At 62.6% G+C, this 56,236-nt stretch carries 56 protein-coding genes, 3 tRNA genes and 1 riboswitch (1 of these 60 only partly in view); of the genes, 26 read left to right on the top strand and 33 right to left on the bottom strand.

Annotated elements, in window-relative coordinates:
• Window positions 1-164: 164 nt before the first annotated feature.
• Both KSAC_RS09340 and KSAC_RS09345 read left to right on the top strand, forming a co-directional pair.
• On the top strand, window positions 165-1,379 hold the full coding sequence (locus tag KSAC_RS09340; protein WP_132305183.1) for an acetate/propionate family kinase: 1,215 nt from the start codon (window positions 165-167) through the stop codon (window positions 1,377-1,379).
• A 42-nt stretch (window positions 1,380-1,421) separates the two neighbouring features.
• The gene (locus KSAC_RS09345; RefSeq protein WP_132305185.1) at window positions 1,422-3,791 is read left to right on the top strand and encodes a phosphoketolase family protein; all 2,370 of its coding nucleotides are present in this window, start codon (window positions 1,422-1,424) and stop codon (window positions 3,789-3,791) included.
• 124 nt (window positions 3,792-3,915) lie between these two features.
• Here the strand turns inward: KSAC_RS09345 and KSAC_RS09350 are convergent, their stop codons facing one another.
• A complete protein-coding gene (locus KSAC_RS09350; protein WP_243705177.1) occupies window positions 3,916-5,190 on the bottom strand; it encodes a L,D-transpeptidase in 1,275 nt (424 codons plus the stop codon).
• Window positions 5,191-5,418: 228 nt separating this feature from the next.
• On the opposite strand from KSAC_RS09350, the gene rfbB reads away from it, so the two are divergent.
• Window positions 5,419-6,474, top strand: a complete 1,056-nt coding sequence (gene rfbB, locus KSAC_RS09355) for a dTDP-glucose 4,6-dehydratase (RefSeq protein ID WP_110546848.1) — start codon at window positions 5,419-5,421, stop codon at window positions 6,472-6,474.
• Window positions 6,474-7,379, top strand: coding sequence for a glucose-1-phosphate thymidylyltransferase RfbA (gene rfbA, locus KSAC_RS09360; protein WP_118963582.1), 906 nt, complete (start codon window positions 6,474-6,476; stop codon window positions 7,377-7,379). The genes rfbB and rfbA overlap by 1 nt, the downstream gene beginning before the upstream one ends.
• A 30-nt stretch (window positions 7,380-7,409) precedes the next feature.
• Here the strand turns inward: rfbA and KSAC_RS09365 are convergent, their stop codons facing one another.
• Entirely contained in the window at window positions 7,410-8,642 is a 1,233-nt protein-coding gene (locus tag KSAC_RS09365; RefSeq protein WP_132305187.1) for a multidrug effflux MFS transporter, read from the bottom strand.
• Window positions 8,643-8,787: 145 nt separating this feature from the next.
• Window positions 8,788-9,450, bottom strand: coding sequence for a guanylate kinase (gene gmk / locus KSAC_RS09370; protein ID WP_102325271.1), 663 nt, complete (start codon window positions 9,448-9,450; stop codon window positions 8,788-8,790).
• Between the two features lie 93 nt (window positions 9,451-9,543).
• Here gmk and KSAC_RS09375 point away from each other — a divergent pair, with 93 nt between their 5' ends.
• From KSAC_RS09375 to KSAC_RS09395, 5 genes are all read left to right on the top strand, one after another.
• Window positions 9,544-10,380 (top strand): SDR family NAD(P)-dependent oxidoreductase, encoded by an 837-nt coding sequence (locus tag KSAC_RS09375; protein WP_165927308.1) that lies wholly within the window; start codon window positions 9,544-9,546, stop codon window positions 10,378-10,380.
• A 37-nt stretch (window positions 10,381-10,417) separates the two neighbouring features.
• Complete coding sequence (locus tag KSAC_RS09380) at window positions 10,418-13,711, top strand: efflux RND transporter permease subunit (RefSeq protein ID WP_132305191.1); 3,294 nt, start codon at window positions 10,418-10,420, stop codon at window positions 13,709-13,711.
• 70 nt (window positions 13,712-13,781) lie between these two features.
• Window positions 13,782-13,858 (top strand) — tRNA-Arg (locus KSAC_RS09385).
• A 275-nt stretch (window positions 13,859-14,133) separates the two neighbouring features.
• Entirely contained in the window at window positions 14,134-15,348 is a 1,215-nt protein-coding gene (locus KSAC_RS09390) for a cytochrome b (protein WP_110546844.1), read from the top strand.
• A gap of 62 nt (window positions 15,349-15,410) precedes the next feature.
• Window positions 15,411-15,513, top strand: a riboswitch (TPP riboswitch).
• 106 nt (window positions 15,514-15,619) lie between these two features.
• Complete coding sequence (locus KSAC_RS09395; protein ID WP_408884760.1) at window positions 15,620-16,537, top strand: ABC transporter substrate-binding protein; 918 nt, start codon at window positions 15,620-15,622, stop codon at window positions 16,535-16,537.
• Window positions 16,538-16,556: 19 nt separating this feature from the next.
• Here KSAC_RS09395 and KSAC_RS09400 read toward each other — a convergent pair whose 3' ends face one another.
• Complete coding sequence (locus KSAC_RS09400; RefSeq protein ID WP_165927309.1) at window positions 16,557-17,084, bottom strand: DUF2721 domain-containing protein; 528 nt, start codon at window positions 17,082-17,084, stop codon at window positions 16,557-16,559.
• 102 nt (window positions 17,085-17,186) lie between these two features.
• Here KSAC_RS09400 and KSAC_RS09405 point away from each other — a divergent pair, with 102 nt between their 5' ends.
• From KSAC_RS09405 to KSAC_RS09415, 3 genes are all read left to right on the top strand, one after another.
• The gene (locus KSAC_RS09405; protein WP_132305195.1) at window positions 17,187-17,459 is read left to right on the top strand and encodes a hypothetical protein; all 273 of its coding nucleotides are present in this window, start codon (window positions 17,187-17,189) and stop codon (window positions 17,457-17,459) included.
• Between the two features lie 488 nt (window positions 17,460-17,947).
• Complete coding sequence (locus tag KSAC_RS09410; RefSeq protein ID WP_102324930.1) at window positions 17,948-19,663, top strand: porin family protein; 1,716 nt, start codon at window positions 17,948-17,950, stop codon at window positions 19,661-19,663.
• Window positions 19,664-20,103: 440 nt separating this feature from the next.
• Window positions 20,104-21,192: an oxidoreductase gene (locus KSAC_RS09415; RefSeq protein ID WP_132305197.1), complete on the top strand. Its 1,089-nt coding sequence runs from the start codon at window positions 20,104-20,106 to the stop codon at window positions 21,190-21,192.
• Window positions 21,193-21,198: 6 nt separating this feature from the next.
• On the opposite strand, the gene KSAC_RS09420 is transcribed toward KSAC_RS09415, so the two are convergent.
• The 16 genes from KSAC_RS09420 to KSAC_RS09495 all read right to left on the bottom strand — a co-directional run bounded on the left by KSAC_RS09420 (window position 21,199) and on the right by KSAC_RS09495 (window position 35,203).
• Window positions 21,199-22,863, bottom strand: coding sequence for an ArnT family glycosyltransferase (locus KSAC_RS09420; RefSeq protein WP_118962672.1), 1,665 nt, complete (start codon window positions 22,861-22,863; stop codon window positions 21,199-21,201).
• A gap of 12 nt (window positions 22,864-22,875) precedes the next feature.
• Window positions 22,876-23,631 carry a glycosyltransferase family 2 protein gene (locus tag KSAC_RS09425; protein ID WP_132306212.1) on the bottom strand — a complete coding sequence of 252 codons (756 nt, stop codon included), beginning with the start codon at window positions 23,629-23,631 and terminating at the stop codon, window positions 22,876-22,878.
• 21 nt (window positions 23,632-23,652) lie between these two features.
• Window positions 23,653-24,147, bottom strand: a complete 495-nt coding sequence (locus KSAC_RS09430) for a F0F1 ATP synthase subunit B family protein (protein ID WP_102324935.1) — start codon at window positions 24,145-24,147, stop codon at window positions 23,653-23,655.
• Between the two features lie 32 nt (window positions 24,148-24,179).
• Window positions 24,180-24,794, bottom strand: a complete 615-nt coding sequence (locus KSAC_RS09435) for a F0F1 ATP synthase subunit B family protein (RefSeq protein WP_102324936.1) — start codon at window positions 24,792-24,794, stop codon at window positions 24,180-24,182.
• Window positions 24,795-24,810: 16 nt separating this feature from the next.
• Window positions 24,811-25,035, bottom strand: a complete 225-nt coding sequence (locus KSAC_RS09440) for an ATP synthase subunit C family protein (protein WP_003616715.1) — start codon at window positions 25,033-25,035, stop codon at window positions 24,811-24,813.
• Between the two features lie 61 nt (window positions 25,036-25,096).
• A complete protein-coding gene (locus KSAC_RS09445) occupies window positions 25,097-25,846 on the bottom strand; it encodes a F0F1 ATP synthase subunit A (RefSeq protein WP_102324937.1) in 750 nt (249 codons plus the stop codon).
• A 12-nt stretch (window positions 25,847-25,858) separates the two neighbouring features.
• Entirely contained in the window at window positions 25,859-26,200 is a 342-nt protein-coding gene (locus KSAC_RS09450) for an AtpZ/AtpI family protein (protein ID WP_102324938.1), read from the bottom strand.
• Between the two features lie 124 nt (window positions 26,201-26,324).
• Window positions 26,325-27,101: a hypothetical protein gene (locus KSAC_RS09455; protein ID WP_102324939.1), complete on the bottom strand. Its 777-nt coding sequence runs from the start codon at window positions 27,099-27,101 to the stop codon at window positions 26,325-26,327.
• Window positions 27,102-27,197: 96 nt separating this feature from the next.
• Window positions 27,198-28,778 (bottom strand): bifunctional phosphoribosylaminoimidazolecarboxamide formyltransferase/IMP cyclohydrolase, encoded by a 1,581-nt coding sequence (gene purH / locus KSAC_RS09460; RefSeq protein ID WP_110546836.1) that lies wholly within the window; start codon window positions 28,776-28,778, stop codon window positions 27,198-27,200.
• A gap of 113 nt (window positions 28,779-28,891) precedes the next feature.
• On the bottom strand, window positions 28,892-29,704 hold the full coding sequence (locus KSAC_RS09465; protein ID WP_132305199.1) for an aminotransferase class IV: 813 nt from the start codon (window positions 29,702-29,704) through the stop codon (window positions 28,892-28,894).
• Complete coding sequence (locus tag KSAC_RS09470; protein ID WP_132305201.1) at window positions 29,701-31,092, bottom strand: anthranilate synthase component I family protein; 1,392 nt, start codon at window positions 31,090-31,092, stop codon at window positions 29,701-29,703. Before KSAC_RS09470 ends, KSAC_RS09465 begins: the two co-directional genes overlap by 4 nt.
• Window positions 31,085-32,923 (bottom strand): phosphoenolpyruvate--protein phosphotransferase, encoded by a 1,839-nt coding sequence (gene ptsP, locus KSAC_RS09475; RefSeq protein WP_132305203.1) that lies wholly within the window; start codon window positions 32,921-32,923, stop codon window positions 31,085-31,087. The genes KSAC_RS09470 and ptsP overlap by 8 nt, the downstream gene beginning before the upstream one ends.
• Entirely contained in the window at window positions 32,910-33,209 is a 300-nt protein-coding gene (locus tag KSAC_RS09480; RefSeq protein ID WP_162900412.1) for an HPr family phosphocarrier protein, read from the bottom strand. Before KSAC_RS09480 ends, ptsP begins: the two co-directional genes overlap by 14 nt.
• Window positions 33,199-33,657: a PTS sugar transporter subunit IIA gene (locus KSAC_RS09485; protein WP_132305205.1), complete on the bottom strand. Its 459-nt coding sequence runs from the start codon at window positions 33,655-33,657 to the stop codon at window positions 33,199-33,201. The genes KSAC_RS09480 and KSAC_RS09485 overlap by 11 nt, the downstream gene beginning before the upstream one ends.
• Window positions 33,654-34,625: an RNase adapter RapZ gene (rapZ, locus tag KSAC_RS09490; RefSeq protein WP_102324945.1), complete on the bottom strand. Its 972-nt coding sequence runs from the start codon at window positions 34,623-34,625 to the stop codon at window positions 33,654-33,656. The genes KSAC_RS09485 and rapZ overlap by 4 nt, the downstream gene beginning before the upstream one ends.
• Window positions 34,626-34,759: 134 nt before the next feature.
• Window positions 34,760-35,203, bottom strand: coding sequence for an HPr kinase/phosphorylase (locus tag KSAC_RS09495; protein WP_132305207.1), 444 nt, complete (start codon window positions 35,201-35,203; stop codon window positions 34,760-34,762).
• An 86-nt stretch (window positions 35,204-35,289) separates the two neighbouring features.
• Here KSAC_RS09495 and KSAC_RS09500 point away from each other — a divergent pair, with 86 nt between their 5' ends.
• Window positions 35,290-35,646: a RidA family protein gene (locus KSAC_RS09500; RefSeq protein ID WP_102324947.1), complete on the top strand. Its 357-nt coding sequence runs from the start codon at window positions 35,290-35,292 to the stop codon at window positions 35,644-35,646.
• 58 nt (window positions 35,647-35,704) lie between these two features.
• Here KSAC_RS09500 and KSAC_RS09505 read toward each other — a convergent pair.
• A tRNA-Ala gene (locus tag KSAC_RS09505) sits at window positions 35,705-35,780 on the bottom strand.
• Between the two features lie 143 nt (window positions 35,781-35,923).
• On the opposite strand from KSAC_RS09505, the gene KSAC_RS09510 reads away from it, so the two are divergent.
• Both KSAC_RS09510 and KSAC_RS09515 read left to right on the top strand, forming a co-directional pair.
• Window positions 35,924-36,244 carry a YggT family protein gene (locus KSAC_RS09510; RefSeq protein WP_102324948.1) on the top strand — a complete coding sequence of 107 codons (321 nt, stop codon included), beginning with the start codon at window positions 35,924-35,926 and terminating at the stop codon, window positions 36,242-36,244.
• Window positions 36,245-36,340: 96 nt separating this feature from the next.
• Complete coding sequence (locus KSAC_RS09515) at window positions 36,341-36,793, top strand: YjjA family protein (protein ID WP_102324949.1); 453 nt, start codon at window positions 36,341-36,343, stop codon at window positions 36,791-36,793.
• Window positions 36,794-36,820: 27 nt separating this feature from the next.
• Here the strand turns inward: KSAC_RS09515 and hemJ are convergent, their stop codons facing one another.
• The 3 genes from hemJ to hemE are packed head-to-tail and all read right to left on the bottom strand — an operon-like array spanning window position 36,821 to window position 39,041.
• Window positions 36,821-37,270, bottom strand: coding sequence for a protoporphyrinogen oxidase HemJ (hemJ, locus tag KSAC_RS09520; RefSeq protein WP_110546831.1), 450 nt, complete (start codon window positions 37,268-37,270; stop codon window positions 36,821-36,823).
• Entirely contained in the window at window positions 37,263-37,976 is a 714-nt protein-coding gene (locus tag KSAC_RS09525; protein WP_132306214.1) for an HAD family hydrolase, read from the bottom strand. Before KSAC_RS09525 ends, hemJ begins: the two co-directional genes overlap by 8 nt.
• 3 nt (window positions 37,977-37,979) lie before the next feature.
• Window positions 37,980-39,041: a uroporphyrinogen decarboxylase gene (gene hemE / locus KSAC_RS09530; protein ID WP_110546830.1), complete on the bottom strand. Its 1,062-nt coding sequence runs from the start codon at window positions 39,039-39,041 to the stop codon at window positions 37,980-37,982.
• Window positions 39,042-39,447: 406 nt separating this feature from the next.
• Between hemE and KSAC_RS09535 the strand changes: the two genes are divergently transcribed.
• From KSAC_RS09535 to rfbD, 4 genes are all read left to right on the top strand, one after another.
• Window positions 39,448-40,092 (top strand): Maf family protein, encoded by a 645-nt coding sequence (locus tag KSAC_RS09535; RefSeq protein ID WP_243705178.1) that lies wholly within the window; start codon window positions 39,448-39,450, stop codon window positions 40,090-40,092.
• Between the two features lie 99 nt (window positions 40,093-40,191).
• Window positions 40,192-40,267: transfer RNA gene (locus KSAC_RS09540), tRNA-Ala, on the top strand.
• A 299-nt stretch (window positions 40,268-40,566) separates the two neighbouring features.
• Entirely contained in the window at window positions 40,567-41,127 is a 561-nt protein-coding gene (rfbC, locus tag KSAC_RS09545; protein WP_132305211.1) for a dTDP-4-dehydrorhamnose 3,5-epimerase, read from the top strand.
• Window positions 41,124-42,059, top strand: coding sequence for a dTDP-4-dehydrorhamnose reductase (gene rfbD, locus KSAC_RS09550; protein ID WP_243705179.1), 936 nt, complete (start codon window positions 41,124-41,126; stop codon window positions 42,057-42,059). The genes rfbC and rfbD overlap by 4 nt, the downstream gene beginning before the upstream one ends.
• Here the strand turns inward: rfbD and KSAC_RS09555 are convergent.
• The gene (locus tag KSAC_RS09555; RefSeq protein ID WP_102324955.1) at window positions 42,051-43,484 is read right to left on the bottom strand and encodes an MATE family efflux transporter; all 1,434 of its coding nucleotides are present in this window, start codon (window positions 43,482-43,484) and stop codon (window positions 42,051-42,053) included. The two genes, rfbD and KSAC_RS09555, sit on opposite strands and share 9 nt — an antisense overlap.
• Window positions 43,485-43,999: 515 nt before the next feature.
• Here KSAC_RS09555 and KSAC_RS09560 point away from each other — a divergent pair.
• On the top strand, window positions 44,000-44,203 hold the full coding sequence (locus KSAC_RS09560) for a hypothetical protein (RefSeq protein ID WP_132305213.1): 204 nt from the start codon (window positions 44,000-44,002) through the stop codon (window positions 44,201-44,203).
• 66 nt (window positions 44,204-44,269) lie between these two features.
• Here the strand turns inward: KSAC_RS09560 and KSAC_RS09565 are convergent, their stop codons facing one another.
• The 7 genes from KSAC_RS09565 to KSAC_RS09595 all read right to left on the bottom strand — a co-directional run bounded on the left by KSAC_RS09565 (window position 44,270) and on the right by KSAC_RS09595 (window position 51,212).
• Entirely contained in the window at window positions 44,270-45,208 is a 939-nt protein-coding gene (locus KSAC_RS09565; RefSeq protein WP_132305215.1) for an electron transfer flavoprotein subunit alpha/FixB family protein, read from the bottom strand.
• A gap of 2 nt (window positions 45,209-45,210) precedes the next feature.
• Window positions 45,211-45,960, bottom strand: coding sequence for an electron transfer flavoprotein subunit beta/FixA family protein (locus tag KSAC_RS09570; protein WP_102324958.1), 750 nt, complete (start codon window positions 45,958-45,960; stop codon window positions 45,211-45,213).
• Window positions 45,961-46,031: 71 nt separating this feature from the next.
• Window positions 46,032-47,672: an electron transfer flavoprotein-ubiquinone oxidoreductase gene (locus KSAC_RS09575; protein WP_132305217.1), complete on the bottom strand. Its 1,641-nt coding sequence runs from the start codon at window positions 47,670-47,672 to the stop codon at window positions 46,032-46,034.
• A 145-nt stretch (window positions 47,673-47,817) separates the two neighbouring features.
• A complete protein-coding gene (locus KSAC_RS09580) occupies window positions 47,818-48,459 on the bottom strand; it encodes a hypothetical protein (RefSeq protein ID WP_102324960.1) in 642 nt (213 codons plus the stop codon).
• Window positions 48,460-48,516: 57 nt separating this feature from the next.
• Complete coding sequence (gene hemN / locus KSAC_RS09585) at window positions 48,517-49,884, bottom strand: oxygen-independent coproporphyrinogen III oxidase (protein WP_132305219.1); 1,368 nt, start codon at window positions 49,882-49,884, stop codon at window positions 48,517-48,519.
• A gap of 4 nt (window positions 49,885-49,888) precedes the next feature.
• A complete protein-coding gene (locus tag KSAC_RS09590) occupies window positions 49,889-50,680 on the bottom strand; it encodes an OmpW/AlkL family protein (RefSeq protein ID WP_102324962.1) in 792 nt (263 codons plus the stop codon).
• A 121-nt stretch (window positions 50,681-50,801) separates the two neighbouring features.
• Window positions 50,802-51,212 (bottom strand): hypothetical protein, encoded by a 411-nt coding sequence (locus tag KSAC_RS09595; RefSeq protein WP_243705180.1) that lies wholly within the window; start codon window positions 51,210-51,212, stop codon window positions 50,802-50,804.
• A gap of 285 nt (window positions 51,213-51,497) precedes the next feature.
• Between KSAC_RS09595 and KSAC_RS09600 the strand changes: the two genes are divergently transcribed.
• Window positions 51,498-52,265 (top strand): Crp/Fnr family transcriptional regulator, encoded by a 768-nt coding sequence (locus KSAC_RS09600; protein ID WP_102324963.1) that lies wholly within the window; start codon window positions 51,498-51,500, stop codon window positions 52,263-52,265.
• Here KSAC_RS09600 and KSAC_RS09605 read toward each other — a convergent pair.
• Complete coding sequence (locus tag KSAC_RS09605; RefSeq protein ID WP_207918676.1) at window positions 52,262-53,542, bottom strand: AI-2E family transporter; 1,281 nt, start codon at window positions 53,540-53,542, stop codon at window positions 52,262-52,264. The genes KSAC_RS09600 and KSAC_RS09605 overlap by 4 nt on opposite strands.
• A gap of 308 nt (window positions 53,543-53,850) precedes the next feature.
• Here KSAC_RS09605 and pqqA point away from each other — a divergent pair, with 308 nt between their 5' ends.
• The 5 genes in view from pqqA to pqqE are tightly spaced (at most 55 nt apart) and all read left to right on the top strand, a layout consistent with a single transcriptional unit that may run on beyond the window.
• The gene (gene pqqA, locus KSAC_RS09610; protein ID WP_010508617.1) at window positions 53,851-53,931 is read left to right on the top strand and encodes a pyrroloquinoline quinone precursor peptide PqqA; all 81 of its coding nucleotides are present in this window, start codon (window positions 53,851-53,853) and stop codon (window positions 53,929-53,931) included.
• Between the two features lie 55 nt (window positions 53,932-53,986).
• Window positions 53,987-54,910, top strand: coding sequence for a pyrroloquinoline quinone biosynthesis protein PqqB (gene pqqB / locus KSAC_RS09615; RefSeq protein ID WP_102324964.1), 924 nt, complete (start codon window positions 53,987-53,989; stop codon window positions 54,908-54,910).
• Complete coding sequence (pqqC, locus tag KSAC_RS09620; RefSeq protein WP_102324965.1) at window positions 54,907-55,644, top strand: pyrroloquinoline-quinone synthase PqqC; 738 nt, start codon at window positions 54,907-54,909, stop codon at window positions 55,642-55,644. Before pqqB ends, pqqC begins: the two co-directional genes overlap by 4 nt.
• A complete protein-coding gene (gene pqqD / locus KSAC_RS09625; protein WP_102324966.1) occupies window positions 55,641-55,922 on the top strand; it encodes a pyrroloquinoline quinone biosynthesis peptide chaperone PqqD in 282 nt (93 codons plus the stop codon). The genes pqqC and pqqD overlap by 4 nt, the downstream gene beginning before the upstream one ends.
• Window positions 55,919-56,236 carry the 5' end (the start) of a pyrroloquinoline quinone biosynthesis protein PqqE gene (gene pqqE, locus KSAC_RS09630; protein WP_110546822.1) on the top strand. Its footprint extends 789 nt past the window's final position, so only the first 318 of its 1,107 coding nucleotides appear in the window; its start codon is at window positions 55,919-55,921; its stop codon lies beyond the right edge, outside the window. Before pqqD ends, pqqE begins: the two co-directional genes overlap by 4 nt.

The raw sequence follows: 56,236 nt of genomic DNA on the forward strand, positions 1-56,236 counted from the left end.
GCCTGATCCACCACTCCGGGCGTATGTGCTGAAGGGAAATCTGCCAGCACGCACCCTTCCTTGACGCTGCCCGCGATGCAGGCAATTGATTCGCATCAATGTCAGACACGCCATATCGGCGTGACATGGCGCAGGCCAGACAAAGACATTAAGGGGAGACAGGCATGACACGCGCTGTACTGGCGCTGAACGCAGGATCGTCCAGCCTGAAGTTTGCCCTGTTTTCCATAGAGAAGGGCGAGGGTGCCACAGCGCCCAGCCACCGCATTGCATCGGGCGAGCTGGAAGGCATCGGCACCCACCCCCATTTCATCGCCCATGATGCCAGCGGCCATACGCTGGTGGACGAACGCTGGGACCCCGCCACGACCGGACAGGCGGGCGACGATGCCCATCACGGCCCCATGGCCACCCTTATGGGCTGGGTCGGCAGGCAGCTTGGGGATGTAGATCTTATGGCGGTCGGCCACCGCGTCGTGCATGGCGGGCCGGAATTCATCGCCCCCGTGCGGATCACGCCCGACATACTGGACCGGCTCACGGCCCTGACCCCCTTCGCCCCCCTGCACCAGGCCGGCAGTCTGGCCCCGATCCGCGCCCTGCTGGCGCAGAAACCCGACCTGCCGCAGGTCGCGTGTTTTGATACCGGTTTCCATCACACCATGCCCGCCGTGGCGCAGGCGCAGGCCCTGCCCCGCGAATATGCAGCGCGCGGGGTGCGCCGGTACGGATTCCATGGGCTGTCCTATGAATATATCGCATCGGCCCTGCATGACTGCGCGCCCCGCCTGTCGGAAGGGCGGACCATTGTGGCCCATATCGGCAGTGGCGGCAGCCTGTGCGCCATGCGCGGCGGCCGCAGCGTGGATACGACCATGGGCTTTTCAGTGCTGGACGGGCTGGTGATGGGCACGCGCTGCGGCCATCTGGACCCCGGCGTGATCCTGTACATGCTGCGCGAGGAAGGGCTGGGCGCGGCGGAAATCGAGAATATTCTCTATCATCGCTCCGGCCTGCTGGGTGTTTCGGGCGTCTCTGCCGATATGCGCGACCTGCACGCACGTGCGGCGATCAGCCCGGAAGTGACGCAGGCGCTGGACCTGTTCACCTACCGCTTCGCCCAGGAAGCAGGCGCCATGATGGCCGCGCTGCAGGGACTGGACGGGCTGGTGTTCACCGCCGGCATCGGGGAAAATGACGCAGTTATCCGCGCTGCGATCTGCGCGCGGCTGGAATGGGCGGGTATCCGCCTTGATGCGCAGGCCAATGCCGCGCATCGGGACATCATCAGCACGCCCGACAGTGCTGTGGAGGTGCGGGTCATTCCCACCGATGAGGAAACAACAATCCGTCGGCATGTGCTGATGTGCCTGGCCTGAACGCAGGCCGCACAGGGATGGAATATCTCGGAAGGAACGCAAATGAGTGAAACTGCATCCGCGAACCCGCTGTCTACAGCGGATGTCGCGCTTTTCAACAAGTGGTGGCATGCAGCAAACTACCTCTCGATTGCCCAGATCTACCTGATGGCGAACCCGCTGCTGCGTGAACCGCTGAAGCTGGAACATACCAAGCCGCGCCTGCTCGGGCACTGGGGCACCACACCGGGGCTGAACTTCCTTTACCTGCACCTCAACCGCATCATCCGTGAACAGGACCGTAGCATCCTGTTCGTGGCGGGGCCGGGCCACGGGGCGCCGGGCGTGATCGCCAGCACCTATCTGGAAGGGACATACAGCGAGTATTTCCCCGCCGTGACGCAGGATGCGGACGGGCTGGCCAGACTGGTCAAGCAGTTCTCCTTCCCCGGCGGGATTCCCAGCCATGCGGCCCCCACCACGCCGGGTTCCATCCATGAAGGCGGCGAGCTGGGCTATTCCCTGTCCCATGCCTATGGCGCGGCGTTCGACAATCCCGATCTGGTCGTGGCCTGCGTCGTGGGCGATGGCGAAGCCGAAACCGGCCCGATGGCGACATCGTGGCACAGCAACAAGTTCCTTGACCCCAAAACCGATGGCGCGGTCCTGCCGATCCTGCACCTGAACGGTTACAAGATCGCCAACCCCACCGTGCTGGCCCGCATCCCGGCCGAAGAACTGCTGAGCCTGTTCCGTGGCTACGGCTATGAGCCGATCGTGGTGGAAGGTGACGATCCCGACACCATGCACCAGAAGATGGCCGTGGCGATGGATACGGCCTTTGCGAAAATCGCACAGATCCAGAAGGCCGCGCGTGAGCAGAACCAGACCGCGCGCCCGGTCTGGCCCATGATCATCATGCGCACGCCCAAGGGCTGGACCTGCCCCAAGACGGTGGACGGGCTGCGGGTCGAAGGGTACTGGCGCGCCCATCAGGTGCCCATTACCGACATGACCAATCCCGAGCACCTGAAGCTGCTCGACACTTGGCTGCATAGCTACAGGCCGGAAGAGCTGTTTGACGAAAACGGCACCCTGCTGCCTGAAATCGCGGCCCTTGCCCCCAGGGGCAACCGCCGGATGAGCGCCAACCCGCACGCCAATGGCGGCCTGCTGAGCCGTGACCTGCGCATGCCCGATGTTGCGGATTATGCCGTTACCGTATCCTCGCCGGGGCATGAACTGGGCGAAGGCACGCGCGTGCTGGGTAGCTGGCTGCGCGATGTGATGAAGGCGAATCTGGGTGCGCGCAATTTCCGCGTGCTGGCGCCGGATGAAAACAATTCCAACCGCCTGAACGCCGTGCTGGATGTCACCAACCGCGCATGGAACGCCGAGACCTTTGATTATGACGACCACCTGTCGGTGGACGGCCATGTCATGGAAATCCTGAGCGAGCATACCTGTCAGGGCTGGCTGGAAGGCTACCTGCTGACGGGCCGCCATGGCTTCCTGTCATGCTATGAGGCGTTCATCCACATCGTGGATTCCATGGTCAACCAGCACGCCAAGTGGATCAAGCAGGCGGATGAAGTGGCATGGCGCGCGCCGATCCCCTCACTCAACTACCTGCTGACATCGCATGTCTGGCGGCAGGACCATAACGGGTTCAGCCATCAGGACCCCGGCTTCATCGACCATGTGCTGAACAAGAAGGCCAAGACGGTACGGGTGTTCCTGCCGCCTGATGCCAACACCCTGCTGTGTGTGGCCAGAACCTGCCTTGAAAGCCGGGACCGCGTGAACGTGATCGTGGCGGGCAAGCAGCCCGAACCGCAGTGGCTGGATATGGATTCCGCCATCGACCATTGCGCCAAGGGCATCGGTATCTGGGAATGGGCCAGTAACGACAAGGACAGCGGACCCGATGTGGTCATGGCCTGCGCGGGTGACGTGCCGACCATGGAGACGCTGGCTGCGGTGCAGATCCTGAACCATCACGTGCCGGACCTGAAAATCCGCGTGGTCAACGTGGTGGACCTGCTGACCCTTGAATCACAGTCCCAGCACCCGGACGGGCTGGATGACTTCACCTTCGACAGCCTGTTCACCACGGACAAGCCGGTCATCTTCGCCTTCCACGGCTATCCGGCGCTGATTCACAAGCTGATCTACAAGCGGACCAATTGCCGTAACTTCCACGTGCATGGCTACCGTGAGGAAGGTTCCACCACCACGCCGTTCGACATGACCGTGCGCAATAACCTCGACCGGTTCCATCTGGTGCAGAACGTGATCCGCCGGGTGCCGGGTCTTGCATCCAAGGCGGCCTATGCCAACGAGGCGATCTGCGACAAGCTGAACGAACACCACCGCTACGTGGCGGAATATGGACAGGACCTGCCGGAAGTACGCAACTGGCGCTGGTCCTGAACCAGTCGCCGGTATCACTCCGGTCAGGAAAGGGGGGCAGCAATGCCCCCTTTTTTTATGGGAATTAAGAAGCCTTATTACCCCATGTGAACCCCTGATACGGCAGGCGCCACAATACCCGTATTCAGCCTGACCCGGCCTGCTGCTCCGGCGCAGATTCCTGCGGAGCGGGCGCAGGCGCGTCACCGGGCGACGGGGGTAGCGGCACGATGCGCATGGGCGGGCGCGGCGGTCTGTCATCCGGCGGGGAAGCCGGTCCGGGCGGCTGCACGACCGGCTGGGGCGTTACTACAGGTGGGGGCGGCGACACAGGGGCCGGTTGTGGCTGTTGCGCAGCCGGTAGCGGCGGCACCGGACGCGGCACAACAGGGGTCGGGGGCACGGCAGGCCGTTGCCCGGTGGGCGACGGCGGCGGGACATAGGCGACAGCGGGTTGCGGTCGGGACGGCAGTTGCGCGATGGGACGCGGCCCGGCTGACGGCGGTGCGGATGGAGATTGTGCTGCGGGGGATGGCTGGCCCGCTGTATTGGACGCGGCAAGGAACTGGGCAAAATCAGCCTGTATTTTCTGGGCCTGCGCCGGATCGGACAGGGGGGCCTGAGGATCGGACGTGTCGATCACGATCACCCGGTCCCCTTCCAGCGCTGTGGGGACATGTTCCGCGCCCAGCAGGGCGCGCACGCCACGCGCCTTCTGCGGGTCGGTCTGCGCGATCAGGTCAAGCTGGCGGTCCAGCAGGCCATGGCGGTCGATAAAACTGTTCACGCGCGCCGGGATACGGATGCACCCTTCCGAATCCGCCTGCCCCAGCCGGGATTCAAGGAAGGTCGGGTCCGTGGCATGCATCTCCAGCCGGACGACCGCCACGCTTCCCTTGCGCCGCCAGTCCTCTGTCGTCTGCCAGCCGAAATCCCATACCCGCATGCCCTTTTCGCCATTGCCGCGTATGCCGTGTTCGTTCTTGGTGCCCAGTGCGCGATACCCGTAAATCTGGCCATCATTGACGAAGATGCCTACCGGCGTGCGGAAATGTTCCTTCCGCCCCGGTCGGCCCGTGCTGACCGCCACCATGCCCAGCGGGGTCAGTTGATGGGCCGCCGTATCAGCCAGCACGAACCACATGAGCTGAACGGTGGGCGCACGGTCCACCACCAGCACGATTTCCGCATCCTGCGGCCAGCCATTGGCCTGATCCAGCACATCGACCGTCAGGGCCATGGCGCGCTGTGTCTGGCGCGGGCGCATCTGCCGGACACCAAGTTCGTGCTGCATGTCATGCTGGAGCATGCTGGCGGCATCGGGGACAGAGGTGGCCCCCGCACGGGCACCACCCTGCGTCATGAACAGGATGGTCAGGACCAGGAAACGCAACCGGATCAGGCGCATCGGAAACATCATGCAGGCAGGCTACCTTGGTCGGGGACGTGCAATAACCCTGTTATATCGTATTTGGTCATATGTTCGCAGCATGCTGACATTCCGTAAATCACATATCCCACCCGCGCGGCGCGCCGGACCGGCCCCACAGCCAGCCGCCCCGATCATGTAACGGGAAATACAGGGCGGATATTTGTGGGATCTTAATATTTTACCTGTCTGCTACGATTTTTAATGTGGTGGATTCCCATGCGCATCTTAATAACCGGCGGGTGCGGGTTTATCGGGTCGGCGGTCGTGCGCCATCTGATCAGACACACGCGCCATGAAATCCTGAATATCGACTGCCTGACCTATGCCGCCAGCCCGCATGCGGTGGAGGAAGCGACTTCTTCCTCCCGCTATCGCATGCGGCATTGCGACATATGCGATACGTCCGCCGTGCTGGCGGCATTTGAGGCCTTCCAGCCCGATGCGGTGATGCATCTGGCGGCCGAAAGCCATGTGGACCGTTCGATCGACAGCGCGCATGCCTTTGTCCAGACCAATGTGACGGGCACCTTTTCCATGCTGGAGGCCGCGCGCATCTACTGGCAGGCGCTGCCCCCCGTGCTGCGGGACAGTTTCCGCTTCCATCATGTCTCCACCGATGAGGTGTTCGGCATGCTTGGTCCGGACGATCCACCCTTTACCGAAACCACGCCCTACAGCCCCAGCAGCCCCTATTCCGCCAGCAAGGCGGCATCCGACCATCTGGTGCGGGCATGGCGGCATACTTACGGCCTGCCGACCTTCATTACGAACACCACCAATAATTACGGTCTCTGGCATTTCCCTGAAAAACTGGTGCCGCTGACGATAATCAACGCCATCGAGGGCCGCGCCCTGCCCATTTATGGCGCGGGCGACAATATCCGTGACTGGCTGTTCGTGGACGACCATGCACAGGCGCTGGTATGCGCCGTGGAACGGGGCCAGCCGGGCGAAACCTATGCCATAGGCAGCCGCCAGCCGCGCACCAACCTGCAGGTCGTCCGCACCATCTGCGACATTCTGGATGAACTGCGCCCCGACCCGATGGGAACGCATGCGCGGCTGATCGAACATGTTCAGGACAGGCCGGGCCACGATTTCCGGTATGAAATCGACCCATCCCATGCGGAACAGGCGCTGGGCTGGACGGCACGGCATGATTTTGAAAGCGGCATAAGGCTGACCGTGCGCTGGTATCTCGACCATGCGCCGTGGTGGCAGGCCATCCGTAACCGGCGCTATGGCGGCCAGCGGCTTGGACAGGTGGCATGATGCAGAATGGCGAAGGGCAGAAGCCTGCTACCAGGGGCATCCTGCTGGCAGGGGGATCGGGCACGCGCCTGCATCCCATGACGCTGGCGACCAGCAAGCAGTTGCTGCCGGTCTATGACAAGCCGATGATCTATTACCCGCTATCGACCCTGATGATGGCGGGTATCCGCGATATCATGATCATTTCCACGCCACAGGACCTGCCGCAGTTCCAGCGCCTGCTGGGGGATGGCGCGCAGTTCGGTGTCCGCTTCACCTACCGTATCCAGCCCGCGCCACAGGGCATTGCGCAGGCATTCCTGATCGCGGGTGACTGGCTGGCGGGGGCACCGTGCGCCCTGATACTGGGTGACAACCTGATTTTCGCCGATCACCTGCCCGCCATGCTGCGCACCGCGGCCCACCGGCCCGATGGGGCGACGGTTTTCGCCTATCAGGTGCGCGATCCCGAACGCTATGGGGTCGTGACGTTCGATCGCCATGGCCGGGCGCTGGACATTGTGGAAAAACCCGAACACCCCCCTTCCAACTGGGCTGTGACCGGCCTTTATTTCTACGATGGACGGGTGGGAGAGTTTGCCACCCGCCTACACCCCTCCGCACGCGGTGAACTGGAAATCACCGACCTCAACCGCCTGTATCTTGAAGACAGCACGCTGCATGTCGAACGGCTTGGGCGCGGCTGCGCATGGCTGGATGCGGGCCTGCCCGAAAGCCTGATGCTGGCGGGGTCATTCGTCCATACCGTGCAGTCGCGTCAGGGCATGCTGGTCGGATCGCCGGAGGAAACGGCCTTCCGCATGGGCTACATAAACGAAAGCCAGCTCCGCACGCTGGCCGGGCAGATGAAAAAGACCGAACTGGGGCGGACACTACGCGATATCGCGGACCGGCAGCCGGTCTGAGGGGGCGGGAAAACGCCCCTCCGCGCGCCCCTATTTCCGTCCGTGGGCGCGGCGGTCACAGGCGTGGCGCCAGATGTTGCACAGCCCCATGCAGGTTCCCCCGCCCATCACCACCACGGCCAGAGGCGCGGGGCTGTGGAATGGCACATGGCCCAGAATGAAGCCGCTGCCTGCGGCGAGGGAGAACTGGATCGTGCCCATCAGCGCCGACGCGCTGCCAATCTGGTGACCGTGATGGGTAAAGGCCATGACCGTTGCATTGGGTCCCACAAACCCCAGCGAAGCGGTAATGCACATGATCAGCACGCAGACCAGCAGCGGATGCACCGGACCCGCCACACCCGCCAGCGACAGGACAAGACAGGTCAGCGCGGCCAGCAGGCAGCCCACCACCCCCCGGTCCAGCAGGCGTGACAGCGACACGCGATGCACCAGCATGCCATTAAGCTGGGCCGTGGCGATGAACATGCCCGCATTGAGGCCAAAGAACGCCCCGAACTGACCGGGCGTGAAATGCAGCAGGTGTTCAAACACCATGGGTGCCGAGGTGATGTAGGCGAACATGATGAAGGACGAAAAACTGTTGATCAGCGCACTGGACATGAACACCGGCTCACGCACCAGCCCGGCGTAGCGGGCAATCATGCCGGTAGCGGAAAAGGTGATCCGTTTTTCCCGTGGCATGGTGTCGCCCAGTGTCGCCACCACCACCACCAGCGCCAGTACGCCGTACAAGACCGCAATCCAGAAAATCCAGCGCCAGTGCCCGACGGACAGCACCAGACTGCCCAGCGAGGGCGCCAGTATGGGCATGACGCCAAAAACCAGCATAAGCTGCGACATGATCCGCGCACAGGTCGCCCCGGTCGCCACGTCGCGCACGATGGCGCGTGGAATGACCGCGCAGGTCGCCCCACCCAGTGCCGCGATAAAACGGCACAGGCAGAACAGGTTGAATGACGTGACCTCCGCACAGCCAAGGGAGCCGACCGAAAACAGCACCAGCCCCCCCAGAAGCGGCATGCGGCGTCCCAGCCGGTCGGATATGGGACCAAGGCTGAACTGCCCGATCGCAAGCCCCGCGAACCACGCCGCCAGCGTGATCTGGCTGGCCCCGGCCTGGCCGCCCGCCAGTTCCTGATCCATGGCCGGAAAGGCGGGCAGGTACATATCCGTGGCAAGGGGCCCGATTGCCGTCAGCAGCCCCAGCAGGGCAATCATCCAGAATGGCAGGGCGGAATCGGACGGGCGAGGAGCAGGCATGATGATCCGGCAGGGAAATTAAAAAGGCATGCACGCGGCAGGCGGAAGCATATCCCCGCATTTCATGCCGCTTGTCCATCAATGCTATCGCATGAAACACATGCCAGCGGCGTAACACCCACGCCGTACCATGCAGCCTGCCGTGTCAGACCCCGAAACTGGCCACCAGATCCGTCAGTCCGATCTGGCGGTGACGTTGCAGCCGGGCGGCGACCAGCACGGCGCGGGCTTCCGCAATGGCCTGATCCAGTTCGGAATTGATGATGACATGGTCGAATTCGTTCCAGTGCGATATCTCGTCGCGCGCGGCCTGCATGCGGCGCGCGATCTCATCGGCCTCATCCGATGCGCGTCCGTTCAGGCGACGTTCCAGTTCCGCGATGGACGGGGGCAGGACGAACAGGCTGACCACATCAGCGGGCAATGCCGCACGGATCTGGCGGTGTCCCTGCCAGTCGATGTCGAACACCATGTCGCGCCCTTCCGCCAGGGCCTGTTCAACCGGCGCGCGCGGCGTGCCGTATCCCCGGCCGAATACGGTCGCCCATTCCAGCATCTCGCCTGCTTCCGCCATGCGGCTGAATTCTTCCATGGTGCGGAAGTGGTAATGGATTCCGTCACTTTCCCCCGGTCGGGGCTGGCGCGTGGTGACGGACACGGAATGCAGCAACTGGGGTTCGGACGCGCGCAGCGCATTGGCGATGGTGGACTTTCCCGCCCCGGACGGGGCTGAGATAACCAGACATACCCCCCTGCGCCGAACCGGAACCGCCGGGGTTGCACGGGGGGGGCTGAAGGTCTGGCTCATGCGGTTCTCCATAATTGGTGGCCGTACACAAATACCGGCCGGCTGCGCAAAGGGGGTAGCGCAGTTCTAACAGGGTGTATGTATTCTGCGAACATGAAACAGGAATCGATACTCATCACCGGCGCCTCCTCCGGTATCGGACGCGGCATCGCCCTGGCCCTTGCCCGGCCGGGCCGCAGGCTGCATCTGGGGGGGCGAAACCACGCCAACCTGCACGACGTGGCGGCACGCTGCATCGCACGCGGGGCGGATGCGCGCATCCGGGTGCAGGATGTGCGCGAACGCGCGGGCATGGATGACTGGATAACCGGCACGGGCACGCTTGACCTCGTTTTTGCCTGCGCGGGGATTACGGCATCCACCCGGGGCGGCGAGGAAGCCCCCTACGAACCGGATGACCAGATCCGGCGCATGTTCGCCACCAACGTGGACGGCGTGATCAATACGGTGCTTCCGGCGCTGCAGGTCATGCGCGCCCAGCCGCGCGGGAGCGATGGCGTGCGCGGGCGCATCTGCGCCATGTCATCCGTGGCGGGGCTTGTCTCGTTTCCCGGAACGCCGTCCTATTGCGCGTCCAAGGCGGCGGTGGACCGTTTCATGGTGGCGACGGGCGGCAACATGGCGCGGGCCGGTATCCTCCTGTCCAGCGTGTGCTGCGGTTTTGTCGCAACCCCCATGACCGCAGGGAACACTTTCCCCATGCCCGGCCTGACACAGACCGGCGATGCCGTGCGCGCCATCATATCCGGCGTGGCGGAGGGCAGGCGGCGCATCTTCTTCCCGTGGTGGCTGGCCGCGGGGTCGCGCTTCATGGACCTGCTGCCCATCAGGATTGCGGAATCCTACTATTTCCGTCAGGCGGCGGGACAGGCAGGCACCATGCCCGAAACCGGCCTGACACCCGAAGACGGGACAGCACCATCAGCATGAACGTGGACTGCATGAAGGTCAGGGTCGGTCACAGTCGATGAACCTGTGCCGCGTTTTTATCCTGCGCCCGGTTGCGACCACGCTGCTGGCCGCAGCCATCCTGCTGTCCGGACTGTTTGCGTATCGGGTGCTGCCGGTGGGCGACCTGCCCGATATTGCCGTGCCGGTCATCTACATCATGGCCACGCAGCCCGGTGCGTCACCCCAGCAGATGGCAAGTTCCGTCACCACCCCGCTGGAACGCAGGCTGGGACAGATCGCGGGTGTCAGCGAGATTGAATCCGATTCAAGCCAGGATACCGCCTTCATCCTGCTGACGTTCAACGAAACCACCAATATCGACGCGGCGGCCAACGATGTTGAAGCCGCGCTGCGCGCCGCGCGCGCGGACATGCCCGCCACCCTTCAGTCCCAGCCGCAGTACTGGAAGGCCAACCCGTCCGACAACCCCATCCTGATCCTTGCCCTGACATCGGACACGCAGCCGGTATCGGAACTGTACGACATCGCCAAGACCCGGTTGCAGCCCCTGCTGTCGCAGGTACAGGGGGTGGGCTGGGTGGAAATCGCGGGCAGTTCGGCCCCTGCCGTGCGGGTGGATATCAATCCGTGGCCCCTGTTCAAATACGGGCTGGGGTTCGAGGACATCCGTTCAGCCCTTGCTTCAGCCAACGCCAATACGCCCAAGGGCATCATAGAAAACGACACCACCCGCTATACGCTGGCCACCAACGATCAGGCCCGTGTGGCGGCGCAGTACCGCAACCTGGTCATCGGCTACCGTGACAGCCGTCCCGTAAGGCTGCAGGACGTGGCCAGCGTGCGTAACGGTGTGGAAAACGAACGCCAGATCGGCTTCCTGAACGGTCACCGCGCCGTCATGGCCATCATCCGCCCCCGGGCGGGGGCCAACGTCATCCATGTCATTGATGAGATCAAGGCCCGCGTTCCCACCCTGCGCGCGGCCCTGCCGCGTGGGGTCACACTTGTCCCCGCCATGGACCGTTCCGTTACCATCCGTGCATCGCTGGCGGATACGCAATGGACGCTGCTGGCATCGGTCGTGCTGGTGGTGGGGGTGGTGCTGGTTTTCCTGCGCACGGTGCGCTCGACCCTGATCCCGGCCATTACCGTCCCCATTTCGCTGGCGGGTACGCTGGCGTTCATGGCGCTGTTCCATTTCTCGCTCGATATCCTCTCGCTCATGGCGCTGACGATCGCGACCGGCTTCGTGGTGGATGACGCCATCGTGGTGCTGGAAAACATCGCCCGCCACATGGAAGCCGGGATGGACCGCAAGGCTGCCGCGCTACGGGGATCGCGTGAAATCGGGTTTACGGTGCTGTCGATCACCATATCGCTGGTGGCGGTATTCCTGCCGCTGCTGTTGCTGGCGGGCACGCCGGGCAAGGTGTTTTTCGAGTTTTCCATGACACTGGCGATCACCGTCACGGTCTCGCTGGTGCTGGCGCTGAGCCTGACGCCCATGATGTGCAGCCTGTTTCTGGAAGTGGGCGAGAAGGCGCCCCCCGATGCCACCGCACCATGGTGGCGGCGCTGGCCGCACCGCGCGGGCGACAGGCTGGAATGCGGGTACCAGTGGCTGCTGCGCCATTATGAACGCTCCCTGTCACTGGCGCTGCGCCATCATGTCCTGACCGCCATTACCCTGCCGCTCAGCCTTGGGGTGATGATTGCGGTGATCGTGTTCATGCCCAAGGGCATCCTGCCGAAGGAGGACGTGGCCCTGGTCATGAACTTCTTCCGGGCCGACCAGACCACGTCCTTTCCCGCCATGACGCAGAAAATCCGCGCCATAAGTGACGCGATGATGGTGGACAGGGACACGCAGGAGGTCATCGCCTTTTCCGGGGACACCAATATCGAAGGCCAGGCTTTCGCGCAGATGATCGACCGTTCCCGGCGCGATGACAGCCCGGACGACATGATCGCCCGCATCCATAAACGGCTGGAGGATATTCCGGGGCTCGACATTTCACTGTTTTCGGCAGGCGACATAAGCGGCGGCGGCGGACGGCAGAAGGAAGGCGCGTACCGCTACCTGCTGACCAGCGACAGCGCCGATGACATCTATACATGGGTGCCAAGACTGGCCGCCGCCCTGCGCACCGCCCCGGCCCTGCGCGATGTGACCACGAATGTCATGAATAACGGCGCGGCGATCCATGCCGACATCATCCGCGATCTTGCGGCGCGCTACCTTGTCACGCCACAACTGGTCAGCAACACGCTGTACGATGCCTTTGGCCAGCGCGCCGCATCCAATATCTCGACATCCCTCACCACCTATCATGTGGTGATGGAAGTTGCCGACCAGTACCGGACATCGCCCGATATCCTGAACAGCTTCCGCATCTCGACCGCCGGGGGCAGTCCCGGCGGCGGCACGGTATCCAATACCGTGCGCGTCACGACGCAGGCCGGGACACAGGCCAGCCGCAGCACACAGCTCAGCCAGCAGTCCTTTCGCAACCAGATCGCCAACCGGCTGGCGGGGGGCAGTGCCGCGTCGAACGGCTCGGCCGTATCCTCCTCCACAGAGACCATGATCCCGCTTTCCGACGTGGCGCGTCTGGTGCCGCGTCCCACCGCCATCACCGTTTCCCATCAGGACGGGTTCGTTTCCGCCGCCATTTCCTTCAACCTTGCCCCCGGCATGGCGCTGAGCGATGCATCCGCCACCATAGCGGACACCATGATCAGGCTGCATGTGCCCCCTTCCATCCATGGCGGGTTCACCGGGCAGGCGGCCCAGTTCCAGTCAGCCATCATCAACGAGGTGCTGATCTTCATCGCGGCCCTGTTCACGATCTACGTGACGCTGGGCATCCTGTATGAAAGCTACATCCACCCGCTGACCATCATGTCCACCCTGCCCTCCGCCGGGGTGGGGGCGGTGCTGGCGCTGTGGACCAGCGGGCAGGAATTTTCGCTCATCACCATGATCGGGATGATCCTGCTGGTCGGGATCGTGAAAAAGAACGCCATCCTGATCGTGGATTTCGCCCTGCATGCCGAACGCGACCGGGGGCTTTCCCCGCGCGATGCGATCCATGACGCCTGCATCCAGCGTTTCCGGCCCATCCTCATGACCACGCTGGCCGCCGCCCTTGGGGCCGTGCCACTCATCACCAACAGCGGCTACGGCATAGAAATGCGCCGCCCGCTGGGCATTACGGTGGTGGGCGGGCTTATGATGAGTCAGTTGCTGACGCTGTACACCACGCCGGTGGTCTATCTTTACATGGAACACATCCGCACATGGACCGTAGACAGGGCCAGACGGCTGCTGACGCGCAGGCGGGGATGAAAAAATTTTCCATAAGCAAAAAAAGGGGGTTGCAGGGGTCAGCCGTGTCGGCTAGAAACCGCCTCACAGCGCACCCGTAGCTCAACTGGATAGAGCACCAGACTACGAATCTGGGGGTTAGAGGTTCGAGTCCTTTCGGGTGCGCCACTTTCCTTAAAAAACAGACTGTCATTCAGAAAATCGCCCTGAGCGGTCCTGTGCGCGCATCTGCGCGTCAACGACAGTCCATGCGGAGCCTGCCTGCCCGGTGGATCGCACGATCCGGTCGCGCGCGGTTTCCGTCATGCGCCACGGTGCCCGCCTGTGTGCAAGCCAGCCCTTCCCATGCGGGGGCGGGGCGTTCCAAAAAGAAAGGTGCCTGCCGCCTGCGGGGCTGCTACACCCGTGGCTGATCTTTCTTTGTCTGAATTCAGGAAACAAGAATGAACGGGTCCGGCCTCCCCGAAAACATTCCCCCCCACGCGGAACCCGCATCGGGTGGCGGCGTCCTTTCGTGGATTGACCGCAGGCTTCCTGTCATCAGTGCTTTCCGCAAGGAATATGTGGACTTCCCCATGCCGCGTAACCTGAACGCGCTGTGGAATTTCGGGGCGATCCTGTGCGCCGTGCTGGTGCTCATGCTGGCGACCGGCATTTTCCTTGCCATGAACTACACGCCCACCGCGGCAGGCGCTTTCATGTCCATCGAGATGATCGAACGCCAGTTGCCCGGCGGCTGGGCGCTGCGCGCCATGCATGTCACCGGGGCGAGCCTGTTCATGGCCGCACTTTATATCCACCTGTTCCGGGGGCTGTACTATGGCTCCTACAAACAGCCGCGCGAGATTTTGTGGCTGTCGGGGCTGGGGCTGCTGGTCATGGTCATGGTCACCGCCTTTGCGGGCTATGTCCTGCCATGGGGGCAGATGTCCTACTGGGGGGCGGATGTTGCGGGCAAGGCGGTGGGGGCCGTGCCGGTTATCGGCCCCACGCTTGAACACATCATGGAAGGCAGCGACCAGTTGGGGGATATTTTCATCCACCGCTTTTTCGTGCTGCATTTTGTCATGGCCTTCGCCATCGTCGCCATTGTCGGGCTGCATGTCGCGGCCCTGCATGTGCCGGGGCCGAACAACCCGACCGGCAAACCCGTGAACGCGCGCGACACCGTCCCTTTCCATCCGTACTACACCACCAAGGACCTGACCGGGCTGGTGGTATTCGCACTGGTGTTCGTAGCCCTCGCCTTCCTGTGGCCCGACCTGCTGTCCGAACCGGAAAACTACCGTCCCGCCAACCCCCTGCACACGCCCGCCGATATCGAACCGGAATGGTATTTCCTGCCTTTTTACGGGATGCTGCAGTCTGTTCCGTCAAAATTCGGCGGCCTGCTTGCGGCGGGGGGATCAATCGCGATCCTGTTCGCGGTGCCATGGCTTGACCGATCCTCCATCCGTTCGGCCCGCTCGCGTCCGCTGTGCCGGGCTGGCATGGCGGGGCTGGTGGCGGCTTTCGTGCTGATGGGGCTGGTTGGACGCCACCATGCCGAAGGGGGCTGGATGATCGTGGGCCGGATCGCGACACTGTATTATTTCAGCTACTTCCTTGTGCTGCTGCCCCTGTGCGCACGGCGGGAAATGCGCGGCACGGCAGGCTGAACCTGCCATCGCGCACGGTCCGCAAGCCGTGACTTGACGGGCGACGCCGCCTTCACACACTCTCTGCCCGACCGGGGTGCCCTGCAACAGAAGTGCCGGGCTGAGATCACACCCGTTGAACCTGATCTGGGTCATGCCAGCGAAGGGAGGCGTCCTGCCATGGCCCACCGGGCCTGCGCCCTGCCTGCCATCCGTCGCTGATACGCTGGAAGGAAGGCACATGCGCACCCTTGTCCATCATCTTTTCGCCCTGCTGGGGCTGCTGGCCTGCATGGTCGTGACGACACCCGTGCGCGCCGCCGACCGGCAGGTGACCGTGGTGCTGGACTGGTTCCTCAATGCCGATCATGCCAGCCTGCTGGCCGCGCAGTATAGCGGCGCCTTCACCCGCCATGGACTTGATGTCAGGCTGATCGCGCCTGCCGATCCCGGATCGCCCGCCCGTCTGGTCGCGGCGGGACAGGCGGATATGGCCGTTTCCTACCAGACACAACTGGGCATGCTGGCCGATCAGTCCATTCCGCTGATGCGCGTAGGCACGCTGATTGACACGCCGCTCAACGTCCTGATCGCCAGTGACACCATCCATACCATTGCGGACCTGAAGGGCAGGACGGTCGGCATTTCCATGCCGGGGGTGGATGATGCGGCGCTGGACGCGATGCTGCATTCGGCGGGGCTTGGTCTTGCCGACGTGCATCAGGTCAATGTCAATTTCCAGCTTGAACAGGCAATCATAAGCCATGCGGTGGATGCGGTGATCGGGGCCGTGCGGACCTATGAACTGATCGACCTGCAACAGAAAGGCGTCAGGGTTTCAGCCTTCTTCCCCGAGGAGCACGGCGTGCCCATGTCCGATGAACTGGTCCTGCTGGTGGGACGGGATCATGTGCGTGAGGCATGGATACGCGCCTTCATGGATGCACTGGCGGAAGGGACGAATACGCTTATCAATCACCCCGACACCATTCTGGCGCAGGCGATCCACGATCACCCGGAACTCGACACCCCGCTGAACCATGCGGCGTGGCAGGCGACGCTGTCGCGGCTATGCAAACAGCCCGCGCTGCTGAACATACCGCGCTACCGGGCCTTTGCCGCCTTCCTGCATGCCCACGGCATGATGACCCGCGACATCGCGCTGGAACAGTATGCGGTTGACCCGTTCAGCCTTGATCCCGCCCCCTGAAACCAGCCCCGCGCGGCGATCAGTCCTGTTCAAGGGCCATGTTATTGAGCATGTCGCGCCTGTGCGGCAGGAACGTCGTTACCCGCAGGCCGTGCCATGCGACGATGCTGTCCCCTAGGAACATGGCCAGCGCGATAACGGTGCAGACCAGCGCATTGCCGAACATGAGCACCAGCCACCAGGCGATGGCGGAATCCCGCACGCTGCCCAGAAACAGCGCGAAAGCTGACCCGCAGGCGGATGCGCCGCCCACACCGGCGAACAGGATCGCGGCATCCAGCAGCAGCGTGCGGTAATGCAGGTGGGTCAGGCGGCGCAGCAGCACGCTGGTGCTGTCCTTGCCCTTGGTGTCCGTGGTGTCATCCGCATTTTCCAGCTTGTCGCGCACCGTCTCGATATGATCACTGACGCGGGCAAGCCGGGTGTTGAACATGTTCAGCAATGTACCGATGCCGGACAGCATGAAGACGGGTGTCAGGGCTGTCTGGATCAGATGGGCAACGCCATCGACGGAATCATCGGGAATAAGGCCGGGAAAGGCAGACACTGCGGATATATCCTTGGATGCGGTCAGGACCTGCGTTTTTTGGGCTTATCCCTGCCCCCGTCAAGGGGCAGGATCGATACAGACACGAAAGGAGCCACCGTCATGTCGCATAATTACGCCACGCCGCTTACGCCTGAAAAACGGCTGACGCGCGTCCTGTCCCGCATTCCCGACGACTGGTCCGTAAACATCGACCGGCAACCCGACGGTAACGGCGGCACCTGCTGGCGCGCGCGCCTGACGCTGCCCGGCGATGATACACTGGACTGGACCGCCCCGCAGGGCACGATGGTCGAAGCGCTGGAAACCGCGTGGCGTCAGGCCCGCGCCCTGCCGGGTGGTGAGGCAGGCCCGCAGGTTACAGTCAAGAATTAAGTCAATAAAATATAAACACAGCTTTGTGATGCTGTGTGCTGTATTTCCGGTTGGATGAACCCCTGCCCCCATCTGATTTATTGAACAGAATCTGGAAATTCATGCGCACACGATTGTTTGATGCATCCGATACAATGTTTCGTATCCGGACCATTCCTCTCCGTTCCGGGCAGGTGCGTACTGCAATATCGTACGGAACCGGTCGGGAAACACACAGCTTTTTCAGGATGACTGTTTTTTGAACCTTGCATAAAAAAAAAGGAATATTTGCTAACAAATTCCTTCCGCCCATCGGAAACCCGCTGTTTTTCCCCTGCGCGTGCAAGGAAGAATCCCTGCACGCTCATGCCCCGGTTCCATCGGGATACGCGCCCTGGGACAGCCACCAGCCCCCATTGACCCGCCGGGTTTTATACAACAGGAATGCGGACAGGGAGTTTAATACTATGTCGGCTGGAAAATTGGCGCGTATTGGCGCAGTAGTTGTTATGGCAAGTAGCGGGGCATCCCTTGCCTGCCCTGAAGACGCGCGTGCTGATGATTACAGTGAACTCCTCGATATCCTGAAGGCGAAGGGCAGCCTGACACAGGGCGAATACCGCGGCCTGCTGGCCCATCATATGCAGCATGCGCGCGAAGCGGCCTCCGCCGCACGTGCGCAGCAGTACATGCCTGCCCAGCGTCGTACCACCATTCCCGCATCCACCCACACCCAGATGCGCACTGCCATGGGCCAGAAAATCCAGCCGCCCGGCCAGATCGACATCGGTGGCGGGATGGACCCCAACGATGTACTGGCGCAGGCCCAGCAGGCGGCGGCCAGTGCGCAGGCCAGCGCGGCATCGGCAGAATCCACATGGCTTGCAGCCCAGCATACCATGGACAGTTCATCGCTGGTGCATGTGGACAAATACGTGCCCGGTGGCGGCCTGACCTTCAAGGCAGGCCCGATCGACATCAACCTGTCCGGCTTCATCAACGGCTTTTACACCTATAACAGCCCGGCTGGCGGCCATCCGGTTGCGGGCGGTGTTTCCACCGGATCGAGCGGGTTCGATTCCTCCGCGCTGCGTAACGGCCTGCTGCCCGCGGGCCTGATCCTGAAGCTCAAGACCACCCAGAACGGCATCGACCTTGCCGCCGTGATGGGCATGTATCCCGGCATCAACAATGCCAAGAACGGCGCATTCAACGCCAATACGGGTGGTAGCCCGGTCGGGCTGGGAACCGCCGGCATCGATTTTCGTCAGGTTTACGTGACGGCGGGCAACAAGAAATGGGGCACGTTCAAGATTGGTCGTGACCTTGGCATCTTTGGCGGCGACGCCATCCTTGATGACGCCACGCTGCTGAGTGTCGGTTCAACCGGCAGCAACTCGGCGCCGGGCAATACGTCGCTGGGCCGTATCGGCGTGGGTTATGTGTATGCGGACTGGATTCCGCAGATTTCCTATCAGTCGCCCACCATCAAGGGGTTCCAGGGCACGATCGGCATCCTGCAGCCGCTGGATGAATTCGATTTCTCGGGCGATGACGCCAATGGCAATGCCTATTCGGCCAGTTCCACCCAGCACAGCTCGCCCATGATCCAGGGCAAGGTGACCTATGACTTCAAGATCGGCGGCCTGAGTGCCCGCATCTGGGCCAGCTTCCTGACCCAGCACCAGCAGGACCTGACCGTAAGCCGGACAACAACCGTCAACACGGCCCTGCTTGAAGCCAGTGGCGGGATCTACAACATGGCCACAACCACCACGGCGGATATGGCGGTCAATCCGGGCCAGAAGCGTGGCGTTACGGCGGAAGCGGGTGAAATCGGCACGAAGCTGACCTACGGACCCGCGCAGTTCGTCGGCTACTACTACCGTGGCAGCGGGCTGGGCACGACCGGCCTGTTCTTTGATGGCGTGGCCAGCAACGGCCGCAAGCGTGCATCGGAAGGCTATTATGTCCAGATGATGTACAACTTCACCAAGCGCTTCAAACTGGTGGGCAGCTATGGTGTCAGTAACCTGTATCAGGCACCGGGCGAGGATGATCCGGATCTGGTCCGCCGCAATGAATCCGAAGTGGGCGCCGCCTACTATAAAATGACGGACTGGCTGAATCTGGTGGCGGAATATGCCCATACCAGTTCGGCAGCACACGGACCGTACAAGGAAAGCGACAACAGTGCTTCCGGCGGTATGATCCTGCTGTTCTGAGCGTTTAACGCCATCCGGGCGAGAACATCCTGACCGGGGCAGGCGGGCATACCGTCTGCATCCGGATGCGGGTTAACCTTATCCCCCACTGCGACGGCTGGTGGCGGGGCGGTCTTGCATAGGTCGTGTTCGTACAGATTACGTAGAAGTTTTTGGTGAAGCCTTTTTCAAAAAGGCGGTACCCAAAAACTTTTATTTTTTATTTATCAATCAGTTATTTCAAAACGGGAATGGTCTGGACAGGTCGCGCAGCCCCGCGCCATAAAAACTGGCTGCAACAGGGACTGTTCGCCGGAAAAGGGTAAAGACGAGGCCCGCTTTCCCTGCTTCCATAACGCCATCAAACGACCGCGTTCGTCACCGGTCCGGGCATCTGGCCGCCGGAAGCAGTTTGCTGCAAAAACGGGTCCTGCCGTAATGCACCGGAAGAAAGGCAACAGATGCCCACACCATCACGCTGGCCACTACGGGTCGGGATTGTCGGTTATGGATTCGCCGGGCGCACATTCCATGCGCCACTTATTGACGCAACACCCGGTCTGGCGCTGGTCGCCATCAGTTCGGGGCAGCGCGCCCTCGTGGCACAGGACTGGCCGCAGGTTCAGGTGGTGGATACGCCCGATGCGCTGTTTGCCCTGCCCGATCTCGATATGGTGGTGATCGCCTCCCCCAACGAAACCCATGCACCACTGGCACGCGCCGCCCTGCATGCGGGGCTGCATGTGGTGGTGGACAAGCCCTTCACCCTTGATCTGGCGCAGGCCCGCGCACTGGCCGATGAGGCACAGGGCTGTGGCAGAATCCTGTCCGTTTTCCAGAACAGGCGGTGGGACAGCGATTTTCTGGCAATCCGCAACGGCCTGAATGCCGGAATGATTGGGCGGGTGACCACGTTTGAATCCCATATGGACCGTTTCCGTCCGCAGGTGCGCGACCGCTGGCGCGAAGCCGATATGCCCGGCAGTGGCCTGTGGTTCGACCTTGGCCCCCATCTGGCCGACCAGGCCCTGCAACTGTTCGGCCTGCCGGATTCCATACAGGCCACGCTTGCCTGCCAGCGCGATGACGCCAGCATTGATGACTGGGCGCAGGTGATACTTCTTTACGGGCAGATGCGCGTCAGCCTGCATTGCAGCATGCTCGCAGCATGGCCCGGCGCACGCTTTGCGGTACATGGCACAGGTGGCTCGCTGCTCAAGCGCGCAGCGGACCAGCAGGAAACCCAGCTTCGCACGGACATGGTTCCCGGTGCCGATGGCTGGGGCGCGGACCCTGACGACATGCTGGTATTCGATGGCACGGATACACCCCGCGCCGTGCCCTCTCCACCGGGCGACCAGCGTATCTATTATGCGCTACTTCGTGATGCCGTCATGGGCCATCGCGCAAACCCGGTTCCCCCTATACAGGCCATTGCCGTCATGGCTGTGCTGGAAACCGCCGCACGATCCGCCCGGGACGGCAAAAGACTTTCCCTCCCCCTGAACGAAGAAGAAAAAGCCCTGTGGGCGCAGGCATGGGAACGTTAGGGCCGATCAGTCCGGCTGGCGGATCACGCCATACAGCCCGATATCGAGATATTTGCCGGTGGAATAATTCAACCCGCGCTGCTGTCCCAGTTCATGCAGGTCCAGTCCATCCTGCATGGCGCGGGTGCTGAAGGCCACCAGATCCTGTGCACCAACCAGCACCAGAGCGCATTTCTGGTTCTGTTGCAGGAAGTCCGCTGCTGCCGTGGCGCCCATCAGCCGTGTATTCTGACCCAGCAGAAAAACAAGGCTGGGTTCGGAATCCGATACGGAAGCCACGACCGTCTGCGCGCAGGGACGATGATCATCAACCATGGCGGCAAGGCGGGGGCTAAGCCAGATGGTCTGCAGACGTGGAATAACAGTAGAAAAAAGCCCCACATGGATAATGACCGCAGCCGCCACCGCAGCCATGACGGCGCGCAGCATATCCCGATGCACGATCAGATAACCCGACAGCACCAGCAGGGGTAACGCACCGGCCGGGATCAACATGGCTGCGGGGGAAAAGGTGCCTTCCATCCGCCACAGCAGCACCGGACCCGCAAATGCCAGAACCGAACCCAGCGTGAACCAGAGCACCGCATAGGCCGCAAGCACGCCCCGCGCCCATATCGCATGCGGCCATTCCCAGCGGGAGGAATAGGACACGACGGCAGCCGCCGTCAGGATGGCGATGGCGGGATAGGTCGGCAGCACGTAATGCGGCAGCTTGGTGGCGATGGCTTCGAACACCAGCCAGTGCGGCACGATCCAGCACAGCAGGTAGCGCACATGCGGTTCAAACCGGCGCGCCCACACAAAAGGCAGGCTCATGGCCGCGAACAGCGACCCCGGCCAGAAAGCAAGGGCGAAAACCGCAAGATGATAGCCCGGCGGCAGACCGTGCGTTTCCTGCCCGCTCGCCACCTTGCCAAGGAAATTGCGACCGACTGAACGGGAAAAGAAATCCCCATGGCTTTTGACACCAATCGCCACGCACCATGGCACGACAATGGCCAGCATCAGCAGCCATCCCCATGAAGGGCGCAGACGCCGCCACCAGTCGATGCGCCGTTCCACCAGCGCAAGGGCCAGCGGCGTGCCAAAACCGGGAATAAGGATGACCGGCCCCTTGAGCATGAGGCCACACCCCAGCGCCGTCCAGTAAAGCAGCGCTGCGGCCAGAGGCGTTGCAAGATCACGTTCGCGGTCCAGATAGGCCCGCAGCAGTCCGCATTGCGCCAGCAGCACGCATAGCAGCAGCGTGGTATCAATGGTGGCCATCCGCCCTTCCGCCGTCATCAGCACGGACACGGCCAGCAGGGCCGCAGCCAGCAATCCGCAGGCAGGGCCAAACAGTGCTGCCCCAATCCACGCGGTCAGGACGGCGGCAGCGGTGACAGACAGAAGTGAGGGAATGCGGTAGGGCCAGACAGCATGCGTGTCCTGCATGCCGGTCAGGCGGACAGCAGCCGCTTCCAGCCAGTAAATGCCAGCAGGCTGCAGGTAGCGGGGCTGATCGAGAAAGCGGACATCGACATAGTCGCCACCATGCAGCATCTGCGCCGTGGCTTCCATGTAACGCGGTTCGTCACGATCCAGCGGCGGCAGCGTGGCCCGCCCGGGCAGGAACAGGACAAACACGGACAGCGCCACCAGAATATAGTGGCGCAACGTCAGACGCGTCATGGCATGGCCCCTTCAGCGTTCGGTAACGCGTTTCGGTATCCTGGCGCGGCTGTTCAGCCACATGACACCCAATATGTCCCGGACGCCTACGATGGCCCGGTTGAAATTGGTATATTTGGAAGATCCGTGCAGCCGGTTGCGATGATGAACCGACATGCACACCAGCGGTACGCCCCGCCGCCCCATAAGGGAAGGCAGGAAACGGTGCAGTCCCTCGAACTGGGGCAGGCAGAGGAAATCGGCCCGCCGGAACGCCTTGAGCGAAGCACCGGTATCGGGGCAGCCATCATTCAGCAGGCGACTGCGCAGGCCATTGGCGAAACGCGACGCCAGTCTGCGCGACAGGGTATCGCGCCGCTTGGTGCGCACCCCCACCACAAGCGGGGCACGTCCCCTGGCCGAACGGCACAGGTCGAGCATGGGTGCGAAATCGGCGGGGTTGTCCTGACCATCCCCATCAAGGGTGATGACCCACTCGCCCCGCGCGGCTTCCATGCCGGTGCGCAGACCCGCGGATTTACCACAGGGCCGGTCATGACTGATGATACGCAGGTCTGGCAGGATACCGTCATCCCTTACGGCCTTCAGGGCCGCAACCGTATCATCCGTGCTGCCGTCATCGACAAAGATGACCTCGGCTGCAGGTAACTGGCGCAGGGATGCCGCTATTTCCTGACAGAGGGGGCGGATGTTCTCCCCCTCGTCCAGCACGGCGGCGATGATGGAAACAACAGGGGCGTCATCCGCCCCATCGCGTATTTCCGACATTGCGGCTGTCAGCAAGGGCTGTCAGGCAGCGCGCTGGGAAAGGACTGCCGGCATGTCGCTGATCGACTTGTCAACGATCTTGCCATCGGTATCGGCGTTCAGGCTGGCGGCCAGCGTCTCACCCGTGGCCTGAATGGCAATTTCAATGGCCATTTCACGCACTTCCCGCAGGGCGGAGCGTTCAGCCGATGCAATACGATCCTTTGCCATCTGTTCGCAGCGGGCGGCTACGGCGGCGGCATTCTTATTGGCCTGTTCCGCAATGATGGCGGCTTCCCGCAGGGAATGTTCGACCAGTTCCTTGGCCTCGGCGATGGCCGCTTCCCGGTCACGGGTGGCGTCCTCAAGCATCTGCTCGGCCTCGCGGCGCAGGCGCGCGGCTTCATCAAGCTCGGCGCGGATGCGTTCCGCCCGTCCGTCCAGTGCGCTCACCAAGGGCTTCCACAGTGAGCGCCCGAACAGGACAAAGAACAGGACAAAGGCAACAGCCGACCAGAAACGGGGATCATGAAACATGATTATGACCTGTCTGTCTTGGGCAGCGCGGGTCAGAGACCACGTGCTGCCGCAGCAGAACCGACCTTTGCCGTCACGAAATCGGCCGGGGCGGCAATGCCGGATAACTGATGGATCAGCGTTTCCGCCGTCGTTGTGGAAATCTCACGCACGGATGCCAGTGCCGTTCCGCGTGCCTGCGCAATGCGGGTTTCGGCATCATGGATTTCCGCAGCCAGCCGTGCATTCATTTCCTCGGTCTGCCGGGCGGCGGCAAGACGTGCCTCCTCGACAACCTTGTCCACATTGGCCTGTGCTTCCGCCAGGGCATTACGCCGTGCCGTATGCAGTTCGGCCACTGCTTCGTCCGCGCGGGTCTTGGCCTTGTGCGCGATACCAAGATCCGTCTCGATCGTCTGGCGACGCAGCGACAGGACCTTTTCCACCTTCGGCAGGGCCGAACGACTCAGCAGAAGATAGAGTACCAGAAAAATGCCAGCGCCCCACACCACCTGACCGATGACATAGGGATTGCCGAAATCAAGCTGGGGCATGCCCTCGGCGCGCGCGCCAGGGGCGACCATGGCCATCAGCGGCAGAGCCAGCGCGGACGAGGCCAGCAAGGTCCCCGCCCTTCGGATGTTTTCATACACCACGGCGCGCGCCATGTTCGCCTCCAGCGTATCAGACGAACAGGATCAGGAACGCGATCAGCAGCGCATACAGGGCAACGGCTTCCGTCAGGGCGAAGCCCAGCATGCCGAGACCGAACACGTGCGGACGTGCGGACGGGTTGCGCGCGATGCTGCTGACCAGCGTGGAGAAGATGTTACCAAGGCCAATGCCAACGCCGGCGAGGGCGATAACGGCGATACCGGCACCAATTTCACGGGCTGCTGCGATATCCATGTCTTGTTTTCCTTGTTTCAGACGTTCTGGATTGAAGCGATGGAAGACGGCGTGCGACCCGTTAGTGGGCCACCGCCTCCCTCAGATAGATGCAGGTAAGGATGGCAAACACGTAGGCCTGCAGGGCACCCACCAGCAATTCGAGTGCCATCAGCGCGATATTGATGACCACGGGACCAACGGCGATCACATCACCGAAGAAGCCCAGACCGGCCAGCATGATCGTGAAGGCGGCAAACATGTCGAACATCACGTGACCGGCGACCATGTTTGCAAACAGACGGATCGACAGGCTCACGGGACGTGAAAGAAACGAAAGGATCTCGATCGGGATCAGCAGCGGGGCAAGCGCCTTGGGCGCGCCGGCGGGCATGAAGTGGGCGAAGAACTTCGCCCCCTGCACCTTGAGCGATACGATGATCGAGAGGCAGAACACCATCAGCGCCAGCGCCAGCGTCACGGCGATATGGCTGGTGAAGGCGAAGGAGAAAGGCAGCAGGCCGAGGTAGTTACCGGCCAGGATGAAGAAGAACAGCGTGAACACGAACGGGAAAAACGCCCGTCCTTCAGCGCCGATCGTATCGACCGCCATGTTGTAGATGAAATCGTAGCACATCTCGGCCGCGGCCTGGAGCCGTCCCGGCACCACGGCCGCCGGACGCATGCCCAGATACAGGAACGCCAGAACCACAATGGAGGCGACAATCATCATCATGGGGGACTGGCTGAACCGCAGGGATTCGCCAAGTACTCCCAGAACTGGATGGAGCTCGAACTGACCGAGCGCGTCGATGGATGATCCGGCCGCCAACTTCGTTCTTCCCTATATCCGTCCTGAGCCGTTATCCGGCCCGTCTGCCTTCGTGTTTATGGCATCGGGCCTGACAAGACGCCAGACATTAAGCACACCCGCCACACCCCCGAAAAGCGAGAACACGATAAGGAACCAGGGCTTTGAGTGCAGCCAGTGGTCAAGCCCCCAGCCCATCGCAACCCCGACCACAAGCGCCGATACGAGTTCCGTCCCGGCCCGGAGCACCAGCCCCAGATCGGACATCGTTCCACCGGTGGCCTGTTCGGCTGCCGCGCGCGGTTTGACGCGCTCACGGGCAGCTTCCAATCGCCGGTCAAAGGACTCGCCTGAAGGCCTGTTATCCTTATCCACTTCTCGCACCTCCCATAGGGTGCAGGCGCTAGCTAACGATGCAGCAATAACCTGTCAAGCAAGGGGCGGCAAACAAACGCCCCATCCCCGCATCTTTTTTATCGCGCATGCGTTGTCCGCCCCCTTATTCGGCGGTCGAACCACCGGGAATGACATCATAACCCGAACTGCCCGGAAACGCGCCGGGCGGCGGTGCGTCAGCGGGTTCGATATGGATGGCCTGACTGATATCCGGGCCGATTTCACGCGCGTTGATGGCCGTCCCGCGCTCACCGGCGACACCGATACCAATGGCATGCAGCGTGGCGCCCGGCCGCAGCCATGCGGCAAGGCGGGCGGCATTGGTTTCACCCACGTAAATCACGCTGTGATCCCGCATGATGACGCCCTGCACCTTGCCCTGCATGTCATATAGCGGGGCAAGGATCGTGCCATCGACCGGAACATCCGGCCCGATGCTGGGGGAATCAGATGGTGCGACAGCCGTGGCGGAACGGACATCGGCAATACGCTGCCCGCGTGGCCCGGTTACGGCATAGGCGCGCACGATGGGCCTGCCTACGCCCTTCAGCCCGGCTACCGTCACCTGCTCGCCGGGGCGGACGATGCCGGGCAGGCTGTCGCCCAGTTCGTGCGTACAGAAAACCTGCGTGCCATCAGCCAGCAGCAGGCCGGACACCTGCCCCGACGCCGTCAGGATATATTGCGTGACCTGACCCGTCGTGACCGGCAGGGGCGCGATATCGAATACCAGTGCGGGCTGCGCAACGGCTGGCGTGGATGGCGCGGGATGCTGCACGGCCCCTTTTCTGTCGGCTGCATGGGCGCTGCCGCCCACAAGGCTGGCTGCCACAAACACGCCCGCAAGAAGGCGGCAGGGGGAATGTCGATAAATGTCCATGCAGATACCCGTCTCTCATCTAGCCTGACCGGCATCTGGCCGGACCGTGTCATCTCATTCCATCCCTGCCATGCAGGCAAGGGCCGTGTGTTCGGATCAGTGCCGGAAATGGCGCATACCTGTGAACACCATGGCAATGCCCGCCCTGTCGGCTGCGGCGATCACCTCATCATCCCGGATCGAGCCGCCGGGCTGGATCACGGCGGTTGCACCGGCGGCGATGGCGGCTTCCAGCCCGTCAGCGAACGGGAAGAACGCATCCGACGCCACGACGCTGCCCTGGGTCAGCGGATGGTCGATACCGGCTGCGTTTGCGGCATCCGCGCTCTTGGTCGCGGCGATGCGCGCGGAATCAACGCGGCTCATCTGACCGGCCCCGATGCCAACCGTGCTCTGGTCCTTCGCATAGACGATCGCGTTGGACTTGACGTGCTTGGCCACACGGAAGGCGAAGATCAGGTCAGCCATTTCAGCCGGAGTCGGCGCACGCTTCGTCACCACCTTCAGCGCATCCGGCATGATGCGGCCGCTATCGCGCGTCTGGGCCAGGAACCCACCGGCTACCGAGCGGACAACCACCCCACCCTGCGCGGGATCGGGCAGGGCACCCGTCAGCAGCAGGCGCAGGTTTTTCTTGCGGGCAAGGATCTGACGGGCTTCCTCCGTTGCGTCGGGGGCGACGATCACTTCCGTAAACAGGGTGGCGATGCGCGCCGCCGCTTCAGCTTCCAGCGTGCGGTTCAGCGCCACGATGCCACCGAAGGCCGAAACCGGATCACAACGCAGGGCATTGTCCCATGCCTGCGCCTGTGTCGCCGCTGTCGCAACGCCGCAGGGGTTGGCGTGCTTGACGATCACGACCGCAGGCTCATCGAACTCGGCCACGGCCTCGAACGCCGCGTCGGTATCGTTGATATTGTTGTACGACAGGGACTTGCCCTGAATCTGGCGGGCCGTGGCGACACCGGGGCGGTTGCTGCCATCGGTGTAGAAAGCAGCCTTCTGGTGGGGGTTTTCACCATAGCGCAGGCTTTCGCGCTTCTCGCCCGCAACAATCATGCGCGGCGGCAGGATCTCGCCTTCCTGTCCGGCGAACCATGCGGCGATGGCGGCGTCATAGGCCGCCGTGCGGGCATAGGCCGCCCCGGCCAGCTTCGTGCGCTGGTCCAGCGTGGTGCCGCCATTTTCCAGCGCGGTGATGACATCGGCATACTGCGCCGGATCGGTCACGATCGCGACATGGGCGTGGTTCTTGGCTGCGGCGCGGATCAGGGCCGGACCGCCGATATCGATATTCTCGATGCAGTCCTCCGCCCCCGCGCCGGAAGCAACCGTGGCCTCGAACGGGTAAAGATTGACCGCGACAAGGTCGATCGGCGCGATCTGGTGCTCTTCCATCTGGCGGACATGGGCGGGCAGGTCACGACGGCCAAGGATGCCGCCATGCACCTGCGGCACCAGCGTCTTGACGCGACCATCGAGGATTTCCGGAAAACCGGTATGCTCCGACACGTCGCGCACCGCGATACCGGCCTCACGCAGGGTGCGGGCGGAGCCGCCCGTGGAGAGGATCTCGGCCCCATGGGCGACAAGGGCGCGGGCCAGGTCAAGCAGGCCGGTCTTGTCGGAAACGGAAATCAGGGCACGCCGAACCGGCACGGTCTTGGGGGGGGTCATCAGCGGGTGACCTTTCACGCAAGCTGGAAATGAGCCAATGCGGGTGGATTAGTCCAACCGCGCCGTCAGGGGCAATAAGCGAAATGCCATGACTGCCCTCTATGGGGCAGAAATCAGGGATAGACGCATGCCTGCACGGCCGTCAGCAGGTCGGGCATGACGGGCACGTCACGCCCATCAAGCATGTGGACGCCGCGCGCGCCCAGGCTGTTGACGGTAAGGATGGCCGTTGCCCGATGCAGCGCCAAGGGCGACAGGCGGCGGACATGCAGTAGCCCCGCATCCAGCAGGACGCCACGGGCGGTGCCGGGCAGTGCCCCATCGGTTACGGGCGGGGTGACAAGCTGGCCGTCAATGCAGGCCAGCAGCGTGCTGGCGCTGGTTTCCGCCACATATCCCGCGCGGTTGAGCATCAGGGCGTCATCGGCCCCCGCCCGTGCCGCCGCCATGCGGGCAAGGATGGAAGGCAGGTAATTCAGGCTTTTGATACGCGACAGGACGCTGTCCTCGTCACGTCGGTATTCCACCGTAACCAGCTTTACGGGGGTAGGGGGAACGACACCCGCCGAAGCCGTGATCAGCACGGTGGGGGTGCCGTCCACAGGTGGCAGCAATCCACGCGGCCCGGTCCCCCGCGTGCAGGTCAGCCGGAGCGAACCCGCCGTCAGATCGCAGGCCGCCAGCATTTCATGCACGCCTGCCGCAATGCGCTCCCGGTCGGGCGGCGCCAGCATGAGGGCACGCGCACCATCCGCCAGCCTGTCCATATGCCGGGAAAAATGACTTACCTGCCCATTGGCGACGCGCATGGTCTCGAACAGGCCATCGCCCAGCAGAAAACCACGGTCCGCCGGATCGATATGCGCCTGACCCGCTGGCAGAAGGCAACCGTTCAGCCATACCGGCAGGGCCGTGGGCACGGTCATGACGCAGGATCGCCTTCATCGGGCCGGGTGCTGAAAATACCCAGCAGGGCCGCGATTTTAAGCTGCATTTCGCGGTATTCCCGCATCGGATCGGAATCATACGTAATCCCGCCCCCTGCCGCGGCAATAATGTGGTTCCGTGTCATGACCAGCGAACGGATGATGACGGAACTATCCATTGCGCCATCACACCCGATCCACACCACGGCCCCGCAATAGGCCCCCCGGGCCGAGGCTTCCAGTTCATCGATTATCTGCATGGCCTGATGTTTTGGCGCGCCGGTAACAGACCCCGGCGGCAGGGTCGCGTCCAGAAGGTCAAACGCGTCGCATTCCCCGCGCAACTGCCCCGTCACTTCCGATACAAGATGATGCACATGGGTAAAACGCTCCACCCCGAACAGTTCGGGCACACCCACACTGCCCAGTGCGGCCACACGCCCGATATCGTTGCGCATGAGATCAACGATCATCAGGTTTTCGGCCCGTTCCTTCGCATCGTGGCGCAGGTGGCGGGCCAGACGTTCATCTTCCGCCGGGGTCAGGCCACGCGGCGCCGTGCCCTTGATGGGGCGTGTGCGTATCGTCCTTTCCGCATCGAGGGATAAAAACCGCTCGGGCGAGGCGCTGAGCAGCGCGCAGGTACCATCGCCGCCCAGAAACGCCCCGAAAGGCGCGGGAGACCCGGCACGCAGGGTCCGGTAGACATCAATTGCCGCAAGCCCGGCGGGGCGGTCCGCGCGCATGCGCCCTGTGATGTTGACCTGAAAGACTTCCCCCGCCGCGATCCGTTCAACCGTACGCGCCACGCTGGCCCTGTAGGCTGCACCATCCTGATCGGCCACAAAATCCAGATGTGGCAGCGCGGGCATATCCCCCGCCGGTGCGATCGCATCCCATTGCTGGCGGAGGTCCGCCACCCGTCCGGCGGGCATGGTCGTGGGGTCTGTTGCCGCCAGCCATGCTTCCTTCCGTTCACGATCCAGAACGAAGGCATGATCGTAAATGCCAAAGGCGGCTTCCGGCTCCCCCGCTTCGCCCTCATGCCGCGTGGAAACGCCCTCCATCCGCTGGCCCACGCCATAACCGATAAAACCGATGGCCCCACCGGCAAACGGGACCTCCACCGGGCAGTCCCCCGCCGGGACGCACAGACGCAGTTGTGTAGCCAGATCATGGGATGTGGCCGCACCATCCAGCCAGCACCTTCCGGCATGCTGGACAATCACATGCACCGGTTCACGGCACACGATCACCCAGCGCGCGCGCGGCCCCACCTCACCACCGCTGTCCAGACAGGCCAGCCATGGCTGGTGCCCCCATGCGGCCAGTACCCCATCCACGTCACGCCATGGCAGGGGGCATGCAACCGGCGGTGCCTTATTCATCCGCAGGCTGTCGCGCAGCAGCGGCGTAATCCATCAGCATGGTGCTGACCTCGCGCCCGTCGGCCGCTTCCAGCGCGCGACAGGCCATGCGGCGGCAGTCATCCATGGCCAGCGCCCGGATCGCACGTTTGACGCGCGGCACGGCGGAGGCATGCATGGAAAAGGACCGTATTCCCAACCCGACCAGCAGGGGCACCGCTATCGGATCGGATGCCATTTCCCCACACAGGGAAACCGGCCTGCGATGTCGCAGGGCCGCATCCGCCGTCATGCGCACCAGTTGCAGCACGGCGGGATGGAACGGATCATACAGCGCCGCGACATCCGTCGCCGCCCGGTCCGCCGCAAGGGTGTACATGGTCAGGTCGTTGGTACCGATGGCCAGGAATTCCGCTTCCTGCGCCAGTACATCCGCCATAAGGGCGGCGGCTGGCGTTTCGATCATGATGCCCAGGGGCGGCAGCGGGTCGGGTATCTCCACCCCCTTGCGCCGCAGCCTGCGTCCGATACGGGCATAGATGTCACGCGCGGCACGCAATTCCCCCACGGATGAGACCAGCGGCAGCATCACCCGCACCGGTCCCGCGCGGGCCGCGCGCAGGATGGCGGCAAACTGCGTTTCCAGCAGGCCGCGATGCTGCAGCAGCAGCCGGATGCCACGGACGCCAAGGGCGGGATTGGTATCGCCGCTTTCGCCAATCCCGGCACGCGACAGGGCATCGCTGTTTTTTTCGCTGCCCCAGTCCACCACGCGAATCGTCACCGGGTCCCCGGCCATCGCTTCTATCAGGGGCAGGTAGACCGCTTCCTGATGCAGTTCATCGGGCAGGGTTTCCGCATTCATGAACAGGAATTCGCTGCGCAGCAGTCCGATCCCCCCGGCGCCGGACTGCGCGATCATGGGCAGTTCGGCCGGGATTTCCAGATTGGCCTGCAGGGTCACGACCTCCCCGCTGGAAAGCCGGGCCGGAAGCCTGCGCAGGCGGCCCAGCATCTGGCGTTCGCGCGCATAGGCGGCGACATCGACCCGCGCGGCAGCTGCGGTGCGGGTGGACGGACGCACGATGACCTGCCCCGTCGTGCCATCCACCACAAGCCGCGTCCGCCGCCCAAGCTGTGCCAGCAGGCCATGGGCAGCCAGAACCGCCGGGATACCCAGCGCGCGCAGCAGGATGGCGGTATGCCCGGTGCTGCCCCCTTCTTCCGTCACCACGGCGGCGATACGCGACGGATCGATCAGGGCGGCATCGGCGGGGCGAAGCTGTTCGGCAACCAGAATGGCCCCGTCGGGCAGGGCGGAAAAAGAGCGGTAGGGCGTGCCGCTTAGGTTTCGGATCAGCCTGCGCCCGATTTCCCGAAACTCCCCTGCGCGGCGCCTTGCTGCCACCGCGTCTTCCCCTTCCGGGGCGGCCCTGCCGGGCGGGGCGAGCATGAAGCCTGCAAGCGCTTCGGTTTCCTGCATGACGGCGGCTTCGGCCACCATGCCCTGATCCAGTCGTCCCTCGATCCCGCGACGCAGGCGCGAAGGGCCAAGCATGCGCCGGTAGACTTCCAGCAGGGAACCGATTTCCACCTGCCCGTCCTCGGGCAGAAGGGCAAGGCGGTCATGCAGCCGACCAAGCTGGGCGACGGAGCGGCTGATCGCATCATGCAGGCGCGTGCGTTCATGGGCCGGATCGCAGTCGCGCCGTGCCATATCGACCGGCGGCGGGGCCGGTTCATGCGCGATCGCGGCATAACCGATCGCAACGCCGGGAGAGACAGGCTGACCTTCAAGCCGGATTTCACCTGGCCGCCCCCGACGCGCGGGGCGGCGTTCAGTCGTCTTCATCAAAGCCGGCCCGGACCAGCCTGAGCAGGGCCGACAGCGCCTGCGGACCCTGCGGCCCCTGGGTACGGATGCAGATCGTCTCGCCCCTGCCTGCCCCCAGCATCATGAGCCCCATGATGGAATGGCCCGAAACCGTCATGTCCACATGGATGACATCGACCGTAGCGTCGAATTTTTCCGCAACCGTCACAAACCGCGCGGCGGCGCGCGCATGCAGCCCGCGCTGGTTCACGATACGGGCCTGTGCTTCGTGCGACGTATCCTGCGCCATGCGATCAGCCACCATGACCGGCCACGCCATCGATCTGGCCCAGACAGTTCCCCGTACCGGACAGGCAGGCCGGCGGCAGGTGCGATGCGACCGATATGTACCGCCTGCCCGCTTCTTCCGCCCCGTTCAGGCAGTCCTGCATGCTGGCATGGCCGCGCATCTGCGCAAGCTTGACCAGCATGGGCATGTTCACACCCGTCAGCACTTCCACCCGGTCGTTCTGCAGGACGGATATCGCAACATTGGATGGCGTGCTGCCAAACATGTCGGTCAAAAGGATGACCCCCTGCCCGCTATCGACGGAGTCGATGGCTTCCAGCAACCCACAGCGACAGGTTCCGGGTAACGTCGCAGGGGTCACGTTGAACACCGTCGCCTGCCCCTGCGGACCCACGACATGTTCGAGTTCCCCCTTCAGGGTCTCACCAAGAATACCGTGCATGACAAACACAAGACCGATCATGTGTGGGCTGTCCGCTCCGTTGTCTCTGACAGTCCACGCGGGCGGTTGGCCCAGCGCCAGCTGCTGCGGCCCTGACGGGCCAGTTCACGATGCATGACCACGACCGGCCACGCGTCAGGGGAATGGGCATTTTCCGCCCGTTGCGCAAGCCTGCGCGCAAGCGCTTCGACAAGGGTGACGGAACGGTGCCGCCCCCCCGAACAGCCGATCGCGATGGTCGCGTATTTCTTTCCTTCGCGCACGAAGCGCGGCAGGACAAGGTCCAGAAGCCCCGCCATCCGGTCCAGGAATTCCTGATAATCGGGATCGCGCGCCACATAATCCGCAACCGCCGCATCCAGTCCGGTCATGGCAGACAGGGCTGGGTCGTAATAGGGATTGGTCAGGAAACGGGCATCGAACACCATGTCCGCTTCCCGCGGCAGGCCGGCGGGAAAGGCAAAGGACATCAGCGCCACGGTCAGCCCGTCCACACCGCCCGCCGACCATTCGCCAAACCGGGCTTCGACAAGCTGGCGCAGTTCCGGCGGTGGCAGGTCGGAGGTATCAATGACGACATCGGCCGCTTCGCGCAGCGGGGAAGTCAGCCGGATTTCAGCTTCGATCCCTTCCTTTACGGTGCCATGGGCTGCCTGCGGGTGACGCCTGCGGGTGGCGGTATAGCGGCGCAGGAGCACGCTTTCCTCCGCCGTGGCGTAGATCAGTTCGGCATTCAGCGCCGGATTGACGCGCAGCCGGGCAAGGGCGGCAAGCACGGCGGAAGCATCGAAGCCACGGGTGCGGGAATCCACCCCCACCGCCACGGGCCGTTCGGCGCGGGCCACGATTTCATCCAGCATGCCCAGTGGGGGATTGTCGATCACCTCATGCCCCAGATCCTCCAGAATGCGGAGAATCGAGGATTTCCCTGCGCCGGACAGCCCGGTCACAAGCAGGATACGACGCGGGAGAGGCGTATCTTCATGCATGGTGTCAGTCACGCAAAATCCTGACTTCTGTCAGCCATATGCCAAATGACAGATCGCTGTATCATGACGGGATCGAAACCTTTTCCTATTCTTATTGTCCCCTGAAAAGACAATCATGAAAAGTGGTGGCAGCATCACATCTGCCCTTCATCCAGCAGGTGCCTGTTCCCGGCGGTACAGTCCAGCACCAGCCCGATCCGCGCCACGGCGGATGGCAGTGCGGGATCAATAAAAAACTCCGGCAGGCCCGTCAGCCTGTCATGTCCGGGATGACCCGGCAGCCGGGGTGGATAGTCTGCTACCCCCACCAGTCGCGCGACCGCAGCCACCCGCACCCGCGCACGCCAGTCCATGCGTATGATCCCGATACCACGAACCTCCAGCAGGCCGGCAAGTTTCGGTGGCGCGCTGGCCCAGCCATCATGCAGGCAGACACGGTCATCCGCCACCAGATCGTAACCCGCATCGACAAGGCGCAGCAACAGGTCGGACTTGCCAGCCCCCGACGGCCCGGTCAGCAGAATGCCCTGCCCGCGCCGTGCGGCGCATGAAGCATGGATCTGGATCGGAACGGTCATAAATCAAGACTTATCCGAAAGCCGTCGTTTCGGGGAAAGAAAAATTTTTATGGACAAAAGATGACCATTTTGTGATTCTATGGGGGATGCAAGAAAATACGCCGTTTCGCCCGCCGCCAGAAATACAGATCCGGCACCTGACGGGTATCGACGCCCAGACCGGGCAGTTTCCGCCCGATGTGTTCGCCCAGATCCGGCAGGCCCTTTCCGTCGGAATCAGCAACCTGACCCGACAGGGCATGACGGCGCAGGATGTAACCCGTATCGTATTCATCCTGAGTGAAACCGAAGGGTTCAACGCCTGCTTTCCGCTCCTTCACGACCTGTTCGGCCGTACCTGTCCCGCGACCACGCTGCGGCTGGTCAGTCATTTCGACACGCCCGGCCAGCTTGCGGAAATCGAACTCATCGCCCTGCCGGAACACGAAGCCACGGACGCGTAAAATGCTGCCGCCATCCGGCGCGGTCATAACAGGCGATATATTTTTTAAGGAAAGGATGTGGTGGAGCTGAGGGGAATCGAACCCCTGACCTCCTCATTGCGAACGAGGCGCTCTCCCATCTGAGCTACAGCCCCACATCTTTGCGCGATAAATACCGTCCCTGCCCCGCAAGTCAAGGCCCATTTTCTGGTCCTGAACCTGTTTTCTGCCCGATCCGGCGACTTCATGACAGTTGTATGCGCACGCCACGGACACTAAATTCCATTTCCCGTCATCTATGAAAGTTGGCCCGTTGATTTCCATCATCTTTCAGCTGCTGTTTGAACTTATCCAGCTTTATACATGGGTCGTGCTGCTGGCCTGCCTGTTCAGCTTTCTCATCGGTTTCGGCATTCTGGACCCGCGCAACCAGATTGTCTGGAAGATGTCCAATTTCCTGTACCGCATGACCGAACCGGTGCTGCGTCCGATCCGCAATATCCTGCCGAATGTGGCCAACATCGATCTCAGCCCGCTCGTGCTGCTTCTGCTCATCCAGTATGTGTTGATACCGGTGATGGCCAAAATCTATGGCATGCTGATGCTTGGGGTCGCCTGACCCGCCGCGACCCGTTCCCGCGGCCCGTAGGGAAAGACGGGCAGGACCATACCGGCCCTGCCATTCCCGCGACCGTGATCTGAGGAGTTATATCACATGAAGACATCAAACCGTTTCCTGGCCCTGCTCGCCGCCCTGCCGGTGGCCGCGGCCCTGTCGGGCACGCCCGCGCATGCGCAGGGTTTTGGCGGCCTCGCGGGCGGTGGCTCGTCGGGTGGACTGGGTAATGCGGCGGGACTGCTTTCGGGCAGCGGGCTGAACGTTCCCTCCGTTTCCTCCCTCGCCCCTTCCAACGTTACCGGCCTGCTTGGCTACTGCGTGCAGAACAACTACCTGCAGGGCAACAGCCCGACCACGCTGCTGTCCTCGCTCAAGCAGAAGGCGGGCATGGATACCACCGGCAGCCAGTACACCAACGGCCAGAAGGGTATTCTGGATACGGGCACCGGCAATACCTTCTCCCTGTCCTCGCTCAGCGGGAACCTGAAGCAGAAGGTCAGCACGAAGGTCTGTAACGCGGTCCTGAAGCAGGGTTCGTCCCTGCTCTGATCCGTGGCTGCTGTTGTCCGCCTGTTTTCAGAACGGGCGGACAACAACCATGATGACAATGATCATCATGAGAACGGTCGGCACTTCATTTGCGATACGATAGAACCGTTCGGTATGGGTATTGCGATCATTGGCGAAATCCCGCCGCCACCGTCCGCAGGCCCCGTTGAAACCCGCCAGTGCGATCACCGCCGCAAGCTTGGTCATCCACCAGCCTGCATGCCAGTCCACCAGACCCGGAATGCTTGCCAGCAGGCCACCGAATACGAAGGTGCTGATCATGGCGGGCAGCATGATGAACCGCTGCAGCCGGTATTCCATGCCCTTGAAACGTTCGGATTCCGCTGATCCCACCGCCACCTGGCAGTGATAGACGAACAGGCGGGGCAGGTAGAACACGCCCGCCATCCACGCGATGAGCGAGATGATATGGAAGGCCTTGATCCACAGCATGAAGGGGATCAGCACTTCAGCCATTTCCGTTCGCATCCCCCCGCTGGCTGGCCATGATCTGGCGCAGCAACGGCACGAATTCATCCAGATGCGCGATACGCAGCAGGCCCGGCCATGACGGTGCGGGCAGTTCGGCGGAGCGCAGCAGCACGCAGCCCATGCCGGCGCTACGTGCGGCACGGGCGCCGGTTTCGGTATCTTCCAGCACGATACATTCGCCCGGCGGCACGCCCTGTGCCTGTGCCGCCGCGAGATAGACCGCCGGGTCCGGCTTGGGACAGCCCATATCACGTGCGGAGTGGATGCACGTTGGCACGATCAGGGCATCCAGACCGGTCCGGCCAAACTTCGCCTCCATTTCCTGCACCGAGGAGTTGGAGCCGATGCGGTAGGGCAGGCCAAGTGCGGCCACGCCACGCAGCATGGCGGGCGCGCCTTCTATGGTTTCAGCCTCATTGCGCATGAGGGAGACAAGGTTGCGCTGCATCTGCGCGGGCCAGTCGGCCGGCAGGGTAATGCCCTCCGCCTGTTCGATCTCATGCTTGAGCGCGGTCAGCGCATGCCCCGCGAAACGGTGGACCGCGTCCTCGTCGCTGATCGTGCGCCCGTGTTCACGTAAAGAGCGGGCGATCATCCGGCATGACGGCCCCTCACTGTCGATCAGGACACCGTCACAGTCAAAGATGACCAGCTTGAGCGCGCCATCGGGGCGCAGGGCGGCAGGCAGCATCATTCACACATCCCGGATGGTCTTGATCAGGTCGCCGACATGCTCGGGCGGGGTGGCGGGAATGACGCCATGGCCAAGGTTGAACACATGCGGCCGTCCCTTCATGGCGTCACGGATGGCGCGGGCTTCGGCGCGCATGCCTTCCCCGCCAGCCAGCACGCGGATCGGGTCGAGATTACCCTGAAGCACCAGCGTATCAGGCACCTGCGCGGCCACGGCCTTCATATCGGCCCCGGTATCGAGCGCCATGGCGTTCACGCCGGTCTGATGCCCGTATTCAATCGCCATAAGCCCGCCAAGACGTGGGAAGCCGATAACAGGCGTGCCGGGATGGCGCGACCTGATGATTTCGGTAATCCGCCGCGCAGGTTCGATGACATGCCTGCGGAACTGCGACGGTGGCAGCAGGCCGGACCAGCTATCAAACAGCATGACCGCTTCCGCGCCCGCTTCGATCTGGGCGCACAGCATGTCAGCCGTCGCGGTGGTCAGCAGGTCTATCAGCCGATCGAAGAAGGCCGGGTCGGTATAGGCAAGCCTGCGGGTTTCCTCGAACTCCCGCGAGCCATGGCCTTCGACCATGTAGCACGCCACGGTGAACGGTGCGCCCGCGAAACCGATCAGCGTGACCTGTCCCGGTCTGGCCGGACCGATTGCTTCCGGCCCGTCCACGATCCTGCGTAGCCGCTGAAGGGTTTCCATGACCGGCTCGATCGCTTTTGTGACCCGGCCGGGATCAAGCCGTTCCAGATCCGCCTGTGAACGCACCGGTCCCAGCACAGGCCCCCTGCCGGGCACGAAATCAAGCGACTGACCCATTGCCCAGGGCAGGATCAGGATATCCGAAAACAGGATCGCGCCATCCATGCCGAAACGGCGGATGGGCTGCAGCGTGATGTCTACCGCCATGTCCGGCGTCATGCAGCGTGTCAGGAAGTCCGCTTTTTCACGCAGGGCCCGGAATTCCGGCAGGAACCGGCCCGCCTGTCGCATCAGCCATACCGGAGGCGGCCATGTTGCCTCTCCCAACAGGGTAGCGAGCAGGGGTTTGCGTGTTTCAGTCATCGATCCGTCGTTCTGTTTCGTTGTGGCCGGACTATCTCGTACTTTCCCGCCGACGGATAGCGGGCAGGCGCGATGCGCGCGCTCCTTTCAAAACAATAAAAGAAAAGAGAAAGAAAATTTTTGATGTGCTTTAAGTGCTGTGGATGACGGGGTACCCGCACTTCCGAAAATGTACCCCACTTTTCCCACAGAGTGTACAGTTTCCGACTCCAAGGATTCCCGTGGGTCGGGAGAGTTATCCAGATTGTACCGACATAAGCCTGTGTACAACCCACCGCGTCTGCAGGTGTACCCGTTGTCCACGGTACTCGGTACGGCGCAGAACTGTTTGGAGTACTGTCCCCATGTACCCCAGTACTCGAACGCGTCGAATTTCATGTTTCATTTCATCAGTACGGAGAAGGTGATGCCGGGCGACTCGAATTTAGTACTAAAGACGCATCCGTTACAGGCGGAGTCGCCCCCGATAGTACTGGCCAGCCGTTCAGCCGCCCGCCGCGCCCTGCTGGAATCGGCGGGTCTTTCGGTGACATGCCGCGCGGCGGAGGTGGATGAACACGCCATCCGCCAGCATTGCCGTGAACAGGAAATGGATGCCAGCCAGACCGCCCTCGAACTCGCCCGCGCCAAGGCGCGGGCGACACGGGCTGATCCGGGTGCAGTCGTGATCGGCGCGGACCAGATGCTGTCCTGCGCGGGGGAATGGTTCGACAAGCCCGAAAACCTTTCGGTCGCGCGCTGCCACCTCCGCACCCTACGGGGAAAGGCCCATATGCTGCATACGGCGGTGGTGATGATGCGTGATGGCCGCGAAACATGGCGCCATGTCGCGTGCCCCGTGCTGCATATGCGCGCGTTCAGCGATTCTTTTCTGGATCGTTATCTGGCGATCGAAGGGGATGCGATTCTGTCCTGTGTCGGCTGTTACCGGCTGGAAGGGCCGGGCATTCACCTGTTTTCCCGTATCGAGGGCGATCACGCCGCCATCCTCGGCCTGCCATTGCTGCCCCTGCTGGATGCGCTCAGGGCCGATAATATCATCATGCGATAAATCGGTTTGCGGGGGGTTGCATTGCCCGGAACTAATGGTTATACCCCGCGAACCGAACCACGGTTGGCCAGAATAGATGGCCACGCGGGTTGGAATAGTGGGGCCATAGCTCAGTTGGGAGAGCGCCTGAATGGCATTCAGGAGGTCAGGGGTTCGACTCCCCTTGGCTCCACCAGATTCCTTATCTGGTACCCCCTCTTCAAATAAAAATCAGTCTTTTTCAGCCCCTTATGCTGTCGCGTATGGGGCCTGTTCCATTTTGGCCTTAATCAGTTCGTAACATGTATCGCGTTAAGACTGCTTTTCAGGACAACGTGATGGAACCCCGGTGTTTTCGCACGGGGGAACAGGCAAAGAGCGGATCGGTATGCGGATTTTTACCCAGTTTGGACGGGCGGGTGATCAGGGCGTCTTTTCTACCCTGACAGTCGATCACGCGCGGCACTGCCAGCGGCATGCGCCGGGGCATGCATCATGAAGGTGGAAACACTGCCCCTGGACGGGCTGCTGCTGCTCACTCCACCGCGTTTTGAAGATGAGCGTGGTTTTTTCAGCGAGACCTATAATGCCGCCACCCTGGCGGAAATCGGCATTACCGCGCCCTTCGTGCAGGACAATCACAGTCTTTCACGCCACAGGGGGGTGGTGCGGGGGTTGCACTGTCAGGTTCCGCCCTGTGCGCAGGGCAAGCTGGTGCGGTGCACACGGGGTGCAATCTGGGACGTAGCGGTTGATGTGCGCATGGGATCACGGAGCTTCGGGCAGTGGGCCGCCGTTACCCTGAGTGCGGAAAACGGCAGCCAGTTCTGGATTCCCCCCGGCTTCCTCCATGGTTTCTGCACCCTGGGTGACGATACGGAGGTGCAGTACAAATGCACCGACCTGTGGGACCGCGCCTGTGAACGCAGCGTGCGCTGGAATGACGAGAGTCTGGGCATCGACTGGCCCGTCAGCGACTGTCAGGCCATCGTGTCCCCCCGCGATGAACAGGCCCTGCCGTTTTCCAGTGTCATTGACTGGTTCGTCCTGCCATGACCGGACCGGGCCGGCGCATGGTATCCCGTTCGGGTTCGCGTATTCTGGTCACGGGCGGTTCGGGCCAGCTCGCCACGGCCCTGATGCGGCGCGGGGGGGCTACGGTTACCGTAGTGGGGCGCCCGCATTTCGATTTCAGCCTGCCGGATACCGTCGTGCGGACCATGCAGGAAATCCGGCCTGACCTTGTTATCAACGCCGCCGCATGGACGGCGGTGGACGCGGCGGAAGACCAGCCCGGCCCGGCCCGGCAGGTCAATGCCGAAGGGCCGGCCCTGCTTGCATGGCTCTGCGCGGGGCAGGCCGTGCCGCTGCTGCATGTTTCCACCGATTATGTCTTCAGTGGCCTGAAGGGCCACCCCTATACGGAAGAAGATGCCCCCGACCCCCGCAATGTCTATGGCCACACCAAGGCGGAGGGGGAAAGAGCGGTCCTGCATGCCTGTGCGCATGCGATGGTATTGCGCACGGCATGGGTTTACGGGGCGCGGGCAGGGAATTTTGTCCACACCATCGTTCATGCCGCGCGAAAGCGGCCGCATTTAAAAGTGGTGGCGGACCAGTGCGGTAATCCGACCTGTGTGGAGGATCTGGCCCATATCCTGCTGCATATCGCCCGACGGATACTCAAAGCGGGCTGGCAGCCCTGTTACCGGGGCATATTCCATGTTGCGGGACAGGGCAGTGCGACATGGCATGAACTGGCCTGTGCCGCACTGGATCATGCGGCCCGGCATGGCCACCCTGTGCCGCCGGTCCTGCCTGTTGACACCACGCAGTGGCCCACCCCGGCTATGCGGCCCGTGGATACGCGGCTCGACTGCACGCGGCTGGGGCAGGTATTCGGCCTTGAACTGCCCCACTGGCGCGACAGTATCGGCCCTGTCATCGGTGCGATGCTGCGGGGCGTCACCGCCCCCGTTTCACGCTGAATGGTCCAGTTCATCCAGTTCGATCATCCCGGCCTCGCCACTTTGCGGTGGGGGAATGACGGGCATGGCCTGTTCGGTGGCCCTGTCACCGGGATGGAGCCGCCGGACCACGCCAAAGGCTGTCATGACGGCATATGAGCCGAACAGCACGCAGCCCAGAACCTGCCCTACCTGCACGCCCGCAGGCCCGAATTTCATGCCCACCCATACAAACGGAATGGTGCCCAGCGTCGCCCGTCCCCAGTTGAACAGGGTCGAATACAGGGGGCATCCAAGGTTGTTGAACGCGGAATTGGCCACGAACAGCATGCCGATGAAGACATAACCGGCAATGGTCCAGTTGCAGAACAGGTGGATCAGCATTGCCGCCGTTCCCTGCGCCGAGAATACGCGCACCACCAGATCCTGTGTCAGGAACAGGATCATCCATGTCAGCGCAACGCAACCTGCAACCAGCCATAGCGATGCTACAAGGGTTTCGCGCACGCGATCGAGTTTCCCCGCCCCCAGATTTTGCGACATGATGGGACCAACCGATCCCGTCAGCGCAAAGACGAAGGCGAAGGCCACCGGCACGATGCGTTCGATGGTCGCCTGCCCGGCCACTGCCGCCAGCCCGAAACCCGCCATCGCATGCGTTACGAACACGCTGCCGACGGGCGTTGCAAGATTGGTCAGGATGGCGGGCATCGCAACCTGCGCCACCAGTCTGGTATCGCTCAGCACATGGGTACGGACCGGCCTGCCGAACAGGCCATGCTGACGCACGCAGCGAAAGCCGACCAGAGCCACGATCGCGCGCGACACGATGGTGCTGATGGCGGCCCCTTTCAGCCCGAGGCCCAGCCCAAGAATCATTACCGGATCGGCAATGGCCGATATGATCGCCCCCATCAGCGTCACGTTCATGGAAATGCGCGCCGCCCCGATTGCACGCAGCAGGCCCGAACATCCCATGCCCACAGCAATCAGCGGCAGGCCGGGGGAGACGATTTCAAGGAAAACCGTCGCCTGTCGCGCGGCCTCCCCCTTTGCGCCCAGCAGGATCAGCAGCGGACCCGCCAGCCATGCGGTGGCGATGCCGATCAGCAGGCACAGCCCGACCATGACGATGCCGAAGGAGGATGCGACCCGCTGGGCCTGTTCAATCCGGCCCGCGCCGATCAGTCTGCCGCTGATCGCCCCGATCCCGATGGACAGGCCGATGGAGACCGCGATCTGCACATAGCTCACCACGCCCGCGAAGCCGATTGCCGCGGTCAGCGCCGGGTCACCCAGCCAGGAAATGTAGAAAAGGTTCAGCAGATCGACGACAAAGACAGCCATGAGGCCAATGGCCCCCGTCCCTGCCATGACAACGACGTGGCGGACAATTTTCCCTGTGCAGAATGTCGCATGTGGTCGGGTTGTGGGTTGTCCCCCCATCGGGTGTCCTGTCTGCTGCAGGGCGGATGATGTGGCCGGGCCTGCGGTGATCCGTCCCCTGTATGATGCGGGGCAATGAATGTCGGCACAAGGCCCTTGTAGCCCCTGTTTTCCGGGGCGCGGGAGACAAATGACGCGCTGTTCTTCATATACTTCGGGTTGATTGTGCGGTGCAAAATAAACATATGAATTGTGCAGTGCAAAAAAAGTAAAATTCCTTTTTTATTTATATTTATTGTTGACGTTTGAAAATAAGAATGGCATACATAATCACATGAAGCCTGCTGGCTTCCATAAATACCAAGAATAGCCGGTATAAATGCCGGACAGGATACAGTGCCAATGCACGGTTGTCCTACTGGCGGGGTCCCCCTTGTGGGGACCCTGTTTTTTTGTGTGGCGGAAAATGGCGGGGTGCCATCCGTCTTTTACGTATCTTGTCCGCGCGGGCTTTCTCTACCCTGCAACGGGTTCCTGAAGTTGCGGGAACCATCTCGTTTAGGGAGGAAGACCCGATGTCCAGACTGACAGCGGCCGAACGTGATGCCTTGCCGGATTCAGCTTTTGCCCTGCCCGGCCGACGTTACCCCATACCCGACGCCCCTCATGCGCGTGACGCCCTGGCGCGGGCCAGTGAAATGCTGCATCGGGGGGATCTGACACAGCAGGACTATGACACGGTGGTCGCCCGCGCCCATGCCGTGCTGGAAAACGAATAGCCGTACATGAAAAAAGGGGCGCGGGAATGAAGCCCGCGCCCCTTTTGCAGCCATGGACCCTAAGGGTCAGCCTGCCTTGTCGAGTTCCGCTTCAAGCTGCGGCAGGATCGTGAACAGGTCGCCCACGATACCGTAATCCGCCACCTGGAAGATCGGTGCTTCCGGGTCCTTGTTCACCGCGACAATGACCTTGCTGTCCTTCATCCCCGCGAGATGCTGGATCGCGCCGGAAATGCCAAGGGCGATATACAGTTCGGGCGCCACGATCTTGCCGGTCTGCCCGACCTGGTATTCGTTGGGCACGAAGCCTGCGTCCACCGCCGCTCGGGACGCGCCAATGGCGGCGCCAAGCTTGTCGGCCAGCGGGTTGAGGAGCTTGAAGTTCTCCTCGTTCTGCATGCCACGTCCACCGGATACCACCACGCGCGCGGATTCCAGTTCCGGGCGTTCGGACTTGGACAGTTCGGTCGAGATGAAGGTCGATCCCCCCGGACCCGCAGGCAGGGCGACTTCCTCGATCACCGTGCTGCCGCCCTCGGCAGGAGCCGGATCGAAGGAGGAGGCGCGGACCGTGATGATCTTTTTCGCATCGGCGGACTTTACCGTCGCCAGCGCACTGCCCGCATAGATCGGGCGCACGAAGGTATCGGCATCGTTGATGGCGACGATATCGGGGATCGGCTGCACATCCAGCAGTGCTGCCGCACGGGGCAGCGCATTCTTGGCCGATGCGGACGACGCGGCGAGGATATGCGTATAGCCACCCGCCAGATCGGCCAGCAGGGCTGCGACAGGTTCGGCAAGTTCGCTGTTGCCGGTGCTGTCAGCAACCTGGATCACCTTCTTCACGCCCGGAATGGCCGCTGCCGCCTTCGCTGCCCCAGCCGCGTCGGCACCGGTTACCAGCACATCGACATCGCCCAGCTTCGCCGCCGCCGTAATGGCCGAACGCGATGCCTGCCGGATCGCGCCACCCTCATGATCCAGATAAACGAGAACGGTCATGATCAGATCACCTTTGCTTCGTTGCGCAGACGCGAAACCAGTTCACTTGCCGAATCGAGCTTGATGCCCGCCTTGCGTTCCGGCGGCTCGGCCACGGAAATCACGCTCAGGCGCGGGGTCATGTCCACGCCCAGATCAGCCGGCGTGATCTTTTCCATCGGCTTCTTGCGCGCCTTCATGATGTTGGGCAGCGAGGCATAACGCGGTTCGTTCAGCCGCAGGTCCGTCGTGATGATGGCGGGCAGCGCCAGCTTGATGGTCTGCAGGCCGCCGTCGATTTCACGCGTAACGGTCACGGCGCCATCCGCCACGTCCACCTTGGAGGCGAACGTCGCCTGCGGGCGGTCCAGCAGCCCCGCCAGCATCTGGCCGGTTGCGTTCATGTCATCGTCAATGGCCTGCTTGCCAAGGATGATGAGGTCGGGCTTTTCCTTCTCCACCAGCGCCTTGAGCACCTTGGCCACCGCCAGCGGTTCCGTCACCACATCGGTTTCCACCAGAATGGAGCGGTCAGCACCCATGGCCATGGCGGTGCGCAGGGTATCCTGTGCCTTCGCTTCCCCGATCGAGACCGCGACGATCTCGGTCGCAACGCCTTTTTCCTTCAGGCGCACGGCTTCTTCGACCGCAATTTCGTCGAAGGGGTTGATGGACATCTTGACGCCAGCGGTTTCCACGCCGGAACCATCGGCTTTTACGCGAGGCTTGATGTTGTAATCGATCACGCGCTTAACGGGTACGAGAACCTTCATTGCATATTTGCCTGTCTGTCTTCGGATAAGGGCAACGTGTTTGGCAGATACATACCGTACCTGCCGCCGGATTACATCCCGCCCGGATAGTTGGGGCCGCCTGCGCCCTCCGGCGTGGCCCAGTCAATGTTCTGGGCCGGGTCCTTGATGTCACAGGTCTTGCAGTGCACGCAGTTCTGCGCGTTGATCTGCAGGCGCGGGTCCGTATCCTCATCCGCCACTTCGTACACGCCCGCGGGGCAGTAACGGCTTTCCGGCGCGCGGAAGATGTTCCAGTTCACCGTTTTCCACAGCGACATGTTGCGCACCTTCAGGTGGACGGGCTGGTCCTCCTCATGATTGGTGGCGGACAGGAAGACCGAGGACAGGCGGTCGAACGTGATCTTGCCATCCGGCCTGGGATACTGGATCTGCGGGGAAACGGCTGCCGGTTCCAGGGTCTCGTTATCGCCATGGCGGGTATGCAGTGTCCACGGTGCGCGGCCGCGCAGCAGCATGGCGTCGATACCGGAATACAGCGCGCCGCCCTTCATGCCGAATTTGGCGAAGGCGGGGCGGATGTTGCGCACCGCGCGCAGTTCGGTCCACAGCCACGAATCCCGGATGCGGCGGGTATAGGAACCCGGCTCCACGCGGCTGGTGATCAGGGCTTCCGCCACGGCTTCCGCCGCCAGCATGCCCGATTTCATGGCCGTATGGGTGCCCTTGATCTTGGGCACGTTCAGGAAGCCCGCCGTATCGCCAATCAGCGCCCCGCCGGGGAAGGTCAGGCGGGGAATGGACTGGATGCCGCCTTCGGACAGCGCGCGCGCGCCATAGGCGATGCGACGGCCACCTTCAAAATACGGGCGGAAGGCCGGATGCAGCTTGATGCGCTGCATCTCGTCAAACGGGGACAGCCATGTATTGGGGTAGTCCAGACCGACCACAAACCCGTAGGAGACGAGGTTGTCGCCAAAATGGTACATCCACGCGCCGCCATAGGTCCGGTCATCCAGCGGCCAGCCGAAGCTGTGCTGCACCATGCCGGGGCGGTGCATTTCCTTGGGGATTTCCCACAGTTCCTTGATGCCCAGCCCATAGGTCTGGTCATCCACGCCCTTGCGCAGGTTGTACATCGCCATGACCTGCTTGGTCAGCGATCCCCGGCAGCCTTCGGCGAACAGGGTGTATTTCGCGCGCAGTTCCATGCCGGGGGCATAGTTGTCGCCCGGCTGGCCATCGCGACCCACGCCCATGTCACCCGTGGCAACGCCCGCGACGCGGCCATCATCGTCGATCAGCACTTCGGCACCGGCAAAGCCGGGATAGATTTCAACCCCCAGCTCTTCCGCCCGACCGGCAAGCCAGCGGCAGAAATCACCAAGGCTTACAATGAAATTGCCGTGGTTGCGCATGTGCGGCATCACGCGTTCAAGGAACGGGACTTCAAGGCTGTTGTCCTGTGTCAGGTAGAGCATCTGCTCCTCTGTCACGGGGGTGTTCAGCGGGGCGCCCTCTTCCCGCCAGTGGGGCAGGAGTTCTGCCAGCGCGCGTGGTTCGATTACGGCACCCGACAGGATATGGGCGCCAATCTCGCTGCCTTTTTCAATCAGGCATACGCTGGCGTCGGGGGCAAGCTGGCGCAGCCGGATGGCCGCCGCCAGGCCCGACGGGCCGCCGCCAACGATGACGACATCGAATTCCATAGTCTCGCGCGGAGTCTCGCTCATGCCTCTGTTGTCCTCTTGCGTCATGACCGGGATGACATGGGATGAATGGGATTACACTTGGTGGAAACGCTTCCTAGAACCGTTTTGGCGGGGAATAAAGGTTTGTTTCGTATCGAACCGGCAACGGACAGGCAACCGTCCGCGCCTATGTGACGCGCGGCGGGCGGGCCAGTTCATTCATGGCCTGCCATTCGGGGCCAACATAATTGACGATCAGTGTCCGGCGCACGCCGCTTAGCGCGCGCGGCACGAAGCCGTGCCATGAATGGTCCGATGGAATGAACAGCAGGCCGGAATTGAAGGCGCCCGATGCACGCGCTACGGGCGTGCCCTCCGCCGTCATGATATCCGTGCCCCAGTCATGGGCATCCGCCCCCATGGAAAGCGATACCAGAAGCGTCAGCCGCTTGGCCCCGATATCGGTATGGGGTTCAAGCCAGAAGCCATCGGCATCCAGACAGAGTTCAAGGCGCAGGGCCGCATCTTCAATCCGGGCATTGCACTGCGTGGTGAATGTCGCACGGGTGTGCGGGTCATCGAACAGGCGGGCCAGATGGTCCAGCGCGGGGCTGGCGGCCCGCCGCGCGGGCGTGATGAACAGCCGCTGCCCGTTGCGCCCGGCCCGCTGTCCGCCACTGTTCCCGCCGATGAACTGACTGTCCGGCATCCATGTCACCAGCGCGGATGCAACCGGGGCGGGCAGCACGTCATGAAGCTGCCAGTGCGGAAAGGGCCATGGCTGGACCGGGCTGTTGGCAAGGGCCGCGATAACGCAGTTGGGGTGCATGGAGGCGTTTTACCTGCTGGATGCTACGCGGTTGCAGGACAGGGAAGGCAGGCGTCCTTACAGGGCGCTGGCATGGAGTGGCGTGGTCTGCGGTGACAGGTAGCGGTCGAACACGGCGGCGACATGGCGCACGAAGGGACGCCCCTTTTCGGTAACGCGGACATGCCGCGCGGTCATGCTGACCAGCCCGTCGCGCATCATGGGGGCCAGCCGGGACAGTTCGGTATCGAAACTGCTGGCGGGCAGGTCATGGTCAAGGATGATCTGGTCCACATCAACCTGCATGGTACACATGATCTGTTCGATTATCGTGGCGCGCACACGGTCGTCATCTTCCAGCCGCACGCCGCGCACAATGGGCAGGCTGTCCGTTGTCTGCGCCATGAGCCGGGCATAGGCGGCGGATGACACCGCATTCTGTGTCATGCCACCGGGCAGGGAGGAAATGGCCGACGCCCCCACCCCGATCAGCGCGGCGGCGCCATCAACCGTATAGCCCTGGAAATTGCGGTGCAGCGTGCCCGCCCGCATGGCGCGGGCCATGCTGTCATCGGGGCTGGCATAATGGTCCAGCCCGACGGGCAGGAAGTGATCATGGCGCAGCACGGCGTCGATGGCGGCGCGCTGTTCGATACGGGCCTGCGCATCCGGCAGTTCACCCACCGGCATCAGGTTCTGGCGTTTCTGCTTCCATGGCACATGGGCGTAGCCGAATACGGCCAGCCGGTCGGGACGCAGCGTGGCCACGGCCTGCGCCGTGCGGGTGACGCTGTCGGTGTCCTGCCGCGGCAGACCATAGATCAGGTCGATATTGATGGATGCCACCCCGGCATTGCGCAGCGCATCCAGACAGGCGCGGGTCTGTTCCCAGCTCTGTATCCGGCCGCACGCATCCTGCACCTGCGGGTCAAGGTCCTGCACGCCCATGCTGGCGCGATTGAAGCCCAGTTCATGCAGCAGGGCGGGATATTCGGGCGGGAGATGACGGGGATCGACCTCGATGCTGATTTCGGCATCGGGCGTGATCGTGAAATTCTGGCGGATGACCTGCATGACCCGGCGCATGGCGCTTGCGGGCAGCGTGGTGGGCGTGCCGCCACCCCATTGCAGGTGGGTGACACGACGGCCCGTGCCGATCAGTTTCAGGATCCGGCGCAGTTCCTCATGCAGCAGGGCCGCGTAGGCCGCCCGTGCATCCGTATCGCGTAGCACGGCGGTATTGCACCCGCAGAACCGGCACAGCGTGTCGCAGAAAGGAACATGTAGATAAAGGGAGACCGGCTGCGTAGCCGGCAGGGCGGATAGCCATTCCTGACTGTCCGCCGGACCCACCGCATCGCTGAACTGCGCTGCGGTGGGGTAGCTGGTATAACGCGGCAGATTGCCCCCGTAGCGGGAAAGCAGGGTGCTGTCTGCCGCGTTCATGTCATTAGAACCGGTAGGCGATACCAGCGGAAACGACGGTCGGGTCAAGCGAGTCGTGGGCTTTGATCTTCACGCTTTCGCTGTCGTTTTCAGCCCATGCATGCATGCGCACGAACATCTGCTTCACGTCGAAGTTGAAGAACCAGTTGCCAACGAGCTGGTAATCCACACCGGCGTTGATGGACGGGCCACCCGTGAAGCCGGAGTTCAGCTTGCTGACCGCACCGCCCAGCGCGCCGCTGGCGTTCATGTTGTGGAACCACATGAAGGTACCGCCAACGCCCACATACGGATTCAGGCGCTTGTGCGGACGGAAATGCCACGCCACCGTCACCGTCGGCGGCAGGACCCATGCGCTGCCCACATCCAGCTTGCGGCCCACTGCACCGCCTTCTGCCGAGACTTCATGACGGGTGCTGGTGGCGATCAGGTCCAGCGAGATGTTGTCGGTCACGAAGTATTCGAACGTCAGTTCCGGCATGACCTGATTGGTGGTCTTGATGCGGGTCCCGTTCAGGGACGCGCCGTTCAGCCAGACCTTGCTGTCACGATCTTCCGGCAGCACGCCCACGGCGGACAGGCGGATCATGAAGTCGCCCCGGCCCAGACCGATCTTGGTGCTGGCGCAGGTCTGGAAGATGCCGCAACGGCCCTTCGGCTGCGCCGGTGCGACAGGGGCCGCCAGCGGTGCGTTGACATAGGTGGTGGGGGCTGCGGTCTGCGCATGGACCGCGACCGGGGTCAGCGCCGCGGCGCCAAGCACGGCCGACAGGGCAAGGTTACGAACGTTCTTCATCGTGGGCAGACCTTAATTTTGATCTCAACTGGGTAGCAGCGGAGAGTGTTAAGAATATTCGATGTGATTTGATCTGTGCAGAAATCACGCCCACCTAACATTCGGCTTTGATGTGAATCAATCAAAGGGGGCGATCTATTTCCTTATTGCGCTCGATCCTCACTGTTCGTTCGGTAATGTGGCTTGTTGAACACAGTTTTGGGACCGGGATGTCCCTGTTCGTGATCGGGTTACTATAGGAAAAGGTACGGATTGCAGTGCAGCCCAGTTCACGGGCCAGCACTTCCATTGCGGGCAGCAGGGCGTCGATGATCTGCTGTTTGTGGGCATAGGACAGCGTGATGATGTAATCCGCCGTCAGCGTATCGCCTGAATACAGGTCAAACCCCCGGCGGAAGGTCGCCATGGCGCAGGGCGGGCGCGCCGTGCCGTAATGGGCGACCAGTATCCCTTCGCGCACATGTTTTGCCGGGCGCGACAGCCTGCGTCCGATGCGTCCCCATTCCTGCAGGCTGATATGTGGAAACGACATCCGTACAAGGGGATACAGCAAAGGAATGTCGGCAGGGGCCAGTCGTCTGACCAGTGGCGGAGGAGCGGCCTGCACGCGTCGTATCTTTCTTGGGATGGGGTGGAAAATTTCCATTTATGCTTGGTCTGATGACTGAATATTTCATGGATCAACGCATTGATTTACATCAATCCATCGGCCATACTTGCCGTCCATTGCGAATGATCCACGGTATTTTCCGGGTTATGGACGATTCCGGTTGCACATGGCCGGAACGCAGGCGCCTGAAAGTAATTGGGAATAATTATGTCGGATATGCCTTCGTGTCAGTTCGAGTCGCGGCCACGGCGTATCATGATGGGTCCTTCCGGCCTGCAGACCGATTTCTGCGCCACCTGCACCGTCCGCCCCAACAGCGTGTGTAACGTCATTGATGAAGGGGACATTTCCCGCCTGGCGGAAGCGGCGGTGGAAACCATCATTCCCCCCGGTCGCGGATTCATCGAGGAAGGCGCCCCCGCCACCGATTTTTTCAATGTGACAGCAGGCACCGTCAAACTGTTCAAGGCCCTGCCCGACGGGCGGCGCCAGATCACCGGGTTTGCCGCGCCGGGACATTTTCTGGGGCTGGCGGTATCGGACAGCTACGCTTTCGGGGCCGAAGCCATCGATACGGTGCGTGTCTGCCGTTTCTCCCGCGAGAAGATGACCGAACTGCTGGATGATTTCCCCAAACTGGAACGTCGCCTGCTGGAAGAGGCATCCAACGAACTTGTCGCGGCCCAGAACCAGATGCTGCTTCTGGGCCGCAAGACGGCACGGGAACGGGTCGCCAGTTTCCTGCTTGACCAGATGCGCATCGGTCAGCCGCCCGCTGGCAATGGTGGTCCCTGCCGGCTCAACCTGCCCATGACGCGTGGGGATATTGCCGACTACCTTGGCCTTACCATTGAAACCGTCAGCCGCACGCTAAGCTGGATGCGCAGTCAGGGCATGATCGAGGTCGGCAAGGGTTATGCCATTACCCTGCTGTCGGTTTCCCGGCTGGATGTGCTGGCTTCCGGTAACGGTTAGTCCTCCGGTCCGGGCAGGTTATCCGCCGTATCGGTGCCGGAAGGGGCGGGCGACGTATCGGAAAAGAGGGGTTTCTGCGGCGTCGTATGCGCAGGGCCACCCACGATATGGCCGATCGGGGTCAGGATCTCCACATGGTCGCAGATGATCTTGAAGACCGCCAGCAGGGGCACGGACAGGAACGCCCCGAAAATTCCCCATAGCCAGTCCCAGAACATGAGCGACGCCATCACCAGAACCGGATTGAGGGTAAACCGGCGGGCCAGCACCATGGGGGTTATGGTCTCGCCTTCCGTCAGGTGAATGCACAGATAGATGGCGGGCGGCAAAAGCGCCTGCCACACGGACGGGTAAACAAACAGGCCCACCAGAAAATAGATGATGATGCCCATCATCGGCCCGATGATGGGAATGTAGTTCAGCAGGAACGCCATCACCCCCCACAGCAGGGCATTGGGCATGCCCAGCAGCCAGCACTGCGCCATGTTCGCCAGCCCGACCAGGCTGTTGATGATGGTGATGGTGGCCAGATACAGGGAAACATTGCGTTCGATCTGGTAGGCGATCTGCACGGTCCGGCGCTTGTCGGCGAAGGTGGGCATGATCTCCACAAACCGCCGGAGCAGGCTGTCCCCCTGCGCAAGCAGGAAGAACAGCATCAGGATCATGGTGAAGAACTGGCCCATGAACGCCTGCGTGCCCAGCAGGATGGACGAACTGAACCGGTCCAGACCGCCACCGCCGGGTGTGGACACGACAATGACATGCTCGTTCGTCGTATCGGCGGGTGTGGCATGGTCGAGATGACTGCCCGCGATCGTCATGAAATTGCGGATGCGGTCCGAAGCACTGGTCAGTAACTGGAAGGGGCCGCGCAGGAAGGCCAGACGGTCGCGCAGGGTGTTCAGCGCTTCGGGCGCGCGTTCCAGCCAGCCGGTGGCGGGCACGGAAATGGCGGTGACCACAGCGCCCACAATGCCGAACACGCACAGGATCAGGCACAGCGCCGCCAGTGGCTTGGGCAGGTGCAGCCGGGAGTGCAGGAAACGCATTGGCGTCGAAAGCAGCAGGTTGACCACCAGCGCCAGGATCATCGGCAGGACAATGGCCGATGCGAAATACAGCGTGTAGAAAACCGCCAGCACGCTGAGCAGCAGCAGGCAGGCCGTGCGCAGGTCGATCCGGCTGTGGCGCATGACCTCGATGGCGCGGCGCTGCTGGATCTGCTCATAGGACGGGTGCGGGGGCTCGGGGGGCGGTTGTGTCTCGGGCGGCATCAATCGGGTCCTGGCATGTGCTGGCGCGGCCCAGACAGCGGGGGCAGTACATATGTAGGTACCGGCGTACCGGTGGGTACGCAGGTACGGCAATCCGTCCCTTTATGGGCCTATATGGGGGATGGGGCCAAGGTTTTTGGCACATTCCGGCTACGCAGGGATTGCAGGCGCGCGCAGCGTACACGCTAACGTGAATTTTCCGGCTGCATATGGCGGGAAACAAGGGTTGAAAGCGGTATTGGACAGGGGTCAAATACCCTGACGGGAAGGCTTCTGCCTTCTGGCATCGCAATCAATGGAGAAGTCCCATGGCCTGGAATACCCCCAAGATCGTTGAAGTCCCGCTGGGCGCTGAAATCAACAGCTACGTGTGCGGCGAAAAGAAGTAAGGATTGTCGCCGCCTGTCTCGCACAGGCGGCGATTTTCTTTTACACTCTGCGTCCATGATCGACATTATCGTTCTCGGCGCGGCGGCGGGCGGTGGATTTCCGCAGTGGAATTCAAACGCTCCCGGTTGCAGGCGGGCAAGGGCCGGCGATCCAGCAGCCCCGCCCCGCACACAGGCTTCCATCGCTATCAGTGGGGATGGAAGGCACTGGTTCGTGGTCAATGCTTCCCCCGACCTGCGAACCCAGATAAACCAGACCCCCGCGCTGCATCCGCGCGAAGGCCTGCGCTCCACCCCCATAGCCGGGGTGATCCTGACGGGGGGCGAGGTCGATACCATTACCGGCCTGCTGACCCTGCGTGAGCGTGAGCCCTTTACCCTGCTGGCCACGACCGAAGTGCTGGCCATGCTGGATGCCAATCCCATATTTGAAGCCCTGAACCGCGAGGTTGTCCCCCGCGAGACCATGGCGCTTGACCAGCCGCTGCCCCTGCGCCTGCGTGACGGGTCGCCCGCGGGCCTGACCATCGTGCCGTTTGTGGTGCCGGGCAAGGTGCCGCTTTATGCCGAGGCCGGGCCTGATCCCGCCGCCATCTGCGAAAATGGGGAAACGATCGGCCTGGAAATATCGGACGGCGCGCATCGCGTCTGTTTCGTGCCCGGCTGCGCGCGCATGACCGATAACCTGCGGGTGCGCCTGCGTGGGGCGGATGCGGTATTCTTCGATGGCACGCTGTGGGTGGATGATGAGATGATCCGCGCGGGGCTGGGTGAAAAGACTGGCCGCCGCATGGGGCACATGTCCATCGACGGGATGGAAGGCACCATCGCCGCCCTGCGTGACCTCGGGATCAAACGCAGGATTTTCATACACATCAACAACTCCAACCCTGTCCTTCTGGCGGATTCCCCTGAACGCGCCCAGGTTGAGGCCGCAGGGTGGGAAGTCTCCCATGACGGGATGAGGATTACAGCATGAGCGGACACCTGCTTTCCCCCGATGAACTTGAGGCGGCCCTGCGGGCCATCGGGGCGGAACGCTACCATAACCTGCACCCCTTCCACCGGGCGCTGCATGACGGCAGGCTGACGCGTGCGCAGGTGCAGGCATGGGCACTGAACCGCTATTATTATCAGGCCAGCATCCCCGCCAAGGATGCGACGCTGCTTGCGCGCCTGCCCACGGCGGAACTGCGGCGCGAATGGCGGCGCAGGCTTGTTGACCATGATGGTGACGCACCGGGCACCGGTGGCGTGGCGCGCTGGCTGAAGCTGACGGACGGGCTGGGCCTTGACCGCGCCTATGTCGAGTCGCTGGAGGGGCTGCTGCCCGCCACGCGCTTTGCGGTGGATGCCTATGTTGCATTCGTGCGTGACCGCTCCATTCTGGAAGCGATTGCCTCTTCCCTGACCGAACTGTTCTCGCCCACCATTATCAGCGAGCGGGTCGCGGGGATGTTGCAGCATTATGATTTCGTGAACTCCGAAACGCTGGCCTATTTCCATCCGCGCCTGACACAGGCCCCGCGCGATTCCGATTTCGCGCTGGCCTATGTGAAGGAACACGCCCGCACGCCGGAGCAGCAGAAGGCGGTGCTGGACGCGCTCAAATTCAAATGCGCCGTGCTGTGGTCGATGCTGGATGAGCTGGAATATGCCTATGTAACCCCCGGTCGCATTCCCCCCGGCGCCTTCCGCCCGGATGCGGCATGACCGCCAGTCTGGCAGAAGACAGCATCATCCGTTTCGCGCGTGGGGTCAGGTTGCAGCATGACCGCGTGCGCGAACGCTGGATCATTCAGGCGCCGGAACGGGCCTTCATTCCCGATCCCGTCGCGGCGGAGGTGCTGAAGCTGGTTGATGGGACCCGTACGCTGGGGCAGATCGTGGCGGAACTGGCCAGCCGGTTCGCCGCCCCCGTTGACGTGATCGGGCGTGATGTCCATGTCATGATCACCGATCTGATTAACCGGCAGGTGCTGGTGGCATGACAGACACCCTTCTCTCCCCCATGAGCCTTCTGGCGGAACTGACGCATCGCTGTCCGTTGCAGTGCCCGTACTGCTCCAATCCGCTGGCGCTGGAACCGCGCAGGAACGAGCTGACCACGGCCGAATGGATCAGCGTGCTTGATCAGGCGGCGGAAATGGGGGTGCTGCAGGTCCATTTCTCGGGTGGCGAACCCATGAGCCGCCCTGACCTGCCCGAACTGGTGCGCCATGCGGTGGGGCTTGGGCTTTATACCAATCTCATCACCTCCGGCGTGCTGCTGAACGAGAAGACTTTTCCCGTTCTGGTGGAAGCA

The sequence above is a fragment of the Komagataeibacter saccharivorans genome (genome assembly GCF_004348195.1).
GTDB lineage: Bacteria > Pseudomonadota > Alphaproteobacteria > Acetobacterales > Acetobacteraceae > Komagataeibacter > Komagataeibacter saccharivorans.

Bases quoted from the DNA above. Each gene is read 5' to 3' on its own strand.
- KSAC_RS09510 (WP_102324948.1), top strand. From the start codon at position 35,924: ATGAAAGTTGGCCCGTTGATTTCCATCATCTTTCAGCTGCTGTTTGAA.
- ptsP (WP_132305203.1), bottom strand. From the start codon at position 32,923: ATGAAGACGACTGAACGCCGCCCCGCGCGTCGGGGGCGGCCAGGTGAA.
- rfbA (WP_118963582.1), top strand. From the start codon at position 6,474: ATGCAGAATGGCGAAGGGCAGAAGCCTGCTACCAGGGGCATCCTGCTG.
- hemE (WP_110546830.1), bottom strand. From the start codon at position 39,041: ATGACTGAAACACGCAAACCCCTGCTCGCTACCCTGTTGGGAGAGGCA.
- KSAC_RS09415 (WP_132305197.1), top strand. From the start codon at position 20,104: ATGCCCACACCATCACGCTGGCCACTACGGGTCGGGATTGTCGGTTAT.
- KSAC_RS09515 (WP_102324949.1), top strand. From the start codon at position 36,341: ATGAAGACATCAAACCGTTTCCTGGCCCTGCTCGCCGCCCTGCCGGTG.
- hemN (WP_132305219.1), bottom strand. From the start codon at position 49,884: ATGAACGCGGCAGACAGCACCCTGCTTTCCCGCTACGGGGGCAATCTG.
- KSAC_RS09575 (WP_132305217.1), bottom strand. From the start codon at position 47,672: ATGAGCGAGACTCCGCGCGAGACTATGGAATTCGATGTCGTCATCGTT.
- rfbC (WP_132305211.1), top strand. From the start codon at position 40,567: ATGAAGGTGGAAACACTGCCCCTGGACGGGCTGCTGCTGCTCACTCCA.
- KSAC_RS09375 (WP_165927308.1), top strand. From the start codon at position 9,544: ATGAAACAGGAATCGATACTCATCACCGGCGCCTCCTCCGGTATCGGA.
- KSAC_RS09435 (WP_102324936.1), bottom strand. From the start codon at position 24,794: ATGGCGCGCGCCGTGGTGTATGAAAACATCCGAAGGGCGGGGACCTTG.
- KSAC_RS09485 (WP_132305205.1), bottom strand. From the start codon at position 33,657: ATGATCGGTCTTGTGTTTGTCATGCACGGTATTCTTGGTGAGACCCTG.
- KSAC_RS09605 (WP_207918676.1), bottom strand. From the start codon at position 53,542: ATGCCGCCCGAGACACAACCGCCCCCCGAGCCCCCGCACCCGTCCTAT.
- KSAC_RS09365 (WP_132305187.1), bottom strand. From the start codon at position 8,642: ATGCCTGCTCCTCGCCCGTCCGATTCCGCCCTGCCATTCTGGATGATT.
- KSAC_RS09470 (WP_132305201.1), bottom strand. From the start codon at position 31,092: ATGAATAAGGCACCGCCGGTTGCATGCCCCCTGCCATGGCGTGACGTG.
- KSAC_RS09455 (WP_102324939.1), bottom strand. From the start codon at position 27,101: ATGGACATTTATCGACATTCCCCCTGCCGCCTTCTTGCGGGCGTGTTT.
- KSAC_RS09345 (WP_132305185.1), top strand. From the start codon at position 1,422: ATGAGTGAAACTGCATCCGCGAACCCGCTGTCTACAGCGGATGTCGCG.
- KSAC_RS09595 (WP_243705180.1), bottom strand. From the start codon at position 51,212: ATGTCGTTTCCACATATCAGCCTGCAGGAATGGGGACGCATCGGACGC.
- KSAC_RS09525 (WP_132306214.1), bottom strand. From the start codon at position 37,976: ATGCTGCCTGCCGCCCTGCGCCCCGATGGCGCGCTCAAGCTGGTCATC.
- KSAC_RS09600 (WP_102324963.1), top strand. From the start codon at position 51,498: ATGTCGGATATGCCTTCGTGTCAGTTCGAGTCGCGGCCACGGCGTATC.
- rapZ (WP_102324945.1), bottom strand. From the start codon at position 34,625: ATGCATGAAGATACGCCTCTCCCGCGTCGTATCCTGCTTGTGACCGGG.
- KSAC_RS09565 (WP_132305215.1), bottom strand. From the start codon at position 45,208: ATGACCGTTCTCGTTTATCTGGATCATGAGGGTGGCGCGATCCGGCAG.
- KSAC_RS09410 (WP_102324930.1), top strand. From the start codon at position 17,948: ATGGCAAGTAGCGGGGCATCCCTTGCCTGCCCTGAAGACGCGCGTGCT.
- KSAC_RS09465 (WP_132305199.1), bottom strand. From the start codon at position 29,704: ATGACCGTGCCCACGGCCCTGCCGGTATGGCTGAACGGTTGCCTTCTG.
- KSAC_RS09555 (WP_102324955.1), bottom strand. From the start codon at position 43,484: ATGGGGGGACAACCCACAACCCGACCACATGCGACATTCTGCACAGGG.
- KSAC_RS09535 (WP_243705178.1), top strand. From the start codon at position 39,448: ATGCCGGGCGACTCGAATTTAGTACTAAAGACGCATCCGTTACAGGCG.
- pqqB (WP_102324964.1), top strand. From the start codon at position 53,987: ATGATCGACATTATCGTTCTCGGCGCGGCGGCGGGCGGTGGATTTCCG.
- KSAC_RS09570 (WP_102324958.1), bottom strand. From the start codon at position 45,960: ATGAAGGTTCTCGTACCCGTTAAGCGCGTGATCGATTACAACATCAAG.
- KSAC_RS09380 (WP_132305191.1), top strand. From the start codon at position 10,418: ATGAACCTGTGCCGCGTTTTTATCCTGCGCCCGGTTGCGACCACGCTG.
- KSAC_RS09480 (WP_162900412.1), bottom strand. From the start codon at position 33,209: ATGGTGGCTGATCGCATGGCGCAGGATACGTCGCACGAAGCACAGGCC.
- KSAC_RS09340 (WP_132305183.1), top strand. From the start codon at position 165: ATGACACGCGCTGTACTGGCGCTGAACGCAGGATCGTCCAGCCTGAAG.
- hemJ (WP_110546831.1), bottom strand. From the start codon at position 37,270: ATGGCTGAAGTGCTGATCCCCTTCATGCTGTGGATCAAGGCCTTCCAT.
- KSAC_RS09590 (WP_102324962.1), bottom strand. From the start codon at position 50,680: ATGAAGAACGTTCGTAACCTTGCCCTGTCGGCCGTGCTTGGCGCCGCG.
- KSAC_RS09350 (WP_243705177.1), bottom strand. From the start codon at position 5,190: ATGATGTTTCCGATGCGCCTGATCCGGTTGCGTTTCCTGGTCCTGACC.
- pqqC (WP_102324965.1), top strand. From the start codon at position 54,907: ATGAGCGGACACCTGCTTTCCCCCGATGAACTTGAGGCGGCCCTGCGG.
- KSAC_RS09430 (WP_102324935.1), bottom strand. From the start codon at position 24,147: ATGTTTCATGATCCCCGTTTCTGGTCGGCTGTTGCCTTTGTCCTGTTC.
- KSAC_RS09390 (WP_110546844.1), top strand. From the start codon at position 14,134: ATGAACGGGTCCGGCCTCCCCGAAAACATTCCCCCCCACGCGGAACCC.
- KSAC_RS09560 (WP_132305213.1), top strand. From the start codon at position 44,000: ATGTCCAGACTGACAGCGGCCGAACGTGATGCCTTGCCGGATTCAGCT.
- rfbD (WP_243705179.1), top strand. From the start codon at position 41,124: ATGACCGGACCGGGCCGGCGCATGGTATCCCGTTCGGGTTCGCGTATT.
- KSAC_RS09500 (WP_102324947.1), top strand. From the start codon at position 35,290: ATGCAAGAAAATACGCCGTTTCGCCCGCCGCCAGAAATACAGATCCGG.
- KSAC_RS09405 (WP_132305195.1), top strand. From the start codon at position 17,187: ATGTCGCATAATTACGCCACGCCGCTTACGCCTGAAAAACGGCTGACG.
- pqqD (WP_102324966.1), top strand. From the start codon at position 55,641: ATGACCGCCAGTCTGGCAGAAGACAGCATCATCCGTTTCGCGCGTGGG.
- purH (WP_110546836.1), bottom strand. From the start codon at position 28,778: ATGACCCCCCCCAAGACCGTGCCGGTTCGGCGTGCCCTGATTTCCGTT.
- KSAC_RS09495 (WP_132305207.1), bottom strand. From the start codon at position 35,203: ATGACCGTTCCGATCCAGATCCATGCTTCATGCGCCGCACGGCGCGGG.
- KSAC_RS09440 (WP_003616715.1), bottom strand. From the start codon at position 25,035: ATGGATATCGCAGCAGCCCGTGAAATTGGTGCCGGTATCGCCGTTATC.
- pqqA (WP_010508617.1), top strand. From the start codon at position 53,851: ATGGCCTGGAATACCCCCAAGATCGTTGAAGTCCCGCTGGGCGCTGAA.
- KSAC_RS09395 (WP_408884760.1), top strand. From the start codon at position 15,620: ATGGTCGTGACGACACCCGTGCGCGCCGCCGACCGGCAGGTGACCGTG.
- rfbB (WP_110546848.1), top strand. From the start codon at position 5,419: ATGCGCATCTTAATAACCGGCGGGTGCGGGTTTATCGGGTCGGCGGTC.
- KSAC_RS09425 (WP_132306212.1), bottom strand. From the start codon at position 23,631: ATGTCGGAAATACGCGATGGGGCGGATGACGCCCCTGTTGTTTCCATC.
- KSAC_RS09580 (WP_102324960.1), bottom strand. From the start codon at position 48,459: ATGCACCCCAACTGCGTTATCGCGGCCCTTGCCAACAGCCCGGTCCAG.
- gmk (WP_102325271.1), bottom strand. From the start codon at position 9,450: ATGAGCCAGACCTTCAGCCCCCCCCGTGCAACCCCGGCGGTTCCGGTT.
- KSAC_RS09420 (WP_118962672.1), bottom strand. From the start codon at position 22,863: ATGACGCGTCTGACGTTGCGCCACTATATTCTGGTGGCGCTGTCCGTG.